The 46498-nt window shown below is 70.9% G+C and carries 38 protein-coding genes; 20 read left to right on the forward strand and 18 right to left on the reverse strand.

Going from position 1 to position 46498, the window contains the following annotated elements; genetic code table 11:
- Positions 1-119 precede the first annotated feature (119 nt).
- The 3 genes from ACWIF2_RS22365 to dnaK all read left to right on the forward strand — a co-directional run bounded on the left by ACWIF2_RS22365 (position 120) and on the right by dnaK (position 4189).
- Positions 120-1502: a hypothetical protein gene (locus tag ACWIF2_RS22365; RefSeq protein WP_454362388.1), complete on the forward strand. Its 1383-nt coding sequence runs from the start codon at positions 120-122 to the stop codon at positions 1500-1502.
- Entirely contained in the window at positions 1499-2239 is a 741-nt protein-coding gene (locus ACWIF2_RS22370) for a glycerophosphodiester phosphodiesterase family protein (RefSeq protein ID WP_454362389.1), read from the forward strand. Before ACWIF2_RS22365 ends, ACWIF2_RS22370 begins: the two co-directional genes overlap by 4 nt.
- 84 nt (positions 2240-2323) lie before the next feature.
- On the forward strand, positions 2324-4189 hold the full coding sequence (gene dnaK, locus ACWIF2_RS22375; RefSeq protein ID WP_454362390.1) for a molecular chaperone DnaK: 1866 nt from the start codon (positions 2324-2326) through the stop codon (positions 4187-4189).
- A 21-nt stretch (positions 4190-4210) separates the two neighbouring features.
- Here the strand turns inward: dnaK and ACWIF2_RS22380 are convergent, their stop codons facing one another.
- Positions 4211-4678 (reverse strand): nitrate reductase molybdenum cofactor assembly chaperone, encoded by a 468-nt coding sequence (locus ACWIF2_RS22380; RefSeq protein WP_454362391.1) that lies wholly within the window; start codon positions 4676-4678, stop codon positions 4211-4213.
- Positions 4679-4771: 93 nt separating this feature from the next.
- Positions 4772-5635: a helix-turn-helix domain-containing protein gene (locus ACWIF2_RS22385; protein WP_454362392.1), complete on the reverse strand. Its 864-nt coding sequence runs from the start codon at positions 5633-5635 to the stop codon at positions 4772-4774.
- A gap of 260 nt (positions 5636-5895) precedes the next feature.
- On the opposite strand from ACWIF2_RS22385, the gene ACWIF2_RS22390 reads away from it, so the two are divergent.
- Positions 5896-6321, forward strand: coding sequence for a hypothetical protein (locus ACWIF2_RS22390; protein ID WP_454362393.1), 426 nt, complete (start codon positions 5896-5898; stop codon positions 6319-6321).
- Here ACWIF2_RS22390 and ACWIF2_RS22395 read toward each other — a convergent pair.
- A complete protein-coding gene (locus tag ACWIF2_RS22395) occupies positions 6303-7118 on the reverse strand; it encodes a helix-turn-helix domain-containing protein (RefSeq protein WP_454362394.1) in 816 nt (271 codons plus the stop codon). The two genes, ACWIF2_RS22390 and ACWIF2_RS22395, sit on opposite strands and share 19 nt — an antisense overlap.
- A 128-nt stretch (positions 7119-7246) precedes the next feature.
- On the opposite strand from ACWIF2_RS22395, the gene ACWIF2_RS22400 reads away from it, so the two are divergent.
- Both ACWIF2_RS22400 and ACWIF2_RS22405 read left to right on the forward strand, forming a co-directional pair.
- Positions 7247-7552 carry a 4a-hydroxytetrahydrobiopterin dehydratase gene (locus ACWIF2_RS22400; RefSeq protein ID WP_454362395.1) on the forward strand — a complete coding sequence of 102 codons (306 nt, stop codon included), beginning with the start codon at positions 7247-7249 and terminating at the stop codon, positions 7550-7552.
- Positions 7553-7556: 4 nt separating this feature from the next.
- Positions 7557-8315: a class I SAM-dependent methyltransferase gene (locus tag ACWIF2_RS22405; protein WP_454362396.1), complete on the forward strand. Its 759-nt coding sequence runs from the start codon at positions 7557-7559 to the stop codon at positions 8313-8315.
- On the opposite strand, the gene ACWIF2_RS22410 is transcribed toward ACWIF2_RS22405, so the two are convergent.
- Complete coding sequence (locus ACWIF2_RS22410) at positions 8284-8760, reverse strand: hypothetical protein (protein WP_454362397.1); 477 nt, start codon at positions 8758-8760, stop codon at positions 8284-8286. The two genes, ACWIF2_RS22405 and ACWIF2_RS22410, sit on opposite strands and share 32 nt — an antisense overlap.
- Positions 8757-9236, reverse strand: coding sequence for a hypothetical protein (locus ACWIF2_RS22415; protein ID WP_454362398.1), 480 nt, complete (start codon positions 9234-9236; stop codon positions 8757-8759). Before ACWIF2_RS22415 ends, ACWIF2_RS22410 begins: the two co-directional genes overlap by 4 nt.
- Before the next feature lie 39 nt (positions 9237-9275).
- On the opposite strand from ACWIF2_RS22415, the gene ACWIF2_RS22420 reads away from it, so the two are divergent.
- A complete protein-coding gene (locus ACWIF2_RS22420; protein WP_454362399.1) occupies positions 9276-10244 on the forward strand; it encodes a helix-turn-helix transcriptional regulator in 969 nt (322 codons plus the stop codon).
- Between the two features lie 38 nt (positions 10245-10282).
- Positions 10283-12193, forward strand: coding sequence for a rhamnogalacturonan lyase (locus ACWIF2_RS22425; RefSeq protein ID WP_454362400.1), 1911 nt, complete (start codon positions 10283-10285; stop codon positions 12191-12193).
- Positions 12194-12256: 63 nt separating this feature from the next.
- On the opposite strand, the gene ACWIF2_RS22430 is transcribed toward ACWIF2_RS22425, so the two are convergent.
- Positions 12257-14911 carry a cellulose binding domain-containing protein gene (locus ACWIF2_RS22430; RefSeq protein WP_454362401.1) on the reverse strand — a complete coding sequence of 885 codons (2655 nt, stop codon included), beginning with the start codon at positions 14909-14911 and terminating at the stop codon, positions 12257-12259.
- 218 nt (positions 14912-15129) lie between these two features.
- Entirely contained in the window at positions 15130-18048 is a 2919-nt protein-coding gene (locus ACWIF2_RS22435; RefSeq protein ID WP_454362402.1) for a glycoside hydrolase family 48 protein, read from the reverse strand.
- A gap of 416 nt (positions 18049-18464) precedes the next feature.
- Between ACWIF2_RS22435 and ACWIF2_RS22440 the strand changes: the two genes are divergently transcribed.
- Positions 18465-20177 (forward strand): glycoside hydrolase family 6 protein, encoded by a 1713-nt coding sequence (locus ACWIF2_RS22440; protein ID WP_454362403.1) that lies wholly within the window; start codon positions 18465-18467, stop codon positions 20175-20177.
- 137 nt (positions 20178-20314) lie between these two features.
- Positions 20315-21217 (forward strand): class I SAM-dependent methyltransferase, encoded by a 903-nt coding sequence (locus tag ACWIF2_RS22445; protein WP_454362404.1) that lies wholly within the window; start codon positions 20315-20317, stop codon positions 21215-21217.
- Between the two features lie 83 nt (positions 21218-21300).
- On the opposite strand, the gene ACWIF2_RS22450 is transcribed toward ACWIF2_RS22445, so the two are convergent.
- The 3 genes from ACWIF2_RS22450 to ACWIF2_RS22460 form a co-directional block, all read right to left on the reverse strand.
- Positions 21301-22092 carry an aldo/keto reductase gene (locus ACWIF2_RS22450; RefSeq protein WP_454362422.1) on the reverse strand — a complete coding sequence of 264 codons (792 nt, stop codon included), beginning with the start codon at positions 22090-22092 and terminating at the stop codon, positions 21301-21303.
- A 160-nt stretch (positions 22093-22252) separates the two neighbouring features.
- Positions 22253-24079 (reverse strand): AMP-dependent synthetase/ligase, encoded by a 1827-nt coding sequence (locus tag ACWIF2_RS22455; RefSeq protein ID WP_454362405.1) that lies wholly within the window; start codon positions 24077-24079, stop codon positions 22253-22255.
- Between the two features lie 298 nt (positions 24080-24377).
- Complete coding sequence (locus ACWIF2_RS22460; RefSeq protein WP_454362406.1) at positions 24378-25256, reverse strand: LysR substrate-binding domain-containing protein; 879 nt, start codon at positions 25254-25256, stop codon at positions 24378-24380.
- Between the two features lie 176 nt (positions 25257-25432).
- Between ACWIF2_RS22460 and ACWIF2_RS22465 the strand changes: the two genes are divergently transcribed.
- Positions 25433-26446 carry a bile acid:sodium symporter family protein gene (locus ACWIF2_RS22465; protein WP_454362423.1) on the forward strand — a complete coding sequence of 338 codons (1014 nt, stop codon included), beginning with the start codon at positions 25433-25435 and terminating at the stop codon, positions 26444-26446.
- On the opposite strand, the gene ACWIF2_RS22470 is transcribed toward ACWIF2_RS22465, so the two are convergent.
- The 3 genes from ACWIF2_RS22470 to ACWIF2_RS22480 form a co-directional block, all read right to left on the reverse strand.
- A complete protein-coding gene (locus tag ACWIF2_RS22470) occupies positions 26382-27620 on the reverse strand; it encodes a DUF4185 domain-containing protein (RefSeq protein ID WP_454362407.1) in 1239 nt (412 codons plus the stop codon). The genes ACWIF2_RS22465 and ACWIF2_RS22470 overlap by 65 nt on opposite strands.
- A gap of 11 nt (positions 27621-27631) precedes the next feature.
- Positions 27632-29503 (reverse strand): exo-alpha-sialidase, encoded by a 1872-nt coding sequence (locus ACWIF2_RS22475; protein ID WP_454362408.1) that lies wholly within the window; start codon positions 29501-29503, stop codon positions 27632-27634.
- A gap of 156 nt (positions 29504-29659) precedes the next feature.
- Complete coding sequence (locus ACWIF2_RS22480) at positions 29660-30577, reverse strand: quinone oxidoreductase family protein (RefSeq protein WP_454362409.1); 918 nt, start codon at positions 30575-30577, stop codon at positions 29660-29662.
- 104 nt (positions 30578-30681) lie between these two features.
- Between ACWIF2_RS22480 and ACWIF2_RS22485 the strand changes: the two genes are divergently transcribed.
- Positions 30682-31119, forward strand: coding sequence for a MarR family winged helix-turn-helix transcriptional regulator (locus tag ACWIF2_RS22485; protein WP_454362410.1), 438 nt, complete (start codon positions 30682-30684; stop codon positions 31117-31119).
- A 92-nt stretch (positions 31120-31211) separates the two neighbouring features.
- Here ACWIF2_RS22485 and fdhD read toward each other — a convergent pair whose 3' ends face one another.
- The 5 genes from fdhD to ACWIF2_RS22510 are packed head-to-tail and all read right to left on the reverse strand — an operon-like array spanning position 31212 to position 37648.
- On the reverse strand, positions 31212-32060 hold the full coding sequence (fdhD, locus tag ACWIF2_RS22490) for a formate dehydrogenase accessory sulfurtransferase FdhD (protein ID WP_454362411.1): 849 nt from the start codon (positions 32058-32060) through the stop codon (positions 31212-31214).
- A gap of 7 nt (positions 32061-32067) precedes the next feature.
- Complete coding sequence (locus ACWIF2_RS22495; RefSeq protein WP_454362412.1) at positions 32068-32928, reverse strand: 2Fe-2S iron-sulfur cluster-binding protein; 861 nt, start codon at positions 32926-32928, stop codon at positions 32068-32070.
- On the reverse strand, positions 32925-34748 hold the full coding sequence (locus tag ACWIF2_RS22500; RefSeq protein WP_454362413.1) for an NAD(P)H-dependent oxidoreductase subunit E: 1824 nt from the start codon (positions 34746-34748) through the stop codon (positions 32925-32927). The genes ACWIF2_RS22495 and ACWIF2_RS22500 overlap by 4 nt, the downstream gene beginning before the upstream one ends.
- A 6-nt stretch (positions 34749-34754) precedes the next feature.
- A complete protein-coding gene (locus ACWIF2_RS22505; RefSeq protein WP_454362414.1) occupies positions 34755-36680 on the reverse strand; it encodes a molybdopterin oxidoreductase family protein in 1926 nt (641 codons plus the stop codon).
- Positions 36677-37648: a 2-dehydropantoate 2-reductase gene (locus ACWIF2_RS22510; RefSeq protein ID WP_454362415.1), complete on the reverse strand. Its 972-nt coding sequence runs from the start codon at positions 37646-37648 to the stop codon at positions 36677-36679. Before ACWIF2_RS22510 ends, ACWIF2_RS22505 begins: the two co-directional genes overlap by 4 nt.
- Before the next feature lie 226 nt (positions 37649-37874).
- On the opposite strand from ACWIF2_RS22510, the gene ACWIF2_RS22515 reads away from it, so the two are divergent.
- The 8 genes from ACWIF2_RS22515 to ACWIF2_RS22550 all read left to right on the forward strand — a co-directional run bounded on the left by ACWIF2_RS22515 (position 37875) and on the right by ACWIF2_RS22550 (position 46379).
- Entirely contained in the window at positions 37875-39206 is a 1332-nt protein-coding gene (locus ACWIF2_RS22515; RefSeq protein WP_454362416.1) for an OFA family MFS transporter, read from the forward strand.
- The gene (locus ACWIF2_RS22520; RefSeq protein WP_425584286.1) at positions 39175-39315 is read left to right on the forward strand and encodes an MFS transporter small subunit; all 141 of its coding nucleotides are present in this window, start codon (positions 39175-39177) and stop codon (positions 39313-39315) included. Before ACWIF2_RS22515 ends, ACWIF2_RS22520 begins: the two co-directional genes overlap by 32 nt.
- Positions 39316-39493: 178 nt before the next feature.
- The gene (locus ACWIF2_RS22525) at positions 39494-40432 is read left to right on the forward strand and encodes a beta-ketoacyl-ACP synthase III (protein ID WP_454362417.1); all 939 of its coding nucleotides are present in this window, start codon (positions 39494-39496) and stop codon (positions 40430-40432) included.
- 168 nt (positions 40433-40600) lie between these two features.
- On the forward strand, positions 40601-41278 hold the full coding sequence (locus tag ACWIF2_RS22530; RefSeq protein WP_454362418.1) for a GntR family transcriptional regulator: 678 nt from the start codon (positions 40601-40603) through the stop codon (positions 41276-41278).
- A gap of 206 nt (positions 41279-41484) precedes the next feature.
- The gene (locus tag ACWIF2_RS22535; protein ID WP_399016471.1) at positions 41485-42666 is read left to right on the forward strand and encodes an ROK family transcriptional regulator; all 1182 of its coding nucleotides are present in this window, start codon (positions 41485-41487) and stop codon (positions 42664-42666) included.
- A 109-nt stretch (positions 42667-42775) separates the two neighbouring features.
- The gene (locus ACWIF2_RS22540) at positions 42776-44293 is read left to right on the forward strand and encodes a sugar ABC transporter ATP-binding protein (protein WP_454362419.1); all 1518 of its coding nucleotides are present in this window, start codon (positions 42776-42778) and stop codon (positions 44291-44293) included.
- Positions 44290-45306 (forward strand): ABC transporter permease, encoded by a 1017-nt coding sequence (locus ACWIF2_RS22545; RefSeq protein WP_454362420.1) that lies wholly within the window; start codon positions 44290-44292, stop codon positions 45304-45306. The genes ACWIF2_RS22540 and ACWIF2_RS22545 overlap by 4 nt, the downstream gene beginning before the upstream one ends.
- 17 nt (positions 45307-45323) lie before the next feature.
- On the forward strand, positions 45324-46379 hold the full coding sequence (locus ACWIF2_RS22550) for a substrate-binding domain-containing protein (RefSeq protein WP_454362421.1): 1056 nt from the start codon (positions 45324-45326) through the stop codon (positions 46377-46379).
- Positions 46380-46498: the final 119 nt, after the last annotated feature.

The raw sequence follows: 46498 nt of genomic DNA on the forward strand, positions 1-46498 counted from the left end.
GGTCACTGATCTTGCAAACGTTGGCGGCCTCGTCGAGGATCGCGAGCATCGGCGGGTCCAGGCGCCCGCGGCCGGGGTAGAACCAGACGCATCGGAACCGACGGGCCGGAAGGAACGCGATGCTGCCGGGAACCTCCCCGAACGCGACGGTGCTCGACTCCGCCACCCGCGACCGGACCCGCGTCCTGCTGCTGGTCAGCCTCTCCGGACGGCTCCGCCCCGGGGACACCGGCCTCGGCGCCCTCGTCGACCGCTACGACTACGGCCGCTTCGCCTCGCACCTGATGACCAGCCAGGACGTGCTCCCCGTCCCGGTCCTCGACGAACAGGTCGCGCCCCGCCGGCTGCGGCTGCCGCAGGGCGACCACGGCCTCGGGCTCGCGTCCCTGCGGATCCTCGTCGTCACCACCCCGCGCGGCGACGCCACCCTGGTCGTGGACTGCGCCTTCGCGGGCGAGACCACGGCAGGCGACCTCGCCGCCTGGCTGGCCACGACCTGCTTCGACCGGGAGCGCATCGAACTCGACGACCGCCCGCTCCTCCAGACCCTGACCGAGCAGCTCGGCCGCCCGCTCGCCCTCGGCCAGAACGTGCACCAACTCGTCTTCCCCGGCGGCCGGTTACAGCGCGAACTGCTCAGCGCCGACGAGGCCCGCAAGGCGATCCTGCTGAACGAGATCGTCTACCGCGGCCGGATGCCCTGGAACCCCGCCACGCCCTACGACGCGAGCCTCGCACCGCACCTCAGGAACCACGGCCTCACCCTGTCCGCCCTCGGCCGGGGCGTCTCCGTCCAGGCCGGCTGGGCCCCGCACGTCGAGAACGGCCTGATGCTCGTCGCCGTCGGCATGGTCTCCGCCCTCGCCGTGCTCCAGCGCACCCGGCTCGCCGCCTTCGCGATGATGAAGGCCAACGAGCAGGCCCTCACCGACTCGCCCACCGAGATCCGCTCCCTGATCTCCCGTCTCTCCGCGGGCGTCAACGAACTCCAGCTGGACCTCGCCTTCGGCGTCGAGGCCTACGTCGACAGCCTGCTGATCCCCGAGATGGTGATGGAGGCCTTCCAGTCCTCGCAGCGCGACGCCCTCGGCATCCGCGACAGCCTGGAGAACTCGGCCCGCATGGTCGAGCGCCTGACCTCGGTGATCAGCGCCCGCTCCGCCGCCCTGGACGCCGAACTCGCCGAGCGCGACGAGCGCCGCGACCGCACCGTGTCCGGCCTCGTCGCCGCCGCCACGCTGATCGCCCTGCCGCCGACCCTGCTGCTGGCCTTCTTCGGCGTGAACGGCACCGACGTCGACGACCACCGCTCCATCCTCGACCTGCGCGCCTACGGCACGGCCTACGCGCTGGCCTGGCTCCCCTTCGTCGTCCTCGTCGTGATCGGATACGTCCTGCTCAGACGCATCAGCACCCGCTCCGGCTCACTGCTGCCCACGTCCGGCGACGACGCCGTACCCGTACCGCCCCCACGCCCGCCCTCCGGGAGCCCCCGACCATGACGCCACGCCCCGCCGTCTCCGCCCACCGGGGCGGCTCCGAGCGCGCCGACGCCGCCACCTGGGAGGCGTACAAGGACGCGCTGGAGTCCGGCGCGGAGTACGTCGAGTTCGACATCCGCCGCACGGCCGACGGTGTCCTCGTCGTCTACCACGACCCCCGGGTCGGGCCCACCGGCCCGCCGCTGTCCCGGCTGACGCACGCCGAGCTGAGCGAGCGGGCCGGATACGACGTGCCCGTGGTGGACGAGGTCATGGCGCTGATCGCCGGGAGACTGGTGGCCCACCTGGACCTCAAGGAGGTGGGCTACGAGCGGGACGTGGTCGACCGGGCGGTGGCCCTGCTCGGCACGGACGGACTCGTCGTCACGACGCTGGAGGACCGTTCCCTCGCCGCCGTGACACAGGCCTTCCCCGGGGTGCGCACCGCGCTGTCCCTGGGGCGCGACCGCAAGGAGCTGGCCCTGGCCCGGCTGCCCGGGACCCGGCTGAGCGAGCTGTTCCCCGCCCGCCGGATCCGCGCCTGCGGGGCCCACGGCGTCGCCGTGCACCAGCGACTGGCCAGGACCACCGTGCTGCGCGAGGCGACCCGGCGCGGCCTGTTCACCATGGTGTGGACGGTCAACGACGACACCCTGATGCGGGCGTTCCTCGCCCACCCGCGCGTGGACGTGCTGGTCACGGACCGGCCCCGGCGCGCCGTGACCCTGCGCGGGCCCATCACCCCTTCGCGCCATTGACAACAGCGCACTCAAGTTTTGTGCTGGAAAGTAGGGAATGAGCGGGGAGTGAGCGGGGGAGTGCCCTGACGGAAGGGGACGGCGATGGGACGAGCGGTCGGGATCGACCTGGGGACCACGAACTCGGTGGTGGCCGTGCTGGAGGGCGGTGAGCCCACGGTCATCGCCAACGCGGAGGGGGCCAGAACCACGCCCTCGGTCGTGGCGTTCGCCAAGAACGGCGAGGTGCTGGTGGGGGAGGTCGCCAAACGGCAGGCCGTGACGAACGTCGAGCGCACCGCCCGATCGGTCAAGCGCTACATGGGCGACGCGAGCTGGCGTTTCCCGGACCAGGGCGATGTGGACGGCACCCGCTACCGGGCGCAGGAGCTGTCCGCCCGGGTGCTGCAGAAACTGAAGCGGGACGCGGAGTCCTACCTCGGCGAGGACGTCACCGACGCGGTGATCACCGTCCCGGCCTACTTCGACGACCATCAGCGGCAGGCGACCAAGGAGGCCGGGGAGGTCGCGGGCCTGAAGGTGCTGCGGATCATCAACGAGCCGACGGCGGCGGCGCTGGCCTACGGGCTGGACAAGGAGAACGACCAGACGGTCCTCGTCTTCGACCTCGGCGGCGGCACCTTCGACGTGTCGCTGCTGGAGATGGGCGAGGGCGTCATCGAGGTGAAGGCCACCAACGGCGACACCCACCTCGGCGGCGACGACTGGGACCAGCGGATCGTCGACTACCTCGTCAAGCGCTTCAAGGGCCAGTACGGCGTCGATCTCGGCAACGACAAGATGGCCGTGCAGCGGCTGCGGGAGGGCGCCGAGAAGGCCAAGATCGAGCTGTCCAGCTCCACCGAGACGACGATCAACCTGCCCTACATCACGGCCTCCGCCGAAGGGCCGCTGCATCTCGACGAGAAGCTGACCCGGGCCCAGTTCCAGGAGCTCACCGCCGATCTGCTCGACCGCTGCAAGGCGCCCTTCCACCAGGCGGTCGACGACGCCGGGGTCAAGCTCTCCACGGTCGACCACGTGATTCTCGTCGGCGGCTCGACCCGGATGCCCGCGGTGACCGAGCTGGTCAAGGAACTCACCGGCAAGGAGCCCCACAAGGGCGTCAACCCCGACGAGGTCGTGGCGCTCGGTGCCGCGCTCCAGGCGGGCGTCATGCGCGGCGACGTCAAGGACGTGCTGCTGCTCGACGTCACCCCGCTGTCCCTGGGCATCGAGACCAAGGGCGGCATCATGACGAAGCTCATCGAGCGCAACACGACCATTCCGACCCGGCGTTCGGAGATTTTCACGACGGCGGCCGACAACCAGCCCTCGGTCGGCATCCAGGTCTACCAGGGCGAACGGGAGATCGCCGCCTACAACAAGAAGCTCGGCGTCTTCGATCTGACGGGCCTGCCGCCGGCACCGCGGGGCGTGCCGCAGATCGAGGTGGCCTTCGACATCGACGCCAACGGCATCATGCACGTCTCCGCCAAGGACATGGCGACCGGCCGCGAACAGAAGATGACCGTCACCGGCGGCTCGGCCCTGGGCAAGGAAGACATCGACCGCATGATGCGCGAGGCCGAGCAGTACGCCGAGGAGGACCGCAGCCGCCGCGAGGCCGCCGAGACCCGCAACCAGGCCGAGCAACTCGTCTACCAGACGGAGAACTTCCTCCGCGACAACGGCGACAGGATCCCGGCCGACACCAAGTCCGAGGTCGAGTCGGCCGTCACCGAGGTGAAGGGACAACTGGACCAGCAGGCGGACACGGCCGCCCTGCGCACCGCCGTCGAGAAACTCGCCTCCGTCAGCCAGAAGATGGGCCAGGCGATGTACGCCCAGGCCCAGCAGGCACCCACCGAGTCATCTCCCGGCACCGCGCAGGAAGAGGAGGGCGTGGTCGACGCGGAGATCGTGGACGAGGAGAAGGACCAGCGGGACGAGAAGGGCGGCGCCGCATAGGCCGGACCACCCTCGGCAGTCCTAGGGACCGCTGTGCGCGGGCGGCAGCGTCGCGCACACCGCGTCCAGGACCGTCGCGTACGGCGTACCGAAGGCGGTGAGCCCGGCCCGGAGGCGGTCGAGGCCGTCGCGGTGCTCGGTGAGCAGTTCGGTGCTGCCCGTGCGGGCGGCGAACTCCAGGACCGCGGGCAGGAAGTCGGGCGGTTCCTCGCCGGTGGTCTCCAGGCCGTGCGCGCGGTACACCTCCTCGGAGGGCGCAGGTGCCGCCTCGCGCCAGACGCTCAGGTACAGGCTGTGGTCCTGCCCGGCCTCGAAGACCTCGACGTAGTGCGCGGCCAGCTCCCGGGGCGGGGTGAGGGCCGCGTGGTCGGCGAACTCCCGCAGCTGCGGGGCGGCTTCGCGCAGCAGCGACAGCCGGGCGCGGAAGTCGTCGTCGGGATACATCAGGCACAGCGCGGCAGCTTGGTACAGCACCTCGAATCCGGGCATCGGACCTCCTTCGCGTGCGCTCCCTTGCCTGCACCGTCATGCCGACGCTAGGGGCGGGCCGCGCAGGACACCCGCCGACGGGGCCCGTACGGGTCAGAAGCCCTCGCGGAACTCCCGCAGGAGCGTCTCCGTGCGCTGCGCCGAGCCCGCCCGGGCCGTCATGTGGTCCAGGACCTCCAGATGCGCGGAGACCTCCTTGCGGGAGTCCAGGTACAGCGCTCCCGTCAGATACTCGGTGAAGACCATGTCGGGCAGCTCCGGCTCGGCGAACCGGAACAGCGAGAACGGGGCGTAGGTCCCCGGATGCGGGCCGTCCTTGAACTCGGCGATCTGGAGCGTGACCCGGTCGCGCGCGGCGTACTCCAGCAGCTTGTCCAGCTGGTCGCGCATCACCCGGCCGTCGACACTCACCGGGCGGCGCAGCACCGTCTCGTCCATGATCACCCACAGGTGGGGCGGGTTCTCACGCTCCAGGAGCCGCTGCCGCTCCATGCGCAGCGACACATGCCGCTCCACCGCCTCAGGGCCCGCGTTCGCGATGGTGCCCGCCTCCAGCACCGCACGCGCGTACCCCTCGGTCTGCAGCAGCCCCGGCACGAAGTGCGGCTCGTACGAGCGGATGATCCGGGCGGCGCCCTCCAGGCTCACGTACAGGCTGAACCACTCCGGCAGCACGTCGTGGAACCGCTGCCACCAGCCCGGCTGGTTCGCCTCCTCGGCGAGGTCGACGAACGCGCTCACCTCGTCCTCGGGCACCCCGTACGCGGTCAGCAGGATCTGCACGTACGGGATCTTCAGCGCGACGTCGGCGGTCTCCATCCGCCGGACGGTCGCGGGGGCGACACGCAGCACCCGGGCGGCCTCCTCACGACTCAGGCCCGCCGCCTCGCGCAGCTCCTGGAGCCGCTTGCCCAGCACCACCTGGCCCACGGTCGGTGCGGCCCGCCGTTCACTCACGCCACGCCTCCCCAACGCGCCCAAGCCCGCGCTCAGTCTGTCACGTCCCGCTGACGGTCTCACAGTGCCGGCGGTGAGGAGATCACGGGAGCGGACGTGTCGCCGGGGCATTACCCCGCGGGTAATCGACCCCTCGCGGCCGGAACGGGATCGTGAACGTACCGGGCCCCGGACCGGCGCACTCCGGCCCGGGGCCCGGCCCTGGGGGGATCCATCAGAAACCCCCAACCACACCATGACCCGACGGAGGGTGATGCCCCATGTCCGCGATCCAGCTCGCCGCACTCGCCCGGACCTCCGAGCCGCAGTCGATGCTCCGCCGCTTCCTGGCCCTGGACGCCCTGGTGACCGGCGCCAACGCCCTCGCCTACCTCGCGTTCCCCGGCCCCCTCGGGCGCTTCCTCGGCGTCGGCTCCACGCTGCTGCTCGCACTGGGCGCGTTCCTCGCCGCCTATGCCGCGGGCGTCGGTCTGCTGGCCTCCCGACGGCGGCCGCCGGCGCTCGGTGTGCGGGCCGTCGTCGAGGGCAATCTCGCCTGGACGGTGGTGAGCCTCGCGGCCCTGGCGCTGTGGCTCACGCCGAGCACGGCGGGCGCCCTGTGGACGGTGCTCCAGGCCCTGACCGTGGCGGGGTTCGCCGTCCTGCAGCACATAGCACTGAAGGCCCGTCAGGACAGCAGCGACTGAAGGTACTTGGCCGTCGCCGCGTCGGCCGGCAGCAGCGTCTCGATGGCCAGCTCGGCGACGGTCACGTCCATCGGGGTGTTGAACGTGGAGATCGAGGAGATGAACGACAGCGTCCGCCCCTCGTGCTCGATCCGCAGCGGCAGCGCGAAGTACGGCACCGGCTCCGCGGGCTCCTCGGAACCGGCCTCCGCTTCCTCCTCGGGCACCGGATACGCCGCCACCTCCTCGTACAGCTCCCGCAGCGGCTCGGAGCGGTGCAGCGCGATCTGCCGCTCCATCTGCTCCAGCAGGTGACCTCGCCAGGCGCGCAGATTGCGGATGCGGGGGGCGAGCCCCCGCGGGTGCAGGGCGAGCCGCATCGCGTTCAGCGGCGGCTCCAGCAGGGACGCGGAGACGCCGTCGACCAGGGTCATGATCCCCCGGTTGGCGGCCACCACGTTGTACAGCGCGTCCACCACCAGCGCCGGATACGGCTCGTATCCCCCGATCAGCCGCTCGATGCCCTCGCGCAACGCGCCCAGCGCAGGGTCGTCCAGCGGGGTCTCCGGGTAGCGCGGGGCGTAACCGGCCGCCAGCAGCAGCGCGTTGCGCTCCCGGACGGGCACGTCCAGATGCTCGGCCAGCCGCAGCACCATCTCCTCGCTGGGCCGGGACCGGCCCGTCTCGACGAAGCTGATGTGCCGGGCCGAGGAGTCCGCGCGCAGGGCCAGCTCCAGCTGGCTGACCCGGCGCTGCTCCCGCCAGGCCCGCAGCAGCGGACCCACGCCCTGGTCGGTCGTGGACGGGTGAGTGGTCATGCCGGGACCGTAGTCGAGAACCGGCCGTGCCCGACAGGCGCACGCCTCTGACCAGGGTCTCGGGCGCCCCGCTGTGGCAGGCTGAGAGGACACCGAGGTCACCGGCGCAAGGGAAGGAGGCGCAGCCCATGCCCGTCGAACCGCTGTCGCAGAAGGAGGTCGAGGACCGGCTTGCCGAGCTTCCGGGCTGGTCGCTCGACAAGGACCACCTCATCCGCTCCTACCGGCTCGGCTCGCACTTCGCGGCGACGGCGATGGTCGTGCACATCGCCCAGGTCCAGGAGGAACTGAACCACCACTCCGAACTCACGCTCGGTTACAACACCGTCTCCCTGTCCCTCCACACGCACAGCGCGGGCGGCGCCGTCACCGAGAAGGACTTCGAGCTCGCCCGCAGAGTGGAGGACCTGGCCCCCGGGCACGGGGCACACTGACCGGGTGCTCGACTACGACAAGGAAGCGGAGCGGTACGACGCCTCGCGCGGCGGCGAGCCCAGGGCGGCCGCCGCCGCGGAAGCGGTGCTGAGCCTCGTACCGACGCAGACGCGCAGCCTGCTGGACCTCGGCTGCGGCACCGGCATAGTGACCCGGCGGCTCGCGGCCGCACGCGACGGCATGCGGGTCACCGGCGTGGACCTCGCCCCCGCGATGGCCCAGCAGGCCGCCGCCCGGCTGCCCGGTGCGGTCGTGCTCGCCGACAGCAGGCGGCTGCCCTTCCGGGACGGGGAGTTCGACGCGGTCAGCAGCGTGTGGCTGCTGCACCTGGCCGCCGGGCCCGCCGAGGTGCGGACCATCGTCGGCGAGTGCGCCCGGGTGCTGCGGCCCGGCGGGGTCTACGTCACCACGGTCGACAAGGCCGCCTCCCACAACGTGGGCAGTGACATCGATGTCGTCCTGTCCTCCCGGCCGCCCAGCCCGGTCCGGGACGCGGCGGCGGACATCGTGTCCTGCGCCGCCGCTCACGGCCTCGTCCCGGCCGGGCAGGCCCGCTTCCGGGGCCACGGGCAGGGCCGCAGCCCCCGGCGTACGGTGGCCGACCTCAGACGCGGCTGGTTCGTCACGCTGCCGCCCGGCGACCCGCTCGCCGACGGCTTCGCCACCCGGCTGGCGGAACTCCCCGACCAGGACCGGCCCCGCCCCGACCCGGTCTTCACGCTCCGGGCCTTCAGGAAGCCGACGGATCCTCCGGCCGGGTGAAGTCCATGATCCAGTTGGTCACCCACGTCCGGCCGCCGTCCACGGAGAACGCCTGCTCCCAGCGGGCGGCCGTGTCACGCACCCCCGACCACACGAACCGCACCAGCACGTCCTTGCCGTCGTGGGTGTCGCTGCCGGTGAATTCGCCGCGGTCGCCCTCGAAGTGACCGAAGACGGGCGGGAACAGGGTGCCGGTGCGGCTGGAGGCCCAGTTCAGGGACCACATCTTGGTGACGGGGTCGAACAGCCGCAGGGTGGCGCCCTTCGAGCCCAGATGCGGCATGTCGATCTCGTCGATGTTGGCGGCCCCGCCGAACAGCGGCCGGCAGTGGCTGGTGCCCGTGAACTCCTCCCATCCGCTGTCCGGGTCGAGGAAGTCGGTGCTCCGGCGGTGCAGGACCCGCCAGTCGCCGTGGAAGAAGTCGAAGTCGTGCGGGCTGCTCATGGGCGGTCTCCAGTGGTTCCCTCGGGCAGGGAGTCGGCCAGGTAGGCGTCGAGGTCGGGGGTGGCGGGGGCGAGCATGTGGCGCACCCAGGCGTCGCGTTCGTGCAGGATCGGCGGCAGCTCCCAGACGCAGCCGATCCATGGCTTGCCGGTCGGGACGAAGTGCGTGGGGTCGTTGTCCGGGCAGCCGAGGACGGGCTGGCCGGCCGCCGCGCCCTCGAAGTGCAGGACGTTGTCCCACACCCAGCTGTAGGCGTTGAGATAGGCGCCGTCGTCACCGCCCCGGTGCAGGACGACGAACGTCGCGGGCGGGGTGCCGTCCGGCTTCGGCAGCAGCGTGGGCAGCAAGCGGTAGGCGGTCTCCTCGACCTCGGGCGCGACGCCCGCCGGGTCGGCGGTGACGTGGTAGCGCTTGACCCACCGTCCCGCCACCTCGACGGGCGGCGGCACGGTCAGGCGTTTCTCCGTGAAGGGCATGGCGGGACGCTAAGGCCGGTTCACTGCCATCCTGTGTCAGTGAAGTCCAGCCGACTCGTCTCGATCCTCCTGCTGCTCCAGACCCGTGGCCGGATGACCGCCGCCGAGCTCGCCGAGGAGCTGGAGGTGTCGGTGCGGACGGTGTACCGGGACGTGGAGGCCCTGGGCGCCGCCGGGATCCCGCTGTACGGCGACGCGGGCCACGCCGGCGGCTACCGCCTCCTCGACGGCTACCGCACCCGCCTCACCGGCTTCACCACCGGCGAGGCCGAGGCGCTCTTCCTCGCGGGCGCCCCCGCCGCCGCGGCCCAGCTCGGCCTCGGCTCGGTCCTGGCCGCCGCCCAGCTCAAGGTGCGTGCCGCCCTGCCGCCGGAGCTGCGCGTCCACGCCGACCGGATCAGCGGCCGCTTCCACCTGGACGCCCCCGGCTGGTACACGGACGCCGACGACACCCCGTACCTCCCGGCCGTCGCCGACGCCGTCTGGAGCGGCCGTGTGCTGCACGTCCTGTACCGCCGCTGGCGCGAGCCCACCGATGTGGAGCGCCGTCTGGAGCCGTACGGGCTGGTGCTGAAGGCGGGCCGCTGGTACGTCGTCGCCGGGCCCGGGCCGCGTACCTTCCGCGTCGACCAGATCCTCGAACTCACCACCGGCGACGAGGAGTTCTCCCGCCCCGCCGACTTCGACCTGGCCGCCTACTGGGCGGCGTACCAGCGCGACTTCCACGACCGGCTGTACCGCGGCGAGGCGGCGGTGCGACTGGCCCCGGGGACGACGCTCACCGGCCCGGCGGGGGAGGCCGTCCGGCGCGACGGACGTACGGACGAGGACGGCTGGACGCGGGCCACGGTCCCGATCGAGTCCGTCGAGCACGCGCACGCCGAGTTCCTGCGCCTCGGCACGGCCATCGAGGTGCTGGCCCCGGAGGAACTGCGCTCGCGCATCGCCCGCACGGTCGCCGAACTGGCCGAGCGGTACGGCAACTCCCGTGCCCGCGGCGGCGACTGAGAGGCGGAACCCGCCCGTCCTCCCAGGAGGTCCGTCACGTGAAGCACCCCCACAGACACCGCAGACGCCGTGTGCTCCTCCCGGTGGCCGTGGCCACGGCGGCGCTCGCCGGCGCCGGCCTGACCACGTTCGCCACCGACGACGCCTCCCCCACGCTCGAACTGACTCGCGCGGGAGGGGCCCCCATGGCCGCCACCGCCCGGCAGGTCGAGAAGCTCGACCGGGGCGTGGTCAGCGTCCACACCGGCAGCGGCAACCTGGTCAGCTGGCGCTGGCTCGGCACCGACCCGGACAACGTCTCCTTCAACGTCTACCGGGCCGGTACGAAGGTCAACTCCACACCGGTCACCGGCTCCACGAACTACTTCCACTCCGGCGCACCCGCCCAGGCCGACTACACCGTCCGCGCGGTCGTGAACGGCACGGAGCAGGGCGACTCGGTGCACGCGGTCCAGTTCCGCACCGGCTACAAGGACATCCCGATCTCCCCGCCCGCCGGCGGCACCGCCCCGGGCGACTCGGCGTACACCTACGAGGCCAACGACGCCTCCCTCGGCGACCTCGACGGCGACGGCGCCCTGGACATCGTCCTGAAGTGGCAGCCCACCAACGCCAAGGACAACTCCCAGTCCGGCTACACCGGCAACACGATCATCGACGGCATCAAGCTCGACGGCACCCGGCTGTGGCGTGTCGACCTGGGCCGCAACATCCGCTCCGGCGCGCACTACACGCAGTTCCAGGTGTACGACTACGACGGCGACGGCAAGGCCGAGGTCGCCATGAAGACCGCCGACGGCACCAAGGACGGCACCGGCGCGGTCATCGGCAGCTCCTCGGCCGACCACCGCAACTCCAGCGGCTACGTGCTGGCCGGGCCCGAGTTCCTGACCATGTTCAACGGCCAGACGGGCAAGGCGATGCAGAGCGTCGACTACGTCCCGGCCCGCGGCACCGTCTCCTCCTGGGGCGACTCCTACGGCAACCGCGTCGACCGCTTCCTCGCGGGCACGGCCTACCTGGACGGTTCCCGCCCCTCCCTGATCATGGCGCGCGGCTACTACACCCGCACGGTGATCGCCGCCTGGGACTGGCGGGGCGGCTCCTTCACCCGCCGCTGGACCTTCGACACCAACTCCTCCACCAACAGCGGCAAGGGCTACGACGGCCAGGGCAACCACAGTCTGTCCGTCGCGGACGTCGACGCGGACGGCAAGGACGAGATCGTCTACGGCGCCATGACCGTGGACGACAACGGAGGCGGACTCTGGACCACGAAGACGGGCCACGGTGACGCCGGCCATGTCGGTGACCTGAACCCGTCCCGCGCGGGCCTGGAGTACTTCAAGGTCTCGGAGAGCACCAGCCAGCCCGGCTCATGGATGGCCGACGCCCGCACCGGCGCGATCCTCTGGAAGACCGCCTCCGGCGCCGACAACGGCCGGGGAGTCTCCGCCGACATCCACGCGGGCAGCGCGGGCGCCGAGTCCTGGTCCGCCTCCGACACCACCCTGCGCTCGGCGACCGGCGCCTCCCTCGGCCGGGAACCCTCCAGCGTCAACTTCCTGTCCTGGTGGGACGGCGACCCCGTCCGTGAACTCCTCGACGGCACCCGCATCGACAAGTACGGCACGTCGGGCGACACCCGCCTGCTGACCGGATCCGGCGTCTCCTCCAACAACGGCACGAAGTCCACGCCTGTCCTGTCCGGCGACATCCTCGGCGACTGGCGCGAGGAGGTCGTCTGGCGCACCAGCGACAACACAGCCCTGCGCGTCTACTCGACCCCGCACGAGACGAACACGAAGATCACGACCCTGCTCCATGACACGCAGTACCGCACGGCCCTGGCCTGGCAGAACACCGCGTACAACCAGCCCCCGCACCCGAGCTTCTTCCTCGGCAACGCCATGCCGACGGCTCCGCGGCCGACGGTCTACACCCCGTGAGACCCCGGTGGGTGCGCGCCCCGGGGGGGGAGCGCGCACCCACCGGTCACGACAGCGGGCCCGTCAGGCGACCACGCAGGTCTGGTCACCCACCTTGAACCCGGTCGGTTTCGTGTTCGTCCCCGACCAGTTCGCCGTGAAGCCGAAGCTCACCGACGAGCCCGCGGCCACATTGGCGTTCCAGCCGACGTTCTTCGCCGTCACCGTCGAACCCGACTGCGCGGCCTCGGCGTTCCACGCCTGGGTCAGCTTCTGCCCGTCGCTGAAGGGCCAGCTCAGCGACCAGCCGTTCCATGTGCCGGTCCCGGTGTTGGTGAGCTGGACGTCCGCCTGGAAGCCGCCCGACCACTGGTTGGTGACCTTGTACGTCACCTTGCAGGCGCCCGTCGGTGTCGGGTCGGGGCCTGGCCCCGGTTCCGTGGAGCCGCCGTCGGAGCTGTCGCCGTAGACGACGCCACGGCCGTTCGTCGAGACGTAGACACGGCCGTAGATCCTCGGGTCGCCGGTGATGGCCGCGCCGGTCCAGCCCCACTGGTGGGCGTCGTCGTTGATGCGCGTCCAGCTGGCGCCCTTGTCCGTGGAGCGGAAGACGCCGCGTACGCCGCCGATCTTCGCGCTCGTGTAGAGGGCCTGGTAGGAGGCGCCGGGCGCCGCCTTGCCGAAGCCGATCGTGTCGGCCTGCTCGACGTTCGAGAGCTTCGTGAAACTCGCGCCGCCGTCCGTGGAGTGCCACAGGCCGTACGCGCCGTCGCTCGCGCCGCCCGCCAGCCACACATCGCCCTTCCCGCCGGGCAGGGCCTTGAAGCGGACGCTGTCGCCGCTGGGCAGGCCGGTGGCCGGGGACTCCTTGAACGTCGCACCCCCGTCCGTACTCACATAGAACTTCCCGGACTTGAAGCCGTAGAAGGTCTTCGGGTCGACCCGGTCCGACTCGACGACGGCCCCGGAGGGGATCCCGCCGGAGGCCTGCCAGGACGTTCCGAAGCCCGTCGCGTAGTGCACACCGGCGCCCTGCGGGCTCCACACGAACCGGCTGCCGTCGGCCGCCGCCGCGACCGTGCCGCCGCCGCTGACTCCCGAAGGGTCGGTGCCCGCGAACCAGTTGGCGCCGTTGTCCGTCGAGAACGCGATGTGCGGACCCGAGTCGAGGTTGCCGGTCCGGACGACCGTGTTCGGGCTCGACTCGGCGAAGTCCAGGCTCGTGGTCGTCGTGAAGTTCGGCTGGGTGAACATCATCGACGGCACCTTGGTCAGGTCCGTGTGGCGGAAGCCGCCGACATCGCCGAGCGCGCTGAGCAGCGGGGCCCCGGACGGGGGAGAGGCGAGGTCGTTGACCGCCGTCTCCTCAAGGCCCCGCACCATCGGCTTGACGGTGAACTTCCCGCCGCTGTCCCAGTTGGTGAGGTTCTCGGTGCCGTAGATCGTCGCGCCCGTCCCGTACATCATGCGAGCGGAGTCGAACGGGTCGATCTCCATCGACTCCGTCATCCAGCCCAGCTTCGGGGACTGTTCGGGAGGCGCCGGGTCAGCGCCCCACGTCAGCCACGGCGAGGACGAGACGTCCATCGTGTAGCGGTTCTCGCGGTTGGGGTACGACGTGTAGTCCCACGCCTTGGTCCAGGTCGCCCCGCTGTCCGTGGAGCGGAAGATCTGCGTGTCCGGCCACCAGGCGCTGTACGCGGTCGCCATCACCGTGCCCGGCTTCTGCCGGTCCACCGTCAGCCCGCTGAAGCCGTAGAACGTGTCGGCCTCCGCCACCGGGCTGATGTTCGTCCAGGTTCCGGTCCCGGTCGCGTACCGCCACAGCCGGCCCTTGCCGCCGTCGTACGGGCCGCCCTTGTCGCTGTAGGCGACGTAGAGGTGGCCGTTCTTCGCGTCCAGGACGCCCTTGTGCGCCAGCTGGCCCGTCGGCTGTCCGGCCAGCCGCTGCCAGGTCGCGCCCGCGTCCGTCGAGCGGTACACCGCGTTCTCCGCGTCGGCGACCCCGACGTAGAGCGTCTTCGTGGCGTTGCCCGAGGTGCCCGTCGACTCGTCGAAGGTGACCCAGACGATGCCCTGGTTGTCGGACGCGTAGCCGGACGTGTCGCTCGGATCCTGCACATAGTTGCCGACGTTCGGGAAGTTCGTCACCTGCGACCACGTCACGCCCGAGTCCGTCGACCGCCACAGCCCCTTGCCGCTGGGCGCGCCCAGATACAGCACGCTGTTCCGGTTGGGGTCGATCGCCAGCCGCTCGCCCATGCCGCGCCCCGGCATGTTGCCGCCCAGCTTGAACGGCAGATTCGCCTTCTGCCAGCTCGCACCCCGGTTGGACGACCGCATGACCGCGCCGTTCTTCGGGTCCCAGCTGTTGGTGTACGTCCCGACCGCCGCGTACACCCGGTTCGGATCGACGGAGTCGGACGCGATGCTGACGACACCCGTGTGCCCCCAGTCGTCCCACCCGACCGAGTCCAGCAACGGCGTCCAGCTCTTCGACGCCTCCTGCCAGCGGTACGCGCCGCCGATGTCGGTCCGGGCGTAGGCGAGGTTCTTCTCGCTCCGGTTGAAGACGATCCCGGGGACGAATCCGCCCCCGTCGATCCGGGCGTTCTTCCACGTGTATGTATCGGCGGCGAGCTTCGTCGAGGGCGGATCGGCGGCCAGGGCGGTGGGGGCACCCGACAGCAGCCCGGCGGCCAGCGCGAGTACGGCGGTGAGGATGCGGGTTCTTCGCACGGTGGGGTTCCTTCCGTGAGGGAACGTGCGAGAGCCGGGCGGTCCCCAGTGCGGGTGGGCACCGCCCGGCCGTGGTGGCCCCGCGTCAGGTGCAGGGCCATGTACGCAGAGCTTCGGACGCACCTGCTTGTGTCTTGGGGGCGCGGGGAACTGCGCGACCAGCTACAGCCGGGCCCGCAGCCGAAGAACCGCCCCACCCGCGGAGCGCCCGGCGGGGACTACTCGAGAAGCTCCGCGTACGAGCCCATGGCCAAGGCAATATCCGCCTGAGCCCAGAACCGGTGATACGTGAACGACGGAACCGCACCGCCCGCCAGATAACTCTCGATCTTCGACCAGGCCGGATCGTCCTCGTAGAAGGACCGGATCGAGTCGAACGTCGACGACGAGTTGATCGCGTCACCGTTCGGCATCGTGCCCGTCCAGCCACTGGGGATGTACACCGGATCGTCGAACCGGTTGTAGTCGGCCCGGTTCTCCGGAACGGCGATCCCGAGCGCGTCCTGGTGGTTGTCCCACATCCCGTCCAGCAGCTTCTTCGCCGCCGCCGCGGCCTCCGTGTCACCGGAGCGGTCCGCGTAGTACGTCAGCGTCTTGGCGTACGAGGCCGCCACACCGACGTCGTTGGTGTAGTCGGCGACGGTGACGCGCAGCCCGCTGTTGGAGCCGGGGCTGGACGCGTTCCACGTGTCGGGCTGCCCCGACCACTGCAGCGTCGACGGGATCCGGAAGGTGCCGTCCGGGTTGAACGTGGTCTTGGACAGCGCCCAGTCGACCCACTTGTCGAGGACCGTCTTGGCCTGCGCGTTCCCCGTCTGCTGGTACAGCTCGGCGACCCGCTCCATGGACCACGCCTGGAAGCCGAACCACTGGTTGGACGGCGGATCGTGGTACACGGGCTTCTCGTCGTAGTACATGCCGTAGAACGTCGACTTCCCGGCGGGCGGGGTCGCGTACCGGCCCGCCCAGCTGTTGGTCGCGCCGCCGGCGATCGCACCCTCGCTCGACTGCAGCCAGCGGTAGAACTCCAGCTGCCGTTCCATGGACTTGGACCAGTCGGCCGCGCCCGTGGCCGACTTGGGCTTCAGCGGGGCGTAGTTGCCGAGGGCGTAGGCCGCGAGGGGGTTCTGGTAGCCGCCGTGGGCGTGGCTGGAGCCGATGCGCCAGGCCCAGCCGGCCGAGGTGTCGGTGGCGCCGCCCCAGGCGTAGTACCAGGACATCAGGTAGAACGAGGCGTCCTTGCCGGTGCCCGCCGGGCAGGTCGAGGGCCCGACACAGTTGCCGACCTTCTTGAAGTACTTGTCGAACATCGAGTAGCGCAGATAGTCGCCCATCTTGGCGGCCTTGCCGACCGTCGCGGAGACGTCACCGCCCTTGCCCTGCTCCTTCGCCCACAGGTCCGCCCAGTAGGCGGCCTGCACGGCCCGGGCGTCTGCGTCCGGCGCGTTGGTGAACTTCCACTGCTTGGCGTAGGAGGCGTCACCGGTGAACAGGTCCAGATAGCCGTTCTTGCCGCCGTACTTGAAAGCGTCACAGGTCGGCTGCGGCACCGTCTCCCACACCGACTCCTGCGAACCGCGCTGGAAGGTGTTGATGTACGACGGGCCGGTGTCCGACGGGCCCGCCTCGCACTTGCCGGGCGAGTTGCCGTAGCCGTAGACGTTGTCGACGTCCTGCAGCCAGTGCATGCCGTAGACGTCGTCCGTGCCGTACGCGCTCTTCAGCTCGGCCGCGATCGGGTCCCGGCCGACCGAGGCGCCGGTGTCGAGCTTGGCCGGGTACTCGTTCGGGGTGTCCAGCTCGGGCGCGTAGGTCGCCGGCTTGGACGCGTTGTAGAAGGAGTTGCTCGGCTGGTCGGCGCGGGTGGGGATCATGTACTTCTCCATGAGGTCCCACGCGCCGTTGAACTTGGACCAGTCGCCGGTCACCTTGCCGTACATGGCCTGGAGCCACAGGAGGTAGCTGTACGCCTCCGAGGTGGTCTCGTGGCCGTGGTCCGGCGCCTCGACGATCAGCGTCTCGACCGAGTGGTAGGGGATGCCCTCGGGTGAGAAGTAGCCGTTCGCCGGGTTGGTGATCTTCCCGTAGAGCTCCAGGAAGCGGGCGTCGTAGGTCTTCGACGCCGCCAGCTGGGTCACGGTGACCGAGGCCTTGGCGTGGCCCGTCGCCGTCGACTCGAAGACCGCCGAGCCGGTGCCGGAGCCCGCCGCCGTGACGGTCACCTTCTGCGCGGTGTTCCAGTTCTGCGGGGTGAAGGTGAGCGAGGCGCCGCCCGTGACCGACAGGCCCGAGTTGCCGCTCGCGCGGGACGAGGCCACCGTCACGGTGGACGCCGGCTGCTTGGACAGCTTCACCTCATAGGTGCCCGACTTGCCCGACTGGACGCCCAGTTGGAGCGGCGAGGCCACGACGGTGGGGCCGGAGGAGACCGTGATGCCGACCGGGGTGGAGTTCGCGGAGGCGCCCGTGCTGTCGTACGCCTTCGCCACCAGCGAGTGACTGCCCACGGCCAAGTCGGAGACGGAGAGCGAGTAGGGCGCACTCGTATCCGTGCCCAGCAGCGTGGTGTCGTCGTAGAACTCCACCTTGCTGATCGTGGCGTTGTCCGCCGCGGCCGCCGTGGCCGCCAGCGGGACCGCCTGGCCCTGGGTGTAGACGGCGCCGGCGGACGGGCTGGTCAGCACGGCGATCGGCGGCTGGTGCGCGCCCGTGCAGGCCGTGCCGTTGACCGAGAAGGACGTCGGCGCGGTGTTGGTGCCGCTGTAGGTGAACTGGGCGCCGGTGGAGACGGCGGCGCCCGCGGCGACCCGCGCGTTGTGCGGGGCGTTCTTGACGGTGATGTTCTGGCCGGACTGCGACCAGGTGCCGTTCCAGCCGTTCCCCAGCTTCTGGTTGCCGGAGTAGGCGTAGGTCAGCGTCCAGCCGTCGATGGCGTCCGTGCCGCGGTTGGTGAGGGTCAGATCCGCGGTGAAGCCGGAGCCCCAGTCGTTCGTCTTGTAATCGACACTGCACTGAAGTGCGGCCGCCTGCGCGGGAGTCGACCCTGAGGAGAGCATCGTCAACGGAAGCGCCAGAGCTGCGACGGCGGCGATCCACACGCGCCGTACCGCTCCGCGTCTCCGGGGTGGGGGATGCATGGTGCTGGTTCCTCCTTGCGGCTCGGAGAAGTCAAGGCTTGAACCAGTGGGAGCGCTCCCATCGTGAGGACGGGTGTGGTATCGGTCAAGGGCCTTGAAGAGTCGAAAAGATTCGACGCCGTGTGTTGAGCGAAAGTCAGCGGCTCCCCTGTTCTTTGCTGACACTTGGCGCTACCTTCCTTGACACCAGTGGGAGCGGTTCCATCAGTCGACGCGTCCGTCACGGCGTGTCCGGCCTGCAAGGAGTCGCTCGAGCGACACCTCTCGCGTTCAGTACTTTGAGCCGCCCCAGCGCGGTCGTCCCCTGCTGCGCGAGCGCCATGCCGGGTTTTTCGGTTCCCCAGTTCCCTCATGTCCTTGTCGGAGCGCGCCCTGAACGGCTGACACCCCCACCAGCGAAAGGGAAACCCGCACTCATGAGCCGTACGAGAACAGCGTTACTGGCCGCCATGGCCCTGGTCGCCGGCGCGACCGGCACGGCGTTCGCGGTCGACCCGGACGGCGCCGGCATCGCCGCCGTCCCCTGCACCGTCGACTACAAGATCCAGAACCAGTGGAGCACCGGCTTCACCGCCGCCGTGACCGTCACCAACAACAGCGCCGCCAAGTCGTCGTGGTCGCTGAAGTGGACCTACGCCGGCAACCAGCAGGTCACCAGCGGCTGGAACGCCAAGCTGAGCCAGAGCGGTGCCGCCGTCACCGCGGCCAACGAGAGCTACAACGCCCAGCTCGCGACCGGCGCTTCGGTCAGCTTCGGCTTCCAGGGCAGCTACAGCGGCAGCAACGCGATCCCGGCCACCTTCACCCTCGACGGCGTCACCTGCAACGTCGACAGCGGCGGCCCCACCGATCCGCCGGACCCGGGCGGCCCGTCCAACCGGGTCGACAACCCGTACAGCGGCGCCAAGGTGTATGTGAACCCGGAGTGGTCCGCCAACGCCGCCGCCGAGCCGGGCGGCAGCCGCGTCGCCAACCAGCCGACGGGAGTCTGGCTGGACCGGATCGCGGCCATCAACGGCGCGGGCGGAAAGATGGGCCTGCGCGCCCACCTCGACGAGGCGCTGCGGCAGAAGGGCTCCGGCGAGCTCGTCGTCCAGTTCGTCATCTACAACCTGCCCGGCCGGGACTGCTCCGCCCTCGCCTCCAACGGCGAGCTGAAGGCCGACGAGATCGGCCGCTACAAGACCGAGTACATCGATCCAATCAAGGCCATCCTCGCCGACCCGAAGTACTCCTCGCTGCGGATCGTCACCACGGTCGAGATCGACTCGCTGCCGAACCTCGTCACCAACACCGGCAGCCGCCCGACGGCCGTCCCGCAGTGTGACGTGATGAAGGCCAACGGCAACTACGTCAAGGGTGTCGGCTACGCCCTCAACAAGCTCGGCGACGTGCCGAACGTCTACAACTACGTCGACGCCGGACACCACGGCTGGATCGGCTGGGACGACAACTTCGGCCCCACCGCCACCATCATGAAGGAGGCGGCGACCGCCGAGGGCGCCACGGTGAACGACGTGCACGGCTTCATCACCAACACGGCGAACTACAGCGCCCTGAAGGAGAACAACTTCACCATCACCGACACCGTGGCCGGCAAGTCCGTCCGCGAGTCGAAATGGGTCGACTGGAACCGCTACCTCGACGAGCTGTCCTACGCCCAGGCCTTCCGCAGCCAGCTGGTCTCGGCGGGCTTCAACTCGAACATCGGCATGCTGATCGACACGTCCCGCAACGGCTGGGGCGGCGCCGCACGGCCCACCGGACCGGGCGCGACAACGAGCGTCGACACGTACGTCGACGGCGGGCGATACGACCGCCGCTTCAACGCCGGCAACTGGTGCAACCAGTCCGGAGCCGGCCTCGGTGAGCGCCCGCGGACGGCCCCGGCGGCCGGGATCGACGCCTACGTGTGGATGAAGCCGCCGGGCGAGTCCGACGGGTCGAGCAAGGCCATCCCGAACGACGAGGGCAAGGGCTTCGACCGCATGTGCGACCCCACCTACACGGGCAACCCGCGGAACAACAACAACATGTCCGGTGCCCTGCCGGACGCGCCGGTGTCCGGCCACTGGTTCTCCGCACAGTTCCGGCAGCTGATGCAGAACGCGTACCCGCCGCTGTCCTGAGCGGCTGACACCCCGTCCCCACGGGTCCGCCGGGGCTTCGGCCCCGGCGGCTCATTTTTGCGGGAGCGGCAACAGCGGTGGCCTTCTCCCGGTGCGTCGGCGCAGTCTGGCGGCATCCGAGGGAGAGGCTGACCACCATGGCGCACGACCACCACGACCACGATCACGACCGTCACGGCCCCGGCGGTCACGACCACACGCACCTGGACTGGGCCGCGATGGCTCCGAGGCTGGAGTCCCAGGCGGAGCTGTTCGCTTCCCTGTACGAGCGAGCCATGGGCTGGCTGGCACACGAGGTGACCGAGCCGGGCCTGATCGTCGACGCGGGCAGCGGGCCGGGCGTCGTGTCGTGTCTGTTCGCCGAGACGTTCCCGGGCGCGCGGATCGTCGCGGTGGACGGCTCCGAGCCGCTGCTGGAACGGGCCCGGGCACGGGCCGAGCGGCTGGGCGTCGCCGACCGCTTCGGCACGATCGCCGGTGAACTCCCCGATGTGCTCGAGGAGTTGGACTACCCGGCCGACCTGCTCTGGGCGAGCCGCAGCCTGCACCACCTCGGCGACCAGCGGGCCGCGCTCACCGCGTTCGCGGCCCGGCTGGCGCCCGGCGGCACGCTGGCCCTCATGGAGGGCGGTCTGCCCGCGCGGTATCTGCCGCGCGACATCGGTATCGGCCGGCCCGGGCTCCAGGCGCGGCTCGACGCGCTGGAGGCGGAGTGGTTCACGCGGATGCGGACGGAGCTGCCGGGTTATGTCGCGGAGACGGAGGACTGGCCCGCCCTGCTGGCGTCGGCGGGGCTGAAGCCGGGCAGGACGCACACCTTCCTGCTGGATCTGCCCGCACCCGTCTCGGACCGGGCCCGTGAGTATGTCGTCGGGTCCCTGTCGCATCTGCGGGAGCGGATCCCGGAGGGCTTCGACGCGGATGATCTCGCCACCCTCGACCGGCTTCTCGATCCCGAGGACGAGGCGGGTCTGTACCGGCGGGCGGATGTGTTCGTGCTGGAGGCGCACACGGTGCACACGGCCGTCCGGGCGGTCTGAGCAGGACCCCACCACCGCCCCCGAGAAGCACGACTGCCCGCAGCCGGGTGACGGGCTGCGGGCAGTCGTAGGGCCGAGAGGGCTCAGGCGCCGTCGAACGTCGCCGGGTCCGGGCCGATGCGGCGGTCCTCGTTGAGGGCGCTGATGGCCGCCAGGTCCTCGGTGTCCAGCTCGAAGTCGAAGACCTCGATGTTCTCCTTGATCCGCGACGGCGTCACGGACTTCGGGATCACCACGTTGCCCAGCTGGAGGTGCCAGCGGAGCACGACCTGGGCCGGCGTGCGGTTGTGCTTCCGGGCGATGGCCACGACCGCCGGAACCTCCAGCAGGCCCTTGCCCTGGCCGAGCGGCGACCAGGCCTCCGTGGCGATGCCCTGCTGTGCGTGGTACTCACGGGCGGCGCTCTGCTGCAGGTGCGGGTGCAGCTCGATCTGGTTCACCGCCGGGATGACCGACGTCTCGCCGATCAGCCGCTCCAGGTGCTCGGGCAGGAAGTTGGAGACGCCGATGGCCCGGATCCGGCCGTCGGCGTGCAGCTTCTCGAACGCCTTGTAGGTGTCGACGTACGTGTCCCGGGCCGGCAGCGGCCAGTGGATCAGGTACAGGTCGACGAAGTCCAGGCCGAGCTTCTCCAGCGACGTGTCGAAGGCGCGCAGCGTGGAGTCGTACCCCTGGTCGGCGTTCCAGAGCTTGGTGGTGACGAAGAGCTCCTCGCGGGGGAGACCGGCGGCGGCGATGGCCTTGCCGGTGCCCTCCTCGTTGCCGTAGATCGCCGCTGTGTCGATGCTGCGGTACCCGGCCTCCAGCGCGGTCGCGACGGCCGACTCGGCCTCGTCGTCCGGCACCTGCCAGACGCCGAACCCCAGCTGGGGCATCTGGATGCCGTTGTTCAGGGTGATCTGGGGGACCTTGCTCACGAGCTCTCGATCCTTAGGTATGTGGTCGGGTGTACTCCCATCGTCAACGATCACGAGGCGTGATGCATTCCTGACGGGAGAATTCAGACGGGTGGCACACCATCCGTTAACAGGCGGTTCATGCCCGGTAGAGGGCCTCGACCTCGTTCTCGTACGCCTTCTCGATCGCCTTGCGCTTCAGCTTCAGGGACGGGGTCAGCAGCCCGTGCTCCTCGGTGAACGGCTGGGCCAGGATGCGGAAGGTGCGGATCGACTCGGCCTGCGAGACAAGGGTGTTGGCCGCCACCACCGCGCGCCGCACCTCCGTCTCCAGGTCCGCGTCCCGCACCAGCTCCGCCGCGGACAGCTGAGGCTTGCCCCGCATCGCCAGCCAGTGCTCCACGGCCTCCTGGTCGAGGGTCACGAGGGCGGCGATGTACGGACGGTCGTTGCCGACGACGATGCACTGGTTGACCAATGGATGGTCACGGACGCGTTCCTCCAGCACACCGGGCGAAACACTCTTGCCACCCGATGTGACCAGGATCTCCTTCTTGCGGCCGGTGATGGTGAGGTAGCCGTCCTCGTCGAGCGAGCCCAGGTCGCCGGTGGCCAGCCAGCCGTCGTGCAGGGTCTCGTCGGTGGCCTTGGGATTGTTGAGGTAGCCCTGGAAGACGTTCTGGCCGTGCAGCCAGATCTCGCCATCGTCCGCGAGGTGCACGGTCATGCCCGGGATGGGCTGGCCGACCGTGCCGAACCGGGTGCGTCCGGGCGGGTTGGCGGTCGCGGCGGCCGTGGACTCGGTCAGGCCGTAGCCCTCGTAGATGTGCACGCCGGCCCCGGCCCAGAACAGGCCGAGCCGCCGGTCCATCGCCGAGCCGCCCGACATGGCGTGCCGGATCCGGCCGCCCATCGCGGCGCGGATCTTGGAGTAGACGAGCTTGTCGAACAGCTGGTGCTGCATGCGCAGCCCCGCCGAGGGGCCGGGCCCGATGCCCCAGGCCTTGGCCTCGACGGCGTCCGCGTACTTGATGGCGATGTCCACGGCCTTCTCGAACGGGCCGGAGCGGCCCTCCTTCTCGGCCTTGCGGCGGGACGCGTTGAACACCTTCTCGAAGATGTACGGCACGGCCAGGAAGAACGTCGGCTTGAAAGCGGCCAGATCGGGCAGCAGGGCCGCCGCGTTGAGCTGCGGCTGATGGCCGAATTTCACCCCGCCGCGGATCGCCGCGACCTGGACCATTCGTCCGAAGACGTGTGCGAGCGGCAGGAACAGCAGGGTGGCGGCCTCGTCGCCACGCTTGGAGTGGAACACCGGCTCCCAGCGCTCGATGACGGTGTCCGCCTCGTACGCGAAGTTGCCGTGCGTGATGACGCAGCCCTTGGGGCGTCCGGTCGTGCCCGAGGTGTAGATGATCGTGGCGATCGAGTCGGGCGTGACGGCCTGCCGGTGGCGGTGCACCACCTCGTCGTCGAGGTGCGCGCCGACGTCGTACAGCTCCTGCACGGCGCCGGAGTCGAGCTGCCACAGGCGGCGCAGCTGCGGCAGCCGGTCGATGACGGTGGCGATCGTCATCGCGTGGTCCTCGTGCTCCACGATCGCGGCCGTCACCTCGGCGTCGTACAGCATCCAGAAGCACTGCTCGGCCGAGGACGTCGGGTAGACCGGCACGACCTGGGCGCCGATCGTCCACAGTGCGTAGTCGAAGAGCGTCCACTCGTAGCGCGTACGGGACATGATCGCGACCCGGTCGCCGAACCGGATGCCGCTCGCCAGCAAGCCTTTGGCCAGGGCGAGCACCTCGTCTCGGAACTCGGCGGCGGTGACATCACGCCAGTCCCCTGCGTCGTCCTTACGGCCAAGGGCGATGTACAGCGGGTCTTCCTGGGCATGCTCGAAGACCACGTCGGCCAGACCGCCCACCGGAGGTGCCAACGCCAACGGAGGGTTGGTGAACTCGCGCAAACCCCGCTCCCCGCTCCTCAGCGCTTCTGTTGAGTGACGCTCCGCACAGCGCCGTGAAAGCTACCCCACGGGGCCAGGGTGCGGGAGGGGGGTCGAAGGTGAGCAGCGCTCTCATCGGCGCTGGTCAGCGAGGGAAAAAGCGCTCACATGGGGAAGGGTCGGACAGATTACTGACGGTTGAGTAAGTTTCGGTGCCGTAATCTCCACCGAATCTGTACGACTTCAGGCGCGGTGCGGAGCGCCCTGAGAAGCGTCTCTTCTGTCAGCGCGGCGGCGGCGGATTCCGTCACTCCGGTTGTCACAGGTCCTTGCGTGAGCTGCGGCGCAGCCGGTCCCCGCCCGCCAGGAGCGCCGCCGCCAGGGCGTCCGCCGCGCCCGGCGCGGAGGGGCGGCGCCGGCCGTGGACCACCACGAAATCGACCTGCCCCAGCTCCGGCAGGCCCGCCCGGTCCGGGACCCGGACCAGACCCGGTGGGATGAGACCGCGGGAGTGGGCCATCACGCCGAGGCCGGCCCGGGCCGCCGCGACCAGTCCGTTGAGGCTGCCGCTCGTGCACACCACACGCCACTCGCGGCCCTGCCGCTCCAGCGCCTCCAGGGCGAGCGCGCGGGTGATGCCCGGCGGCGGGTAGACGATCAGCGGCACCGGGCGGCCCGGATCGAGCCGGAGGCGTTCCGCGCCGATCCACACCAGCCTGTCGTGCCGGACCAGCTCACCGCGCGGGTCCTCGGGGCGCCGCTTGGCCAGGACCAGGTCCAGCTTCCCGGCGGCCAACTGCTCGTGCAGCGTGCCCGACAGCTCGACCGTGAGCTCCAGGTCGACCTCCGGATGGTCGTGCCGGAAGCCCTCGAGGATCTCGGGCAGCCGGGTCAGCACGAAGTCCTCGGAGGCGCCGAAGCGCAGCCGGCCGCGCAGCCGGGTGCCCGTGAAGAACGCCGCCGCCTGCTCGTGCACCTCCAGGATCCGGCGCGCGAAGCCGAGCATGGCCTCGCCGTCCTCCGTCAGCTCCACCGAATGCGTGTCCCGTGTGAACAGCGTCCGCCCGGTGGCGTCCTCCAGCCGTCGCACGTGCTGGCTGACCGTCGACTGCCGCAGCCCGAGCCGCCGCGCGGCCTGCGTGAAGCTCAGCGTCTGCGCCACCGACAGGAACGTGCGCAGATGGGCCGGGTCGTACATGAGCCCCAGGTTATCGCGGATCGTGATGACAGTCAGAGCGGTATACGGGATTCCCGATCGCCGGACCGGGGAGCAGGATGGGAGGGGGCCGCCCCGGCCCCGCACCGCCCGTACGTACCGAGCAACAAGTACCGAGCAAGTGGAGCACCGTGAAACGCCTGCGCCGGCCGCGCCGGATGCCGATCGACCCGTACATCCTTCTCCTGCTGGCGACCGTGGGAGTCGCCGCGCTGTTCCCGGCCCGCGGGTCGGTCGCCGATGTGGCGTCCGGGGCCTCCACGGCGGCGATCGCCTTCCTGTTCTTCCTCTACGGAGCCCGGCTGTCCACCCGTGAGGCGCTGGACGGCGTTCGGCACTGGCGGCTGCACATCACGGTCCTGGCCGCCACCTTCGTCGTCTTCCCGCTGCTCGGCCTCGCGGCCCGCGGGCTGGTGCCGGTGATCCTCACGGACCCGCTCTACCAGGGCCTGCTGTTCCTCACGCTCGTCCCGTCGACCGTGCAGTCGTCGATCGCCTTCACCTCGATGGCCCGCGGCAACGTGCCCGCCGCGATCTGCGCGGGCTCCTTCTCCTCACTGATCGGCATCGTGGCCACCCCGCTGCTCGCGGCCTCGCTGCTCGGCGGCAGCGGCGGCGGGTTCTCCGCCGACTCGCTGCTGAAGATCGTGCTGCAACTGCTCGTGCCGTTCCTCGCGGGACAGTTGCTGCGCCGCTGGATCGGCGGCTTCGTCACCCGCCACAAGAAGGTCCTCGGCCTCGTGGACCGCGGCTCGATCCTGCTCGTCGTCTACACCGCGTTCAGCCAGGGCATGGTGCAGGGCATCTGGCACCAGGTCAGCCCCGCCCGGCTGGGTGCGCTGCTCGGTGTCGAGGCCGTGCTCCTCGCCGTGATGCTGCTGCTGACCTGGTACGGCGGCAAGGGACTGGGCTTCAGCCGGGAGGACCGGATCACCCTGCAGTTCGCCGGCTCGAAGAAGTCGCTGGCCTCCGGACTGCCCATGGCGAGCGTCCTGTTCGGCGCGCACGCCTCGCTGGCCGTGCTGCCGCTGATGCTCTTCCACCAGATGCAGCTGATGGTGTGCGCGGTGATCGCCAAGCGCCGCTCGCGCGACCCCCGCGCCGAGGTCACTCCGACGGAGTCAGCCGCAGAGACACGAACCGCGGTCGGTACAGGGACACGTTCCGGCTGAGCTGGGCCGCGGCGCCGGTCGTCTCCAGCCAGTTGACGTCGTAGCTCAGGACGAGCCGTCCGTCGCCGCTCAGCACCGGATGGACCTGCGGGTTGTAGGCGGCCACCTGGCCCTGCGGCAGCGACGGACTGAACTCCTTCGCCGGCCCGTGCCAGGGCCCGGCCGGGGAGCACGCCCAGTACGAGGCCACGGTGGTCAGGCCCTTGGTGCCCGTGGCCATCGTGAACAGCACATATGTTCCGCCGTCCCGGACGACCGAGAACGCGCTGCCGACGCCCTTGCGCTGCCCGTCCCCGAGCACTGGCCGGGGCCGGGCGGCGGCCGTCCACGCCGAGCCGTTCCAGTACCGCCAGGCCGCCGGATCCCCGAGCCCGCCCTCCCGTACGCGTGCCACGTAGGCGTGCGAGGCCGGGCGGGAGGCGGCCCGGCCGTCGTCGCCGCCGAAGACGTATGTCCAGCCGTCCTGCTCGACCAGGGTCGTGCCGAAGAGCACACGCCGGGACGGGTCGGGGACCAGCTGCTGGTCGAGCACCTTGGTGATCGACTCCAGGCGCAGACCGGGCAGCGACAGGGTGGCGACCTCGGTCGCGGTGGGCACGCCGTAGATCCACGGGGCCTGGCCGGCCGTGCGCACCCACAGCAGTACCCGGACCACCTGCTCGGAGGAGCCGGGGGAGCGGGGTTCGACGCGGGCGGCGACCGGCCAGCGCCACTGGTTCGGCGCCGGGTCGGCGAAGAGCGGGGCGGGGAGGGTGGTCTCCAGTCGGCCCTCCCGCATCAGCACGGCCGAGTTGCGCACCAGCGGCGCGGCGGTGTCCCGCCAGGCGTGGGACTCGCCGGCCGGGTTGGGCGGGCCGTACACCCGGCCCAGGAAGGTGTCGGAGAACAGCCACAGCACCCGGCCGTCGGGCAGCCGCAGCGAGTGGGTGCCGTCGCCGCCCGTCCAGTCGTCGGTGCGGCCCGCGTCGTCGCCGTAGCGCGCGAACTCGGCGGTGAGGCCGTCGTCCGCCTGCCAGGAGTCCACCGTCCGTGCCCGGCAGGCGGCGTCGTCCTTCCGGCTCTCGTCCTCCGGAAGGGCGACGATCAGGGCGGCACCGAGAACCAGGGCCAGCAGCAGGCCGATCCCGGTTCCGGTGCGCTGTCGTGCTCGTGCTGCTCTTGAGTCGTCGGGCACGCTCCGTGACGTTAGTTGCTGCCGCTCACCTGGTCCATGGGCAGCCACAGGACGGTGCCGCCGGCGGCCGCTTTCGCGGCGCCGGACGCCAACTCCTCGTCGGACAGCGCCCGGTTCCAGACGTGGACGTCGTCGACCGCCCCGCTGAGGTACGCCCTGCTGTCCATCCGCTGGCCGATGTGCACACCGAACGGGGAGTTACGGCTGACCGAGCCCGGCACGTCCGTGGTGGTGAGCGGCGCACCGTCGAGGAAGAGCGTCAGCTTCCCGGCGCCCCGGCGCAGGGCCAGATGGTGCCAGCGTCCGTCGTTGTGGGCGCCGTCGGTCCACACCGAGGCCGACCTGACGGTGCTCGCGCCCGACCGGGTGGTGATGAGCCCCCGGACCCGATTGCTCGCCGGCTCCCCGCGCAGCCAGATCTGCGGCTGCGTGCTGCCGATGCCGCCCATCCACAGGAAGGGCTGTTCGCCGGTCGTGGCCGTGTAGCGGAAGAACAGCGAGGCGGTGAAGTCCCCTTCGCCGAGCGGGAGCCGGGACCGGTACGGCAGCCGTACGGCGTCGTCGGTGCCGTCGAAGGACAGCGCACCTCCGCGCACGCCGGTGGTCCGGGCGGCACCGCCGAGCACGGCCGCGGGGGTCGCGGCCGACGCGGCGTCACGGGTGGTCGGGTCGGGGCCCCGGCGCGGTTTCAGCCAGTCCTCGGTGAAGCGGGCGAAGCGGATCTCGTCGCGGGCGTCGACCGCGCCGCCCTCGTACAGCAGGCCCACCGTGGTGCCGTTGACGGCCGCCATGTCGGAGTAGCCGGACCAGTCGGTGGTGACGACCGTGCCCCGGTCCACGCTGTCCCAGGTGTGCCCGCCGTCGTAGGAGGAGCGGACCATCATCGTCCGGCGGCGGTCGGGGTCGGCCGGAGCGGACAGCAGCAGCCGGTCGCCCAGGCGTACGGTCGCGCCCTGGACCTGTGGGGTGTAGAGGTCCGGGAGGTCGCGGAAGGGCGTGGCGAAGCTGTCGCCGCCGTCCCGGCTGAGGGTCTGGGCACGGTGGCCCAGATCGGTGCCGTCCTGTTCCCGGCCGCTGACGAGGACGGCGCCGTCGGTGCGTTCGGTGAGCGTCACCTCGGAGGGTTTCTGCCGGAACGTGCCGTCCTGCGCTATGGGCCAGGAGTCCGTGGCGCCGACCCGCCAGTGGTCGCCGCCGTCGTCGCTGACGATGAGCGCGGCGTGGTTCGCGGTGACCCGGCTGCCGTCCCACGTCTCGGTGTTGACGCCGAACACGAGCCGCCCGGCGTGCTTGCCGTGGGTGAGCTGGATGCCGTGCACGGGGCCGGTGGCGTACCAGGAGTTCCAGTGCGCGGGCAGGATCTGGTCGCTCAGGTCGCGCGGCTTCGACCAGGTCCTGCCGTCGTCGTCGCTGTGCTGGAGATGCGGGGTGCGGTCGCAGGGGACGGTGCAGTTCCCGGCGTCGGTCCGGCCGGTGTTGTACGTCTCGGCCAGCAGGATCCGGCCGGTTTTGCGGTCCACGAGGGGCGCCGGGTTGCCGTGCGTGTCGCCGGCGCCCTCGGTGACGACCTGGAGCGGCCCCCAGGTGCGGCCGCCGTCGGTGGAGCGCTTGAGGACGATGTCGATGTCGGCCGCGTCACCGCAGTTGAGGACGCGGCCCTCGGCGAAGGCGAGCAGTGTGCCGGACGTGGTCCGCACGATCGCCGGGATACGGAAGCAGGCGTAGCCGGGGTCCTGGGATGCCTTGAAGAGGACCTGCTGTTCGAACTCCGGTAAGGCCGTGGCCGGCCGGGCCTGGGCGGGGAGGGCCGGCGCGAGCAGCGCGGCGGCGGCGAGAACGGCTGTCAGGGTGGATCTCAGACGTGCGCGAAGACTTGACGGCATGGTGCGACCTGCCCTTCATGCGTCTGTCGGCTGGACCACCGAGGCATGGGAACGGACATCCGGGCGGCGGAGGTGCGGACAACCGGACATCCCACGTCCCATGTGTGGGGCCACAGACGGTACTTGGACTCACAGACCCCCCACAAGAAGCGTGCGTCAGGGGATCAGGACGACCTTTCCGTGGTTGGCCCGTGCCTCGATCTCCCCGTGGGCCTTCGCGGCGTCCGCCAGGGCGAACTCCCCGTGGACCACGGGTGCGATCTCTCCCGCCGCGAAGAGCCGCCACAGCTCCTCGCGCCACTGCTCGTACAACTCCGGTCTCCCGCGCGCGATACGCGCCATCTGGAACCCGATCACCGACTTGGCGCCCACCAGCAGGTCGTACGCCTGCACGGTGCCGCCGCCCGAGCTGTACGCCACCAGCCGTCCCTCCGGGGCGAGCGCGGCGAGGGCCCGGGTGAGCAGTTCGCCGCCGACCGCGTCCAGGGCGTAGTCGACGGGAGTGCCCCAGCTGTCGTCGCCGTACGTGACGACGTGGTCGGCGCCCAGGTCGCGGACGAAGCCGGCCTTCGCCGGGTCGGAAACGGCCCCCACGACCCGGCCCGCGCCCCGTGTCCTGGCCAGCTGGACGGCCAGATGGCCGACGCCGCTCGCCGCCGCCGTGACCAGGGCCGCCTCGCCGGGTTCTGGCCGGGCCGCGGCCAGGGCGCCGAGGGCGACCAGGCCGCTGCGGACCAGGGCGACCGCGTCGACGGCACGGGCACCGGCCGGCACCGGGGAGGCCATGGCCTCGTGCAGGAGGGCGAAGTCGGCGTAGCCGTGGCCGAAGCAGAGCCCCGTCACCCGGTCGCCGGTGCCGAAGCGCGTGACGCCCTCGCCGGCGGCCGTGACCTCCCCGGCGATCTCGCCGCCGAGCGGGACCGGCTCGGCCGCCTCGGTGACCTTGCGTACGACCGGGAGCGTGACGCCGATCGCCTCCGCGCGCACGAGCAGTTCTCCGGGGCCGGGCTCGGGGACCGGAGCCTCCTCCACGAACAGGGGGCCGCCTCGGGATTCGTAGCGGACGCGGCGCATCGCACCTCCGGTGGTCGTTGGTACTCCCAATGAAGTCGTTGGGGAGCCCAACGGTATAGGACGATCATAGGAAGGACCAACGATTTCTTGGCTAGGCTGCGGCCATGTCGGAAGCCCCTCTGCCCGCGATCCGCTCCCTGCCCAGCTGGCTGCTCGGCCGCGCCGCCGCCCGCGGCCGGACCCTGGTGGCCGAGGCGCTGGCCGAGGAGGACATGAAGATGTGGCACCACGTGGTGCTCTCCGCCGTACGTGACCTCGCCCCCGTCGCCCAGGCCGACCTCGGCCGCGGGATCCGGCTCGACCCCAAGGACCTGGTCGGCATCCTCGACGACCTCCAGTCGGCCGACCTGGTGCTGCGCGAGCCCGATCCGAAGGACCGCCGCAAGAACGCCGTGTCCCTCACCGCACGGGGAGCCCGGCTGCTCAAGCGCTGCGAGAAGGCGGCCCGGGCCGCGAACGACGAGCTGCTCGCCCCGCTCTCGACAGCCGAACGCGAGCAGTTCACCGGGATGCTGCGACGGATATCCGGCACGGCTGACTGAGGCGGCTGGGCAGATGTGAGACGGGGCCCCTGCGGCGCAGGGGGCGCTCCCCGCCGGTCGGGGCCCCGCCGCCGTGTCGCGGAGGAACCTGTTCAGCCCTGGGCGGCCGCCGCCCGCAGAGCGATCCGGTCCTCACCCGCGTACACGTTCATGGAACCGCCCCGCAGGAAGCCCACCAGCGTCAGGCCGGTCTCGGCGGCCAGATCCACCGCCAGCGAGGACGGCGCCGATACCGCGGCCAGCACCGGCAGCCCGGCCATCACGGCCTTCTGCGCCAGCTCGAAGGAGGCCCGGCCCGAGACGAGCAGGATCGTCCGCGACAGCGGCAGGTCCCCGTTCCGCAGGGCACGGCCGACCAGCTTGTCGACCGCGTTGTGCCGGCCCACGTCCTCCCGGACGTCCAGCAGCTCGCCCTCCTCGGAGAACAGCGCCGCCGCGTGCAGGCCCCCCGTCCGGTCGAAGACCCGCTGGGCCGCGCGCAGCCGGTCGGGCAGGCTCGCCAGCAGCTCCGGGGTGACCCGGACCGGGGGAGTGTCGGCGATGGGCCACCGTGCCGTCGTGCGTACCGCGTCCAGCGACGCCTTGCCGCACAGGCCGCAGGAGGAGGTGGTGTAGACGTTCCGCTCCAGCGTGATGTCGGGGATCACCACGCCCGGCGCCGTCTTCACGTCGACGATGTTGTACGTGTTGGACCCGTCGACCGTCGCCCCGGCGCAGTAGACGATGTTCTGGAGGTCGTCCTGCCCGCCCAGCACCCCCTCGCTCACCAGGAAGCCCGCGGCCAGGGCGAAGTCGTCGCCCGGGGTGCGCATGGTGATCGCCAGGGGTTTGCCGTTGAGCCGGATCTCCAGGGGTTCCTCCGCGACGAGCGTGTCCGGGCGGCTGGAGACCGCCCCGTCCCGGATGCGGAGCACCTTGCGTCGTTCCGTGACTCGTCCCATGTCCTGATCAGCCCCGGTTCTGTACGTGCTGGTAGCCGAAGCGGCCCTTGATGCAGAGATTGCCGTGGGTCACCGGGTTGTCGTGCGGTGAGGTGACCTTCACGATCTCATTGTCCTGCACATGGAGCGTCAGGTTGCAGCCCACTCCGCAGTACGCGCACACCGTGGTCGTCTCCGTCTGGCGCGACTCCTCCCACGTACCCGCCGCGCGCATGTCGAACTCCGACTTGAAGGACAGCGCGCCCGTGGGACACACCTCGATGCAGTTCCCGCAGTACACGCACGCCGAGTCGGTCAGCGGCGCGTCGTGCTCCACGGCGATCCGGGCGTCGAAACCGCGCCCGGCGACCGAGATCGCGAAGGTGTTCTGCCACTGGTCGCCGCAGGCGTCCACGCACTTGTAGCAGAGGATGCACTTGTCGTAGTCGCGCACATAGAGGTCGTTGTCGACCTTCGGTTCCTCGTTGAGCCGGGCCGCGTCCGGGCCGAAGCGGTCGGGCTTCGCCTCGTACTCCTTGAGCCACTCCGCGACCTTCGGGGTCGTCGACAGGTCCACGGAGGACGCGAGCAGTTCCAGGACGATCTTCCGGCTGTGCCGGGCCCGCTCGGTGTCGGTGCGCACCTCCATCCCGGGCTCGGCCTTGCGGGAGCAGGCCGGGACGAGGGTCCTGGCCCCCTCGACCTCGACGACGCAGACGCGGCAGGCGTTCTTGGGCCGGAGCGTGTCGCCCTCGCACAGGGTCGGGACGTCCTTCCCGGCGGCCCGGCAGGCGTCGAGGATCGTCGAGCCCTCCGGCGCCCGTACCGGCTCCCCGTCGAGCGTGAACTCCAGCAGACGGCGCGGGATCCCCAGCGGTGTGACGGTCATTCGTACGCCCCCAGACGGTCGATGGCGGATTCCACGGCGTTCCACGCGGTCTGCCCGAGACCGCAGATCGAGGCGTCCCGCATCGCGCGGCCGACCTCCCTCAGCAGGGCGATGTCCCCGGCGGCGTCGGCACCGGTGCGCTCCACGATCCGGTGCAGCGCCTCCTCCTGCCGCACGGTCCCGACCCGGCACGGCACGCACTGCCCGCACGACTCGTCCCGGAAGAACTCGGCGATGCGCAGCAGCAGCCGGGGCAGGGGCACGCTGTCGTCGAAGGCCATCACGACCCCCGAGCCGAGCGTCGTGCCCGCCTCCCGCGTCCCCTCGAAGGTGAGCGGGACGCCGAGCTCGTCGGCCCGGACGAAACCGCCCGCCGCCCCGCCGAGCAGCACCGCCCGCAGCCCCTCCCGCACCCCGGCGAGCGCGAGCAGCTCGCCCAGCGTCGCGCCGAACGGCAACTCGTAGACACCGGGCCGCTCCACGCTCCCCGAGACGCAGTACAGCTTCGGACCGGTGGACCTCTCCGTGCCGATCGCCGCGTACGCCGGGGCGCCCATCGTGAGGATCGGCAGGACGTTGACCAGCGTCTCGACGTTGTTCTCCACCGTCGGCTTGCCGAACAGGCCCTTCTCCACAGGGAACGGCGGCTTCGAGCGGGGCTCGCCCCGGTACCCCTCGATGGAGTTGAACAGGGCGGTCTCCTCACCGCAGATGTAGGCGCCCGCGCCGCGCCGGATCTCGATGTCGAAGGCGTAGCCCTGGCCGAGGATGTCGTCGCCGAGCAGTCCACGCGCGCGTGCCTGCGCGATCGCGTGCTCCAGCCGGTGCAGCGCGCGCGGGTACTCGCCGCGCAGATAGAGGTAACCCTGGTGGGCGCCGGTCGCGTAGGCGGCGATCGTCATCGCCTCGATGAGCGCGTACGGGTCGCCCTCCATGAGCACCCGGTCCTTGAAGGTGCCCGGCTCGGACTCGTCGGCGTTGCAGACGAGGTAGTGCGGATGATCGGGCTGGGACGCCGTGGCCTGCCACTTGCGGCCCGTGGGGAAGGCGGCACCGCCGCGCCCGACCAGGCCCGAGTCGGTGACCTCGCGGATCACCCCGGCCGGGCCCAGCTCGAAGGCCCGGCGCAGTGCGGTGCAGCCGCCGTGGGCGCGGTAGTCGTCGAGGGACGCCGGGTCGACCACGCCGACGCGGTGGAGCAGCATCAGACCGTCCTGCCCGGCCTGGGGCACCGCCAGCGCCGCGGGCGGCTCCTCCGGCGCCGAGTCGGGCGCACTCGCGGCGAGGACGGCCCGCTCGACGGTCGCCGGCGCCGACACCGCCGTACGCACCGGATCCCCGGCCTTGACCGCGAGCGCCGCCGGGGCCCGTTCGCACAGGCCCAGACAGGGGCTGCGCTCCACCGTGACACCGCTGCCGAGTCCCAGCCGGGCCTCGATCCCGGCGCACAGCTCCGGCGCCCCGGCCGCCGCGCACGCCAGGTCCGTGCACACCTGGAGCACCGTCGCCGGGCGGGGCTTGACCGAGAACATGGCGTAGAAGGTGGCGACCCCGTACGCCTCCGCCGGCGGTACCGTCAGCCGCCGGCACAGGTAGTCGAGGGCGCCGTCACTGATCCAGCCGATCCGGTCGTTGAGGGCGTGCAGCCCCGGCAACAGCAGGTCCCGGCGGTCGCGGGCCTCACGCCCGCCCCGGGCCCACCTGAGATCGGCATCGGAGCGATCGGCGCCCTCCCAGGAGGACTCGGGCGGCCCGAGCAGGGCGTCGACGGCCGCCCGCTCCTCGTCCGTCGGCTTGCTGTCACCGAAGTGCAGGTCCACAGTGCGTCACCCCACGATGGTCGCGATGGGCAGCTTCTCGATGCGGATCGCCGACGCCTTGAACTCCGCCGTCCCCGCGATCGGGCAGTTCGCCTCGATCGTCAGCGCGTTGGTGTCCACCTCGTCGGGGAAGTGCATGGTCATGAAGGCGAGCCCGGGCCGCAGCGCGGTGTCCACCCACACGGGCGCGGTCACCGACCCGCGCCGCGAGGTGACCTGAACCTGCTCCCCGACCACGACCCCGTAGCGCTCGGCGTCCTCCGGGCACAGCTCGATGTACTCGCCGCGCCGCAGCGGCGAGGCATAACCGCCGCTCTGCACACCGGTGTTGTACGAGTCCAGCCGCCGCCCGGTGGTCAGCCGGATCGGGTACCGCTCGTCGGTGAGGTCCACGGGCGGGTCGTGCTGCACGATCCCGAAGGGTGCGAGCGGGCCGCGTTTCGAACGGTCCGCCTCCCACAACCGGCCGTGCAGATAGGTCGGTTCGAGCCCGTCCGTGCTGGGGCACGGCCACTGGATGCCCTGGTGCTCCTCCAGACGCTCGTACGTCATGCCGTAGTGGTCGGGCGAGACGGACCTCAGCTCGTTCCACACGGTCTCGGCGTCGGCGTACTTCCAGTCGTGGCCGAGCCGGCCGGCGAGGTCGCAGAGGATGTCGATGTCCTCGCGCGCCTCGCCGGGCGGGGTGACGGCCCTGCGGACCCGCTGCACCCGCCGCTCGCTGTTGGTGGTGGTGCCCTCGGTCTCCGCCCAGCCGGCGGTGGCCGGCAGGACGACGTCCGCGAGCTCGGCCGTCTTCGTCAGGAAGATGTCCTGCACGACGAGGAAGTCCAGCTGTCGCAGCCGCCGTACGGCCTGCTCGCTGTCGGCCTCCGACTGGGCGGGGTTCTCGCCGATGCAGTAGACGGCCTTGAGACCGCCCTCCTCCATCGCCTCGAACATCTCCGTGAGGTTCAGTCCGTAGTGCGGCTGGATGACGGTGTCCCAGGCCGACTCGAACTTCAGCCGGGTGTCCGGGTCGAGGATGTCCTGGAAGCCCGGCAGCCGGTTGGGGATCGCGCCCATGTCGCCGCCGCCCTGCACGTTGTTCTGCCCGCGCAGGGGCTGCAGGCCCGAGCCGTAGCGGCCGACATGGCCGGTGAGCAGGGACAGGTTGATCAGGGCGCGGACGTTGTCGGTGCCGTTGTGGTGCTCGGTGATGCCGAGGGTCCAGCACAACTGGGCGCGCTCGGCACGCGCGTAGGCGTGCGCCAGCTCACGGATCGCCGCGGCCGGTACGCCCGTCACCTTCTCGGCGAGCGACAGCGTCCACGGCTCGACCAGCGCCCGGTACTCCTCGAAGCCGGTGGTCGTCCGCTCGATGAACGCCTCGTTGGCGAGGCCCGCGTGGATGATCTCGCGGCCGATCGCGTGCGCCATCGGGATGTCGGTGCCGACGTTGAGGCCGAGCCAGCCCTCCGCCCACTCGGCGGTCGAGGTCCGGCGCGGATCGACCGCGTACATCCGGGCGCCGTTCCTGATCCCCTTCAGCACGTGCTGGAAGAAGATCGGGTGCGCGAAACGGGCGTTGGAGCCCCACATCACGATCAGGTCGGTGTGCTCGATCTCCTCGTACGACGACGTCCCGCCGCCCGAGCCGAACGCCGCTGACAGGCCTGCCACGCTCGGGGCGTGACAGGTGCGGTTGCAGGAGTCGACGTTGTTGGTGCCCATGACGACCCGGGCGAACTTCTGCGCCACGTAGTTCATCTCGTTGGTGGCGCGGGCGCAGCTGAACATCCCGAAGGCGCCGCGGTTGCGGGCGATGCCCCGGGCGGCCCGGTCCAGGGCCTCCTCCCAGGTGGCCTGCCGGAACGGCTCGTCGCGGGAGTCCCTGACGAGCGGGTGGGTGAGCCGGGTGTAGGTCTTGGGGGTCCGGTCGCGTTTCCTCATGCGGCGCTCCTCAGCGCGAGCAGGTCCGAGATGGCGTGCACGGTGCGCAGGGTGGGCACCTCAACGCCGGTGATCTCCGCCAGCTCGACGACCGCCGCGAGGAGTACGTCGAGTTCGAGCGGCTTGCCGCGCTCCAGGTCCTGGAGCGTGGAGGTGCGGTGGTCGCCGACCCGCTCGGCGCCCGCGAGCCGGCGCTCGATGGAGACGCCGACCTCGCAGCCGAGGGCCCGGGCGACCGCGAGCGTCTCGGTCATCATGATCTCGATGACCCGGCGGGTGCCGCCGTGCAGGCACATCTGCCGCATGGTCGCGCGGGCCAGCGCGCTGATCGGGTTGAAGGAGATGTTGCCGAGCAGCTTGACCCAGATGTCGTCCCGCAGATCGGGCTCCACCGGGCACTTCAGCCCGCCAGCCTGCATCGCCTCGCTGAAGGCCAGACAGCGTGCCGAGAGGCTGCGGTCGGGCTCGCCGATCGAGAACCGTGTGCCCTCCAAGTGCCGTACGACGCCCGGCCCTTCGAGTTCGGTGGCCGCGTAGACGACACACCCGACGGCCCGTTCGGGCGCGAGCACCGCACTGACCGCGCCGTCCGGGTCCACGCTCTCGACGCGGTGGCCGTCGTACGGGCCGCCGTGCCGGTGGAAGTACCACCAGGGGATGCCGTTCTGGGCCGCGACGACCGCCGTCGTCCTGTGCAGCAACGGCGCGATCAGCGGCCCGCACGCCGCGTACGCGTTGGCCTTCAGGCCCAGGAAGACGTAGTCGACCGGGCCCACTTCGGCCGGGTCGTCGGTCGCGTGGGGGTGCGCGGTGAAATCGCCCCGCGGGCTGCGCACCCGGACTCCGTGCTGCCTCATGGCCGCCAGATGCGGTCCACGGGCGATGAGATGCACCTCGGCACCCGCGCGATGGAGCGCGGCGCCGACGTAGGCGCCGATGGCACCGGCGCCGAGAACTGCGACTTTCACGGGAACACTCCGTTCGGTTTGAGGGATACCGCGGAGGTTGACCGCCGCACGACCGCTCAGGAACGCGCCGTGCGGCTTGTGTCGACGAAATATTGTCTACAGTATGGAGGTTGGGGCGGCAAGGGTTCGCGCGGTGACCGTTCGGCGCATGCTGAATACCGTTCACCGCATACGGTCGACGTGCCGCCTTTTCAACTCCCCTGTGACTGCCTACCGTCCGGGATTCATGAGTCCCCCAGTCGCGCCCCCGGGCTGGAGCCGCTGGCTCGTTCCGCCCGCCGCTCTTTCCGTACATCTCTCCATCGGCCAGGCCTACGCCTGGAGCGTGTTCAAGCCGCCCCTCGAGTCCGCGCTCGGCCTCAGCGGCACACAGAGCGCGCTGCCCTTCCAGCTGGGCATCGTCATGCTGGGCCTGTCCGCCGCGTTCGGCGGCACGCTCGTGGAACGCAACGGCCCCCGCTGGGCGATGACCGTCGCCCTGGTCTGCTTCTCCTCCGGATTCCTGCTCTCCGCGCTCGGCGCGTCCCTCGAGCAGTACTGGCTGATCGTGTTCGGCTACGGCTTCGTCGGCGGCATCGGCCTCGGCATCGGGTACATCTCGCCCGTCTCCACACTGATCAAGTGGTTCCCGGACCGGCCCGGCATGGCCACCGGCATCGCCATCATGGGCTTCGGCGGCGGTGCGCTGATCGCCTCGCCGTGGTCGGCGCAGATGCTGGAGTCGTTCGGGTCCGACAGCGGCGCCATCGCCCTGGCGTTCCTGGTGCACGGCCTGTCGTACGCCGTCTTCATGCTGCTGGGTGTGCTGTTGGTCCGGGTTCCGCCTCATGCCTCAGGGGCGCGGGGAACTGCGCGACAAGCCCCCACCGGCCCGCAGGTATCCGCGAAACAGGCGCTGCGCACTCCCCAGTTCTGGCTCCTGTGGACCGTGCTCTGCATGAACGTCACCGCCGGCATCGGCATCCTGGAGAAGGCCGCCCCGATGATCACGGACTTCTTCGCGGACACCTCCGCACCGGTGTCCGTGACGGCCGCCGCCGGCTTCGTCGCCCTGCTGTCGGCCGCGAACATGGCGGGCCGCATCGGCTGGTCGTCGACGTCCGACCTGATCGGCCGGAAGAACATCTACCGCGTCTACCTGGGCGTCGGCGCGCTGATGTACGCGCTCATCGCCCTGTTCGGCGACACCTCCAAGCCGCTGTTCATCCTGTGCGCGCTGGTCATCCTCTCCTTCTACGGCGGCGGCTTCGCGACGATCCCGGCGTACCTCAAGGACCTGTTCGGCACGCACCAGGTCGGCGCCATCCACGGGCGGCTGCTCACGGCCTGGTCCCTGGCCGGTGTGCTCGGGCCGCTCATCGTGAACTGGATCGCCGACCGGCAGGAGGAGGCGGGCCGGCACGGCGCGTCCCTGTACGGGCTGTCCTTCGTCATCATGATCGGCCTGCTCGTCGTCGGCTTCGTCGCCAACGAACTCGTCCGGCCCGTCGACCCCCGCCATCACGTCCCGCAGCCGAAGGAGGCCGATCGTGTCCAGCAGCAGTCAGAGTCCGCCTAGCCCGGACCGGCGGTGGCTGATCGCCTTCGCCTGGGTGTGGGTTGGCGTGCCGCTCGCCTACGGGCTGTACGAGCTCGTCCGGAAGGCGACACAGCTGTTCACCGGCTGAGGCCGGTGGCGGGACAGGGCCGCCCCGGTGTGCGACAGGTGTCCGGGCGTCCGAGGTCCTGACCGAAGCTGACAAGCATGGCGCCGGTTTCCTGTTGCCTTGGCTGCCGTCGTACCCGTGAGTCACTGATCAGACTGGTGGGTCCCGCTACCCAAGGCAACGAGGGGGACCCACCCAGATGAACGGCTCGCGCATCGCCGCCGTCGGCCACTACCAGCCCGCCAAGGTGCTCACCAACGAGGACCTGGCGGGCCTGGTGGACACCAGTGACGAGTGGATCAGGAGCCGGGTGGGTATCCGCACCCGCCACATCGCCGGGCCCGACGAGCCGGTCGACGAGCTGGCCGCCCATGCCGCCGCCAAGGCCCTCGCGGCGGCCGGCCTCGCCCCCGCCGACATCGACCTGGTGCTGGTCGCCACCTCCACCGCCGTCGACCGCTCGCCCAACATGGCGGCCCGGGTCGCGGCCCGCCTCGGGATGCCGCACCCGGCCACCATGGACCTCAACGTCGTGTGCGCCGGGTTCACCCATGCCCTGGCCACCGCCGACCACGCCGTCCGCGCGGGGGGCGCGAGCCGTGCGCTGGTCATCGGGGCCGACAAGATGTCCGAGGTGACCGACTGGAGCGACCGCAGCACCTGCGTGCTCGTCGGGGACGGGGCCGGGGCCGCGGTGGTCGAGGCCGCCGAGGAGTCCGCCATCGGGCCGGTGCTGTGGGGCTCGGTGCCCGAGATGGGACACGCGGTGCGGATCGAGGGCACTCCGTCCCGTTTCGCCCAGGAAGGGCAGAGTGTCTACCGCTGGGCGACCACTCAGCTGCCGCCCATCGCGCGCCGGGCGTGCGAGCGGGCCGGTCTGGAGCCGGCGGACCTCGCCGGGGTCGTGCTGCACCAGGCGAACCTGCGCATCATCGAACCCCTCGCCGAGAAGATCGGTGCCGTGAACGCCGTCGTCGCGCGCGATGTCACCGAGTCCGGCAACACCTCGGCCGCGAGCATCCCGCTCGCCTTCTCCAAGCTCGTCGAACAGGGCGCGGTCTCCACCGGCGACCCGGTCCTGCTGTTCGGCTTCGGCGGGAACCTGTCGTACGCGGGACAGGTCGTGCGCTGCCCCTGAGTCCACTCCGGGGCCGCCGTGGTGCCGCCCTGGTGTGACGCGGCCAACTGCCCGGATCCCTGGCCTTTGTGCGCCGTAGACTGTAGACGAAAGACAATCGATACTGACTCTGCGGCGACACCGGCAGCCGCCGCGCTGTGCACGGCCCTGCCGAGGAGGGGGACCGCGATGCTTTCGACAGGCCTGCCCCAGGGGGCGGTACCCAAGCTGGAACGCCCGGGTCCGCTGCGTGACCGTGTCTACGAGGCACTCCTCGAACTCATCACCACCCGCGCCCTCCAGCCCGGCCAGCACCTCGTCGAGAGCGAACTCGCCGGGCATCTGGGCGTCTCCCGGCAGCCGGTGCGCGAGGCGCTGCAGCGGCTCAACACCGAGGGGTGGGTCGATCTGCGGCCCGCCCAGGGCGCGTTCGTGCACGAGCCGACGGAGGAGGAGGCCGACCAGCTCCTCACGGTCCGTACGCTCCTGGAGGCCGAGGCGGCCCGGCTCGCGGCGGCCAACGCCGACAGCGCCGGCCTCAGCGCCCTGGAAACCCTCTGCGCGGAGGGCGAGAAGGCCGTCGAGGCCGACGACGTGGACGGCGCCGTCGCCATGAACGCCCGCTTCCACACCAAGATCATGGAGCTCGCCGGCAACGCGGTCCTCGCCGAACTCGCCGCCCAGGTCGACCGGCGGGTGCGCTGGTACTACACGCCGGTGGCCCGTCAGCGCGGCCAGCAGTCCTGGATCGAGCACCGCGAACTGATCGCGGCCATCTCCGACCGGGACGAACAGCGGGCCACCCAGCTGATGCGCGAACACACCGAGCACACCCGGCGGTCGTACCACGCGCGGGCGCGTACGTAGAGCCTCAGCGGCTGTCGGCGGTTCCCGCCCCTCAACTCCCGCTATACGCCTTTGTCCTGTGAGTGGAAAAAGTAGAGGGCAATTCCTGCGCGACTTCTTCCCACCACCGGCAGCCGCTGCTACGTTCCCTCCGAAAGCAAGCCACTGATGTGGCGGGAAACCGGCGCGCACAGGCCGATCGAGGCGGGGAGGGGCTCGTGAGACGTATGACCGCACGACCCGGAAACGCCCACCAGGCCCGGCTGCTCACGCTGTTGCGCGACGGCGGCCCCAACTCCCGTGCCCAGCTGGGCGACCAGGTCGACCTCTCGCGGTCCAAGCTCGCCGTGGAGGTGGACCGGCTGCTGGAGACGGGGCTGGTCGTGGCCGACGGACTCGCCGCCTCGCGCGGTGGCCGTCGCTCCCACAACATCCGGCTCAACCCCGGTCTGCGTTTCCTCGGCGTCGACATCGGCGCGACCTCGGTCGACGTCGCCGTCACCAACGCCGAACTGGAGACCCTCGGCCACATCAACCAGCCCATGGACGTGCGCGAAGGTCCGGTCGCGGTCTTCGAGCAGGTCCTGGCCATGGCCGCGAAACTGAAGGCCTCCGGGCTCGCGGAGGGGTTCGACGGCGCCGGCATCGGCGTCCCGGGCCCGGTCCGCTTCCCCGAGGGCATTCCGGTGGCACCGCCGATCATGCCCGGCTGGGACGGCTTCCCCGTGCGGGAGGCGCTCAGCCAGGAACTCGGCTGCCCGGTCATGGTCGACAACGACGTGAACCTCATGGCGATGGGGGAGCAGCACGCGGGCGTCGCCCGCACCGTCGCCGACTTCCTCTGCGTCAAGATCGGCACCGGCATCGGCTGCGGCATCGTCGTCGGCGGTGAGGTCTACCGCGGTACGACGGGCAGCGCCGGCGACATCGGGCACATCCAGGCCGTGTCCGACGGCAGGCCCTGCGCCTGCGGCAACCGGGGCTGCCTTGAGGCCCACTTCAGCGGGGCGGCCCTCGCCCGTGACGCCACGGAGGCCGCCCAGCAAGGGCTTTCGGCCGAACTGGCGTCGCGTCTCGAGGCGAACGGCGGTCTCACGGCCGTCGATGTCGCCGCCGCGGCCGCCGCGGGGGACGCCACCGCACTCGACCTGATCCGCGAGGGCGGCAATCACACCGGCCAGGTCATCGCCGGCCTGGTCAGCTTCTTCAACCCGGGTCTTGTGGTGATCGGCGGCGGGGTGACCGGCCTCGGCCACACGCTGCTCGCCGCGATCCGCACCCAGGTCTACCGCCAGTCGCTGCCGCTGGCGACCGGCAATCTGCCCATCGTCCTGGGCGAGCTGGGACCCGCCGCCGGTGTCATCGGCGCGGCCCGGCTGATCAGCGATCACCTGTTCTCACCCGCGTAAGCGCACAGTTCAGCACGGCGTACCAGTACCGCGCCCCGCACAGTTCCCTGCTCCGCTCCGCGCTCCGCCCTGCCCTGAAACCGGCCCGCACGCCCGCCAAGGGGACCTCATGGCACCAGAACCACCGCTGCTCAGCATGTCCGGCATCACCAAGTCGTTCCCCGGCGTCCGGGCCCTCGACGGCGTCGACCTCGACGTCCAGGCCGGTGAGGTGCACTGCCTGCTCGGCCAGAACGGCGCGGGCAAATCGACCCTCATCAAGGTCCTGGCCGGTGCCCATCAGCCCGACACCGGCACCATCCGCTGGCGCGGCGAGGAGGTCACCCTCCGCTCGCCGATCGCCGCCATGCGCCTCGGCATCGCCACCATCTACCAGGAACTCGACCTGGTGGAGCATCTGTCGGTCGCCGAGAACGTCCACCTCGGCCACGAGCCGACCGCCGCCGGGTTCGTCGTACGCGGGAAGACGGCGCGCGACTCGACCGCTCGGCTCCTCCAGCGACTCGGGCATCCGGAGGTCGATCCCGCCCGTCTGGTGGGGGAGTTGTCGGCCGCGCAGCAGCAGATCGTGTCCATGGCCCGGGCGCTCTCCCACGACGTGCGGCTCATCGTGATGGACGAACCCTCCGCCGCCCTCGACCCGGACGAGGTCGACAACCTCTTCCGCATCGTCGGCGATCTCACCGCCGCCGGAGTCGCCGTCGTCTACATCTCGCACCGCCTGGAGGAGATCCGGCGCATCGGCGACCGGGTCACCGTGCTGAAGGACGGCCGGGCCGTCGCGAACGGGCTCCCGGCGAAGTCGACACCCACCCGCGAGGTCGTCGCGCTGATGACGGGCCGCAACGTCGAGTACGTCTTCCCCGGCCGGCCCGTCTCCCCGCCGACCGGAGAATCGGTTCTCCGGATTCAAGGGCTGGCCCGTCAAGGGGAGTTCGAGGCCTTCGACCTGGAGGTGCGGCCCGGCGAGATCGTCGGCCTCGCCGGACTCGTCGGCTCGGGCCGCTCCGAGATCCTGGAGACCGTCTACGGGGCCCGGAAACCGACGTCCGGTCAGGTACTGGTCGACGGACGGCCCTTGAAGCCGGGCAGCGTACGGGCCGCCGTCCGCGCCGGGCTAGGGCTCGCCCCCGAGGAACGCAAGGCCCAGGCCCTGCTGATGCTGGAGTCCGTCACCCGCAATGTGTCGGTCTCCTCCATGTCCCGCTTCTCGCGCGGCGGCTGGATCGACCGGCGCGCCGAACTCGGTGCCGCCCGGGCCGCGACACGCGAGCTGTCGCTCAGGCCGGACAACCCGTCCGTACCCGTGCGCACCCTGTCCGGCGGCAATCAGCAGAAGGCCGTCCTGGCCCGCTGGCTGCTGCGCGGCTGCCGGGTGCTGCTGCTCGACGAACCCACCCGCGGCGTCGATGTCGGCGCGCGCGCCGAACTGTACGCCGTGGTCCGCAGGCTGGCCGATGAAGGCCTCGCCGTACTGCTGGTCTCCAGCGAGGTGCCCGAGGTGCTCGGCCTCGCCGACCGCGTCCTGGTGCTGCGCGAGGGCCGTGTCGTCCACACGGCACCCGCGCGCGAACTCGACGAACACCGCGTACTCGACCTGGTCATGGAAGGAAGCCCGGCGTCATGACGCAGCCCGTCTCCCCGCCGCGGGACAGCACCGACAAGGTGCCCGAGGCTCAGCCCCCGGCCTGGCGCGGCCTGCTGTTCCGCGCCGACGTCCGCACCCTCTCCCTGCTCGGCGTGCTCGCCGCACTGATCCTCATCGGCGGCATCACCAAGCCCGACGAGTTCCTCGACACCCGCAACCTGCAACTCGTCCTCACCCAGGCCTCCGTGATCGGCGTCGTCACCGTCGGCATGACCTTCGTCATCGTCTCCGGCGGCATCGACCTGTCGGTCGGCGCGATCGTCGCCCTCGCCTCGGTGTGGGCGACGACGGTGGCCACCCAGGAGTACGGCTTCGCCGGCATCCTCTTCACAGCGATGGTCGTCGGAGTCGGCTGCGGCCTCGTCAACGGGGTGCTCATCGCCTACGGCGCGATGGTGCCGTTCATCGCCACCCTCGCCATGCTGGCCTCCGCCCGCGGCCTCGCCCTGCAGATCACCGACGGCAAGACCCAGATCGTCACCGTGCCCTCCGTTCTCGACCTGGGCGAACGCGACGCCTACATCCTCGGCATCCCGCCCCTGGTCATGGTCTTCGCCGTAGTGACGGTCATCGGCTGGCTGGTGCTCAACCGCACCACCTTCGGCCGCCGCACCGTCGCCGTCGGCGGCAACCCGGAGGCAGCCCGGCTCGCCGGCATCGACGTACGCCGCCAGCGGCTCTACCTCTATCTGCTGTCCGGCCTGTGCTGCGGCATCGCCGCCTTCCTGCTGATCATCCTGTCCGGCTCCGGCCAGAACACCAACGGCAACCTCTACGAACTCGACGCCATCGCCGCCGCGATCATCGGCGGGACCCTGCTCAGCGGGGGCCGGGGCACCATCGTCGGCTCCGTCCTCGGCGTCCTGATCTTCACCACGATCACCAACATCTTCGCCCTGAACAACCTGCAGAGCGACGTCCAGCAGATCGCCAAGGGCGCGATCATCGTCGCCGCCGTGCTGGTCCAGCGCCGTACCGCGAGCACGACCTGAGGAAAGGGTTCACCGCCATGACAGACCAGATGCCTTTCGCGAGCCGCAGAGGACTGCTCTTCGGGGCCGCCGCCGTCTCCGCCGGTGCCCTCCTCACGGGCTGCACGAGCAACGAGCCGTCCGACGCCAAGGACGAGCCGGCCGGGAACGACCAGCCCGCCGCCGACGACAAGCCGGGCAAGAAGGTCACCGTCGGCTTCGCCGGACCGCAGGCCGACCACGGCTGGCTCAACGCCATCAACGACAACGCCAAGGAGCGCGCCGAGAAGTACTCGGACGTCACCCTGGAGATCACCGAGGGCTCCAACGACACCGCCCAGCAGATCGGCCAGATCGAGACCCTCATCAACAAGAAGGTCGACGTCCTGGTGGTGCTGCCCGCCGACGGCAAGGCCCTCACCCAGGTCGGGCTGAAGGCGATGCGCGCGGGCATCCCGGTCGTCAACCTCGACCGGATCTTCAACACCCCGCAGGCCTACCGCTGCTGGATCGGCGGCGACAACTACGGCATGGGCCTCAACGCCGGGCACTACATCGGCGAGAAGCTCAAGGGCAAGTCGGGCGCCCGTGTCATCGAACTGGCGGGCCTGGACAACCTGGAGCTGACCAAGCAGCGCACCAAGGGCTTCGACGACGCCCTGAAGAACTACCCCAACATCAAGAAGGTCGCGCGCCAGGCCGCCGAGTTCACCGTCGAGTCCGGCCAGGCCAAGATGGCCCAGCTGCTCCAGGCCCAGTCGAAGTTCGACGCGCTGTGGAACCACGACGACGACCAGGGCGTGGGCGCGCTGCGGGCCATCGAGCAAGCCGGGCGCGACGACTTCCTGATGGTCGGCGGGGCCGGTGCGCTCTCCGCCTTCCAGGCCATCAAGCAGGACGACGGCGTGCTCAAGGCGACGGTGCTCTACCCGCCGACCATGGCCGCCTCCGCGATCGACCTCGCCCGCGCCCTCGGCCAGGGCAAGGGCATCGGCGGCATGGCCGAGTTCGAGATCCCCGCGTCGATCACGCTCTACTCGGCCGTCGTCGACAAGACCAACGTCGACCAGTACATGCCTACCGGCTTCCAGTGACCGGTTCCGCCCCCGCACCCCCCACGTGCGCGACCCCGACCAGGACGAGGAGGACTCCCAACATGGGAGCAGGTGGTAGTCGCGCAGCGCGGGGTCACCGCTCAGGGCGTCGACGATGG

The organism is Streptomyces sp. NPDC055506 (assembly GCF_053643595.1).

What these genes read in the sequence shown, in the direction of transcription:
- ACWIF2_RS22525 (WP_454362417.1), top strand. Translation starts at nt 39,494, where the DNA reads ATGAACGGCTCGCGCATCGCCGCCGTCGGCCACTACCAGCCCGCCAAG.
- ACWIF2_RS22480 (WP_454362409.1), bottom strand. Translation starts at nt 30,577, where the DNA reads ATGCGCCGCGTCCGCTACGAATCCCGAGGCGGCCCCCTGTTCGTGGAG.
- ACWIF2_RS22410 (WP_454362397.1), bottom strand. Translation starts at nt 8,760, where the DNA reads ATGAGCAGCCCGCACGACTTCGACTTCTTCCACGGCGACTGGCGGGTC.
- ACWIF2_RS22535 (WP_399016471.1), top strand. Translation starts at nt 41,485, where the DNA reads ATGACCGCACGACCCGGAAACGCCCACCAGGCCCGGCTGCTCACGCTG.
- ACWIF2_RS22540 (WP_454362419.1), top strand. Translation starts at nt 42,776, where the DNA reads ATGGCACCAGAACCACCGCTGCTCAGCATGTCCGGCATCACCAAGTCG.
- fdhD (WP_454362411.1), bottom strand. Translation starts at nt 32,060, where the DNA reads ATGGGACGAGTCACGGAACGACGCAAGGTGCTCCGCATCCGGGACGGG.
- ACWIF2_RS22485 (WP_454362410.1), top strand. Translation starts at nt 30,682, where the DNA reads ATGTCGGAAGCCCCTCTGCCCGCGATCCGCTCCCTGCCCAGCTGGCTG.
- ACWIF2_RS22400 (WP_454362395.1), top strand. Translation starts at nt 7,247, where the DNA reads ATGCCCGTCGAACCGCTGTCGCAGAAGGAGGTCGAGGACCGGCTTGCC.
- ACWIF2_RS22495 (WP_454362412.1), bottom strand. Translation starts at nt 32,928, where the DNA reads ATGACCGTCACACCGCTGGGGATCCCGCGCCGTCTGCTGGAGTTCACG.
- ACWIF2_RS22390 (WP_454362393.1), top strand. Translation starts at nt 5,896, where the DNA reads ATGTCCGCGATCCAGCTCGCCGCACTCGCCCGGACCTCCGAGCCGCAG.
- ACWIF2_RS22465 (WP_454362423.1), top strand. Translation starts at nt 25,433, where the DNA reads ATGCCGATCGACCCGTACATCCTTCTCCTGCTGGCGACCGTGGGAGTC.
- ACWIF2_RS22545 (WP_454362420.1), top strand. Translation starts at nt 44,290, where the DNA reads ATGACGCAGCCCGTCTCCCCGCCGCGGGACAGCACCGACAAGGTGCCC.
- ACWIF2_RS22475 (WP_454362408.1), bottom strand. Translation starts at nt 29,503, where the DNA reads ATGCCGTCAAGTCTTCGCGCACGTCTGAGATCCACCCTGACAGCCGTT.
- ACWIF2_RS22380 (WP_454362391.1), bottom strand. Translation starts at nt 4,678, where the DNA reads ATGCCCGGATTCGAGGTGCTGTACCAAGCTGCCGCGCTGTGCCTGATG.
- ACWIF2_RS22450 (WP_454362422.1), bottom strand. Translation starts at nt 22,092, where the DNA reads ATGCCCCAGCTGGGGTTCGGCGTCTGGCAGGTGCCGGACGACGAGGCC.
- ACWIF2_RS22530 (WP_454362418.1), top strand. Translation starts at nt 40,601, where the DNA reads ATGCTTTCGACAGGCCTGCCCCAGGGGGCGGTACCCAAGCTGGAACGC.
- ACWIF2_RS22395 (WP_454362394.1), bottom strand. Translation starts at nt 7,118, where the DNA reads ATGACCACTCACCCGTCCACGACCGACCAGGGCGTGGGTCCGCTGCTG.
- ACWIF2_RS22445 (WP_454362404.1), top strand. Translation starts at nt 20,315, where the DNA reads ATGGCGCACGACCACCACGACCACGATCACGACCGTCACGGCCCCGGC.
- ACWIF2_RS22415 (WP_454362398.1), bottom strand. Translation starts at nt 9,236, where the DNA reads ATGCCCTTCACGGAGAAACGCCTGACCGTGCCGCCGCCCGTCGAGGTG.
- ACWIF2_RS22370 (WP_454362389.1), top strand. Translation starts at nt 1,499, where the DNA reads ATGACGCCACGCCCCGCCGTCTCCGCCCACCGGGGCGGCTCCGAGCGC.
- ACWIF2_RS22365 (WP_454362388.1), top strand. Translation starts at nt 120, where the DNA reads ATGCTGCCGGGAACCTCCCCGAACGCGACGGTGCTCGACTCCGCCACC.
- ACWIF2_RS22550 (WP_454362421.1), top strand. Translation starts at nt 45,324, where the DNA reads ATGACAGACCAGATGCCTTTCGCGAGCCGCAGAGGACTGCTCTTCGGG.
- ACWIF2_RS22435 (WP_454362402.1), bottom strand. Translation starts at nt 18,048, where the DNA reads ATGCATCCCCCACCCCGGAGACGCGGAGCGGTACGGCGCGTGTGGATC.
- ACWIF2_RS22460 (WP_454362406.1), bottom strand. Translation starts at nt 25,256, where the DNA reads ATGTACGACCCGGCCCATCTGCGCACGTTCCTGTCGGTGGCGCAGACG.
- ACWIF2_RS22440 (WP_454362403.1), top strand. Translation starts at nt 18,465, where the DNA reads ATGAGCCGTACGAGAACAGCGTTACTGGCCGCCATGGCCCTGGTCGCC.
- dnaK (WP_454362390.1), top strand. Translation starts at nt 2,324, where the DNA reads ATGGGACGAGCGGTCGGGATCGACCTGGGGACCACGAACTCGGTGGTG.
- ACWIF2_RS22505 (WP_454362414.1), bottom strand. Translation starts at nt 36,680, where the DNA reads ATGAGGAAACGCGACCGGACCCCCAAGACCTACACCCGGCTCACCCAC.
- ACWIF2_RS22515 (WP_454362416.1), top strand. Translation starts at nt 37,875, where the DNA reads ATGAGTCCCCCAGTCGCGCCCCCGGGCTGGAGCCGCTGGCTCGTTCCG.